The 57,671-nt window shown below is 57.8% G+C and carries 37 protein-coding genes, 1 other RNA gene and 3 pseudogenes; 21 read left to right on the top strand and 20 right to left on the bottom strand.

What is annotated here, in order from left to right; translation table 11 throughout:
• The first annotated feature begins 85 nt into the window (after window positions 1–85).
• Window positions 86–568: an SsrA-binding protein SmpB gene (gene smpB / locus D3M70_RS07320; RefSeq protein ID WP_120125151.1), complete on the top strand. Its 483-nt coding sequence runs from the start codon at window positions 86–88 to the stop codon at window positions 566–568.
• A gap of 113 nt (window positions 569–681) precedes the next feature.
• Here smpB and D3M70_RS07315 read toward each other — a convergent pair whose 3' ends face one another.
• Window positions 682–1,449 (bottom strand): GntR family transcriptional regulator, encoded by a 768-nt coding sequence (locus D3M70_RS07315; RefSeq protein WP_120125150.1) that lies wholly within the window; start codon window positions 1,447–1,449, stop codon window positions 682–684.
• Window positions 1,450–1,868: 419 nt separating this feature from the next.
• Between D3M70_RS07315 and D3M70_RS07310 the strand changes: the two genes are divergently transcribed.
• The 10 genes and pseudogenes from D3M70_RS07310 (at window position 1,869) to D3M70_RS07275 (ending at window position 14,201) form a co-directional block, all read left to right on the top strand.
• Complete coding sequence (locus D3M70_RS07310) at window positions 1,869–3,566, top strand: lactate permease LctP family transporter (RefSeq protein ID WP_120125281.1); 1,698 nt, start codon at window positions 1,869–1,871, stop codon at window positions 3,564–3,566.
• Window positions 3,567–3,635: 69 nt separating this feature from the next.
• The gene (lldD, locus tag D3M70_RS07305; protein ID WP_120125149.1) at window positions 3,636–4,778 is read left to right on the top strand and encodes an FMN-dependent L-lactate dehydrogenase LldD; all 1,143 of its coding nucleotides are present in this window, start codon (window positions 3,636–3,638) and stop codon (window positions 4,776–4,778) included.
• A gap of 73 nt (window positions 4,779–4,851) precedes the next feature.
• Window positions 4,852–6,167 (top strand): annotated as a pseudogene (locus D3M70_RS32795) (FAD-binding oxidoreductase); the annotation flags it as partial.
• A gap of 1 nt (window position 6,168) precedes the next feature.
• Window positions 6,169–6,329 (top strand): annotated as a pseudogene (locus tag D3M70_RS34075) (FAD-linked oxidase C-terminal domain-containing protein); the annotation flags it as partial.
• 60 nt (window positions 6,330–6,389) lie between these two features.
• Window positions 6,390–7,613, top strand: coding sequence for a (Fe-S)-binding protein (locus tag D3M70_RS32790; RefSeq protein ID WP_375232935.1), 1,224 nt, complete (start codon window positions 6,390–6,392; stop codon window positions 7,611–7,613).
• A gap of 208 nt (window positions 7,614–7,821) precedes the next feature.
• A complete protein-coding gene (locus D3M70_RS07295; RefSeq protein WP_120125148.1) occupies window positions 7,822–8,112 on the top strand; it encodes a hypothetical protein in 291 nt (96 codons plus the stop codon).
• 121 nt (window positions 8,113–8,233) lie between these two features.
• Window positions 8,234–8,625: a transfer-messenger RNA gene (ssrA, locus tag D3M70_RS07290) on the top strand.
• Window positions 8,626–8,813: 188 nt separating this feature from the next.
• Window positions 8,814–10,070: pseudogene (locus D3M70_RS07285) on the top strand (integrase domain-containing protein).
• 279 nt (window positions 10,071–10,349) lie between these two features.
• On the top strand, window positions 10,350–12,875 hold the full coding sequence (locus D3M70_RS07280) for an McrB family protein (RefSeq protein WP_120125147.1): 2,526 nt from the start codon (window positions 10,350–10,352) through the stop codon (window positions 12,873–12,875).
• A 15-nt stretch (window positions 12,876–12,890) separates the two neighbouring features.
• Window positions 12,891–14,201, top strand: coding sequence for an McrC family protein (locus tag D3M70_RS07275; protein WP_120125146.1), 1,311 nt, complete (start codon window positions 12,891–12,893; stop codon window positions 14,199–14,201).
• A 31-nt stretch (window positions 14,202–14,232) separates the two neighbouring features.
• On the opposite strand, the gene D3M70_RS07270 is transcribed toward D3M70_RS07275, so the two are convergent.
• The 5 genes from D3M70_RS07270 to D3M70_RS07250 all read right to left on the bottom strand — a co-directional run bounded on the left by D3M70_RS07270 (window position 14,233) and on the right by D3M70_RS07250 (window position 22,884).
• Window positions 14,233–17,262, bottom strand: a complete 3,030-nt coding sequence (locus tag D3M70_RS07270; protein WP_120125280.1) for a DEAD/DEAH box helicase — start codon at window positions 17,260–17,262, stop codon at window positions 14,233–14,235.
• Window positions 17,263–17,269: 7 nt separating this feature from the next.
• Entirely contained in the window at window positions 17,270–19,432 is a 2,163-nt protein-coding gene (locus tag D3M70_RS07265; RefSeq protein ID WP_120125145.1) for an EH signature domain-containing protein, read from the bottom strand.
• On the bottom strand, window positions 19,429–20,172 hold the full coding sequence (locus D3M70_RS07260) for an OmpA family protein (RefSeq protein ID WP_120125144.1): 744 nt from the start codon (window positions 20,170–20,172) through the stop codon (window positions 19,429–19,431). The genes D3M70_RS07265 and D3M70_RS07260 overlap by 4 nt, the downstream gene beginning before the upstream one ends.
• Entirely contained in the window at window positions 20,172–22,520 is a 2,349-nt protein-coding gene (zorA, locus tag D3M70_RS07255; RefSeq protein ID WP_120125279.1) for an anti-phage ZorAB system protein ZorA, read from the bottom strand. The genes D3M70_RS07260 and zorA overlap by 1 nt, the downstream gene beginning before the upstream one ends.
• Window positions 22,521–22,626: 106 nt before the next feature.
• Window positions 22,627–22,884 carry a hypothetical protein gene (locus D3M70_RS07250; protein WP_120125143.1) on the bottom strand — a complete coding sequence of 86 codons (258 nt, stop codon included), beginning with the start codon at window positions 22,882–22,884 and terminating at the stop codon, window positions 22,627–22,629.
• Between the two features lie 1,267 nt (window positions 22,885–24,151).
• On the opposite strand from D3M70_RS07250, the gene D3M70_RS07230 reads away from it, so the two are divergent.
• From D3M70_RS07230 to D3M70_RS32780, 4 genes are read left to right on the top strand one after another with little or no spacing between them, the layout of a single operon-like run.
• Complete coding sequence (locus D3M70_RS07230) at window positions 24,152–25,552, top strand: YfjI family protein (protein ID WP_120125140.1); 1,401 nt, start codon at window positions 24,152–24,154, stop codon at window positions 25,550–25,552.
• Entirely contained in the window at window positions 25,536–25,895 is a 360-nt protein-coding gene (locus D3M70_RS07225) for a hypothetical protein (protein WP_120125139.1), read from the top strand. The genes D3M70_RS07230 and D3M70_RS07225 overlap by 17 nt, the downstream gene beginning before the upstream one ends.
• Window positions 25,873–26,853 carry an integrase domain-containing protein gene (locus D3M70_RS07220; protein WP_120125278.1) on the top strand — a complete coding sequence of 327 codons (981 nt, stop codon included), beginning with the start codon at window positions 25,873–25,875 and terminating at the stop codon, window positions 26,851–26,853. The genes D3M70_RS07225 and D3M70_RS07220 overlap by 23 nt, the downstream gene beginning before the upstream one ends.
• On the top strand, window positions 26,850–27,155 hold the full coding sequence (locus D3M70_RS32780) for a hypothetical protein (RefSeq protein ID WP_120125138.1): 306 nt from the start codon (window positions 26,850–26,852) through the stop codon (window positions 27,153–27,155). The genes D3M70_RS07220 and D3M70_RS32780 overlap by 4 nt, the downstream gene beginning before the upstream one ends.
• Before the next feature lie 126 nt (window positions 27,156–27,281).
• On the opposite strand, the gene D3M70_RS07210 is transcribed toward D3M70_RS32780, so the two are convergent.
• The 7 genes from D3M70_RS07210 to D3M70_RS07185 all read right to left on the bottom strand — a co-directional run bounded on the left by D3M70_RS07210 (window position 27,282) and on the right by D3M70_RS07185 (window position 41,325).
• The gene (locus tag D3M70_RS07210; RefSeq protein WP_120125137.1) at window positions 27,282–27,584 is read right to left on the bottom strand and encodes a hypothetical protein; all 303 of its coding nucleotides are present in this window, start codon (window positions 27,582–27,584) and stop codon (window positions 27,282–27,284) included.
• 59 nt (window positions 27,585–27,643) lie between these two features.
• On the bottom strand, window positions 27,644–28,096 hold the full coding sequence (locus tag D3M70_RS31680; protein ID WP_133306445.1) for a hypothetical protein: 453 nt from the start codon (window positions 28,094–28,096) through the stop codon (window positions 27,644–27,646).
• A gap of 636 nt (window positions 28,097–28,732) precedes the next feature.
• Window positions 28,733–31,621 (bottom strand): ATP-binding protein, encoded by a 2,889-nt coding sequence (locus D3M70_RS07205; protein WP_120125136.1) that lies wholly within the window; start codon window positions 31,619–31,621, stop codon window positions 28,733–28,735.
• 12 nt (window positions 31,622–31,633) lie between these two features.
• Entirely contained in the window at window positions 31,634–34,474 is a 2,841-nt protein-coding gene (locus tag D3M70_RS07200) for a DUF1156 domain-containing protein (protein WP_120125135.1), read from the bottom strand.
• A complete protein-coding gene (locus D3M70_RS07195; RefSeq protein WP_120125134.1) occupies window positions 34,471–37,992 on the bottom strand; it encodes a helicase-related protein in 3,522 nt (1,173 codons plus the stop codon). The genes D3M70_RS07200 and D3M70_RS07195 overlap by 4 nt, the downstream gene beginning before the upstream one ends.
• Before the next feature lie 95 nt (window positions 37,993–38,087).
• Window positions 38,088–38,807, bottom strand: coding sequence for a hypothetical protein (locus D3M70_RS07190; protein WP_120125133.1), 720 nt, complete (start codon window positions 38,805–38,807; stop codon window positions 38,088–38,090).
• Between the two features lie 1,351 nt (window positions 38,808–40,158).
• Window positions 40,159–41,325: an MFS transporter gene (locus D3M70_RS07185; RefSeq protein ID WP_120125132.1), complete on the bottom strand. Its 1,167-nt coding sequence runs from the start codon at window positions 41,323–41,325 to the stop codon at window positions 40,159–40,161.
• Between the two features lie 94 nt (window positions 41,326–41,419).
• Between D3M70_RS07185 and D3M70_RS07180 the strand changes: the two genes are divergently transcribed.
• The 4 genes from D3M70_RS07180 to D3M70_RS07165 all read left to right on the top strand — a co-directional run bounded on the left by D3M70_RS07180 (window position 41,420) and on the right by D3M70_RS07165 (window position 45,961).
• On the top strand, window positions 41,420–42,313 hold the full coding sequence (locus tag D3M70_RS07180) for a LysR family transcriptional regulator (protein WP_120125131.1): 894 nt from the start codon (window positions 41,420–41,422) through the stop codon (window positions 42,311–42,313).
• Between the two features lie 543 nt (window positions 42,314–42,856).
• Window positions 42,857–44,035, top strand: coding sequence for a sugar transporter (locus D3M70_RS07175; protein ID WP_120125130.1), 1,179 nt, complete (start codon window positions 42,857–42,859; stop codon window positions 44,033–44,035).
• A 579-nt stretch (window positions 44,036–44,614) separates the two neighbouring features.
• Window positions 44,615–44,896 (top strand): hypothetical protein, encoded by a 282-nt coding sequence (locus D3M70_RS07170; RefSeq protein WP_120125129.1) that lies wholly within the window; start codon window positions 44,615–44,617, stop codon window positions 44,894–44,896.
• 216 nt (window positions 44,897–45,112) lie between these two features.
• A complete protein-coding gene (locus tag D3M70_RS07165; RefSeq protein ID WP_165869755.1) occupies window positions 45,113–45,961 on the top strand; it encodes an HPP family protein in 849 nt (282 codons plus the stop codon).
• Window positions 45,962–45,986: 25 nt separating this feature from the next.
• Here the strand turns inward: D3M70_RS07165 and D3M70_RS07160 are convergent, their stop codons facing one another.
• A complete protein-coding gene (locus tag D3M70_RS07160; protein WP_120125127.1) occupies window positions 45,987–46,850 on the bottom strand; it encodes a LysR family transcriptional regulator in 864 nt (287 codons plus the stop codon).
• A 33-nt stretch (window positions 46,851–46,883) separates the two neighbouring features.
• Here D3M70_RS07160 and D3M70_RS07155 point away from each other — a divergent pair, with 33 nt between their 5' ends.
• Window positions 46,884–47,312 (top strand): hypothetical protein, encoded by a 429-nt coding sequence (locus D3M70_RS07155; RefSeq protein WP_120125126.1) that lies wholly within the window; start codon window positions 46,884–46,886, stop codon window positions 47,310–47,312.
• Window positions 47,313–47,428: 116 nt separating this feature from the next.
• On the opposite strand, the gene D3M70_RS07150 is transcribed toward D3M70_RS07155, so the two are convergent.
• From D3M70_RS07150 to D3M70_RS07125, 6 genes are all read right to left on the bottom strand, one after another.
• Complete coding sequence (locus D3M70_RS07150; RefSeq protein WP_120125125.1) at window positions 47,429–49,714, bottom strand: Orn/Lys/Arg decarboxylase N-terminal domain-containing protein; 2,286 nt, start codon at window positions 49,712–49,714, stop codon at window positions 47,429–47,431.
• Window positions 49,711–51,120, bottom strand: a complete 1,410-nt coding sequence (potE, locus tag D3M70_RS07145; protein WP_120125124.1) for a putrescine-ornithine antiporter — start codon at window positions 51,118–51,120, stop codon at window positions 49,711–49,713. The genes D3M70_RS07150 and potE overlap by 4 nt, the downstream gene beginning before the upstream one ends.
• 285 nt (window positions 51,121–51,405) lie before the next feature.
• Entirely contained in the window at window positions 51,406–52,179 is a 774-nt protein-coding gene (gene surE / locus D3M70_RS07140; protein WP_120125123.1) for a 5'/3'-nucleotidase SurE, read from the bottom strand.
• A gap of 34 nt (window positions 52,180–52,213) precedes the next feature.
• The gene (gene ampE, locus D3M70_RS07135) at window positions 52,214–53,050 is read right to left on the bottom strand and encodes a regulatory signaling modulator protein AmpE (RefSeq protein ID WP_120125122.1); all 837 of its coding nucleotides are present in this window, start codon (window positions 53,048–53,050) and stop codon (window positions 52,214–52,216) included.
• A 15-nt stretch (window positions 53,051–53,065) separates the two neighbouring features.
• Window positions 53,066–53,614 carry a 1,6-anhydro-N-acetylmuramyl-L-alanine amidase AmpD gene (gene ampD, locus D3M70_RS07130; RefSeq protein ID WP_120125121.1) on the bottom strand — a complete coding sequence of 183 codons (549 nt, stop codon included), beginning with the start codon at window positions 53,612–53,614 and terminating at the stop codon, window positions 53,066–53,068.
• A 181-nt stretch (window positions 53,615–53,795) separates the two neighbouring features.
• Window positions 53,796–56,033, bottom strand: a complete 2,238-nt coding sequence (locus tag D3M70_RS07125) for a DUF1631 domain-containing protein (RefSeq protein WP_120125120.1) — start codon at window positions 56,031–56,033, stop codon at window positions 53,796–53,798.
• A 390-nt stretch (window positions 56,034–56,423) separates the two neighbouring features.
• On the opposite strand from D3M70_RS07125, the gene nadC reads away from it, so the two are divergent.
• Window positions 56,424–57,272, top strand: a complete 849-nt coding sequence (gene nadC, locus D3M70_RS07120; RefSeq protein ID WP_120125119.1) for a carboxylating nicotinate-nucleotide diphosphorylase — start codon at window positions 56,424–56,426, stop codon at window positions 57,270–57,272.
• Window positions 57,273–57,671: the final 399 nt, after the last annotated feature.

Here is a 57,671-nt window from a genome sequence, read left to right as displayed (position 1 = left end):
ATTCACTCAACGTGCTCAAGCGCACTGCTTCAGGGTCATCGAGCCCATAGCGCAGAGAACCGTTGATCCCTATAATGCGTCGCCTATGGCTAAGCTCAAGAAACATCCCACAGGGACCATCGCGCAAAATAAAAAGGCGCGTCACGATTACTTCATCGAACACAAGTTCGAGGCCGGTCTGGTCCTGGCTGGCTGGGAAGTAAAAAGCCTGCGTGCCAACAAGGTGCAGCTGGTTGACAGTTACGTGCTGCTCAAGGACGGTGAGGCCTGGCTGATGGGCAGCCACATCTCTCCGCTGACGACGGCCAGTACCCACGTCATCGCTGACCCGACACGCACCCGTAAACTGCTGCTCAACAAGCGCGAGCTGGAAAAGCTCACAAGCTCCGTTCAGCAGAAAGGCTATGCCTGCGTGGCCCTCTCCCTTTACTGGAAGCAGCACTTGATCAAGTGCGAAATCGCTCTGGGCAAAGGCAAGAAGGAATACGACAAGCGCGATACCGAGCGCGAACGCGACTCCAATCGGGAATTGCATCGCGCCGTGCGCAACAAAGGCAAGGAAGAGTGACGGTTGCCGATTAAGCGCTAATTGATCGGCTGTAGCAGCACGGCTTGCCGGCGGTAGCGATTTCCACAACGCCACCGCCGGCAAGCCGTGCTGCTACAGAAGTCGCATACGCTTTAAATCCCGTTGCGCCGCTCAGCCCGCGCCGTGCGCTGCACCTGCTGCCGCACTTCTTCCAGGACTTCCTGCACATACAGCAGATGTCGGCTGGACACCTCTCGGGCATCGTCCGCGCGCCCTTCGATAATCGCCAGATACAACTCACGATGCTGATTGATCAGCATGTCACGGGTCTCTGCGCGTTGCTTGTACATACCGCCGATATTGGTCACGACATTGCGCCGCAGCAGATCGAACAGGCCGCGAATGGTGTGCAGCAAGACGGCGTTATGGCTGGCTTCGGCAATCGCGAGGTGAAAATTCGCATCAGCCGCGCCCTCTTCCGCCCTACTCACCTCGTCGACCCGACTGTAGCAATCCTGCAGGGCATCGAATGCCTCGCGCAGCCTGGCCCGATCAACGTCAGTCGCTCGAATGGCCGCGTAATAGGCGCAGGAAGCTTCAAGGGTGTGACGGAACTCCAGCAGGTCACGCTGCGCCTCGGAACTGCTTTCCAACAGATGCAGCAACGGGTCGCTGAAGGTTGAGCCCAGATTCTCCACGACATAATTGCCGCCGCCTTGCCGGCTGACCAGCAACCCCTTGGCGGTAAGCTTCTGGATGGCTTCGCGCAAGGAAGGACGCGAGACGCCGAACTGCTCGGCCAGCGCGCGCTCTGCAGGCAAGCGCCCACCGGGCCGCAGCGTACCCTCCAGAATCATCCTTTCCAGCTGTTCGACGATATCGTCAGACAAGCGGCGCTGACGCACCTGGTCAAAGCCCATACCCCTCACTCCACATCCACAGCAGCCCCGTCTGACACCAAAGCGGGGGCGCATATTCTCGCTGATTGTGAACCGACATTCACCCAGCAGATGTAGGACGAATCACCGGTTCAAGCAAAAAGCTGGATAACTGCTACAAAAGTTTTAGAGCCTTAAATTGACACACCAACGCCAAGGCTTTTAACCTAGCGCCAAGACATTGTAAATTGGTATTACCAATTTATGGATGCCGGCGACTAGTGGTCATCCACCACCATACGCCGCAGGCAGTTCGCGACGGCGGAATGCTTGAGCTGGTGAGCTGTGCGACTCGTTCGTCAGCGCCGGCAGGACGACAGCAAAGCAGTTGTCCCCTGCAGGAGCCGCGCACGTAAGACATGGACACCGGGCCTAACCAACAACAATTAGGGGCCTTCTACATGCAAACCTGGCAACAGCTCTATACACCTCTGGGCAGCCTGAGCCTTTCGGCACTGGCCGCAGTCGTTCCCATCGTCTTTTTCTTTCTCGCGTTGGCTGTCTTCCGGCTCAAAGGGCACGTTGCAGGTGCCATTACCTTGCTGCTGGCGGTACTGATTGCGATCTTCGCGTTCCAGATGCCTGCGGACATGGCAGTGGCCTCGGCGGCCTACGGCTTCCTCTACGGTTTGTGGCCCATCGCCTGGATCATCGTCGCGGCGGTGTTCCTTTACAAACTCACGGTGAAGAGCGGCCAGTTCGAGATCATTCGCAGCTCGGTCATGTCGATCACCGACGACCAGCGTCTTCAAGTTTTGTTGATCGGCTTCTGCTTCGGTGCCTTCCTCGAAGGTGCTGCAGGCTTTGGCGCGCCGGTGGCGATCACTGCGGCATTGCTGGTGGGCCTGGGCTTGAATCCGCTCTACGCGGCGGGTCTTTGCCTGATCGCCAACACGGCGCCAGTGGCCTTCGGCGCGTTGGGGATTCCGATCATCGTCGCTGGACAGGTCTCGGGCATCGACGCGTTCAAGATCGGCGCGATGGCGGGTCGTCAATTGCCATTACTGTCGGTGTTCGTACCGTTCTGGCTGATGTTCATGATGGACGGCGTCAAAGGGGTGAAAGAAACCTGGCCAGCCGCTCTGGTGGCGGGTGGCAGCTTTGCAATCGTGCAGTTTCTGACGTCTAACTACATTGGCCCGGAACTGCCAGACATTACCTCGGCGCTGGTCAGCCTCCTTTCTCTGACGTTCTTCCTGAAAGTCTGGCAACCGGCTCGTGCAGCCGATGCACAAGTTGCCAGCGCCGGTGGCGGCGCGGTGGTGATGGGCGGCGGTCCTGGTGGCTTCGGCCAGCCACGTACCACCAAGAAATCGCCTTACTCCGCAGGCACCATCGTCAAGGCGTGGTCGCCCTTCCTGATCCTGACCGTGATCGTCACGATCTGGACCTTGAAGCCGTTCAAGGCCCTGTTCGCCGCTGGCGGGCCGCTGCAATCGCTGACCATGAACTTCCCGGTACCGCATCTGGACCAACTGGTGATGAAGGCCGCTCCCATCGTGGCGAACCCTACCGCGATGCCTGCGGTGTACAAGTTCGACCTGCTGGCCGCTTCGGGCAGCGCCATTCTGATCTCGGCAATCCTGGCGATGATCGTACTGCGCATCGGTGCCAGAACTGGTCTTACCACTTTTAAAGAGACGCTGATCGAGCTGCGCTGGGCCATCGTGTCCATCGGCATGGTGCTGGCATTCGCTTTCGTCATGAACTACTCGGGCATGTCCTCGACGCTGGCACTGGTATTGGCCGGCACGGGGGCCGCATTCCCGTTCTTCTCGCCATTCCTGGGCTGGCTGGGTGTATTCCTGACAGGCTCCGACACCTCCTCGAACGCGCTGTTCGGTTCGCTGCAAGCGACCACCGCGCACCAGTTGGGCGTCAGTGATGTACTGATGGTCGCCGCAAATTCCAGCGGTGGCGTGACCGGCAAGATGATTTCCCCGCAATCGATCGCGGTCGCGTGCGCGGCCACCGGCCTTGTGGGCAAGGAATCGGACCTGTTCCGCTTCACCCTCAAGCACAGCATCTTCTTCGCGGCCATCGTCGGCTGCATCACCTACGCCCAGGCGTACTGGTTCACTGGCATGCTGGTTCACTAACGAGACGAGCGCCGGGTGTGCTCATGTGCGCCCGGTTGCTGCCCTGCTCATCCAATGTTGCGAGACCCCATGATCATTTCTGCTTCCACCGACTATCGCGCCGCAGCACAACGCAAGCTGCCGCCATTCCTGTTTCACTACGCCGACGGTGGCGCCTACGCCGAGCACACTCTGCGTCACAACGTGTCGGACCTGTCCGAAATTGCCCTGCGCCAGCGCGTTCTCAAGAACATGTCCGAGCTGAGTCTTGAGACCACGCTGTTCAACGAAAAAATGAGTATGCCGATTGCACTGGCCCCGGTCGGGCTGTGCGGCATGTATGCCCGTCGCGGTGAAGTTCAAGCGGCACGCGCAGCGGCTTCCAGAGGGATTCCCTTTACCCTTTCCACCGTTTCGTTGTGTCCGATCGAAGAAGTCGCGCCCGCCATCGATCGTCCTATGTGGTTTCAGCTGTACGTGCTCAAGGATCGCGGCTTCATGCGCAACGCGCTGGAACGGGCCAAGGCTGCGGGCGTCAAGACGCTGGTATTTACCGTCGACATGCCGGTGCCCGGTGCTCGCTACCGCGACCTGCATTCAGGCATGAGCGGCAAGAACGGTCCGATTCGTCGCGTTCTGCAAGCCATGACTCACCCTCAATGGGCCTGGGACGTCGGCGTGAATGGACGCCCGCACGATTTGGGGAACGTCTCGGCCTATCGCGGCAACCCCACCGGCCTGACCGACTACATCGCCTGGTTGGGCAACAATTTCGACCCTTCCATTTCCTGGAAAGACCTTGAGTGGATACGCGACTTCTGGGAAGGCCCGATGATCATCAAGGGCATCCTTGATCCGGACGACGCTCGCGATGCGGTCAAGTTCGGCGCCGACGGCATCGTCGTTTCCAACCATGGCGGACGTCAGCTCGATGGCGTGTTGTCCAGCGCTCGCGCTCTGCCTGCCATCGCTGACGCCGTGAAGGGCGAACTGAAGATTCTCGCCGACTCCGGCATTCGCAGCGGTCTGGACGTGGTGCGCATGATCGCTCTTGGCGCCGATACCGTGCTGCTTGGTCGTGCGTTCATCTATGCCCTCGCCACTCATGGCGAAGCCGGCGTCAAACACCTGCTCGATCTGTTCGAGAAAGAAATGCGTGTCGCAATGGTGCTGACCGGAGCCAAATCCATCAGCGAGATTTCCCGCGATTCGCTGGTCCGCGCAGGCGCCTGAGCGCAGACGAAGAGCACGCACGCGGCACGCCAGATGCCGCGGCGCACGATGATGACCCCGTGAGGAAGACCGTATGAGCCTGCCCGCCTCCTTCCTGGCCGATGTGAAGCGCATGATTCCTGCCGAACGTCGCTTCGACGATCCATTGTCGACCCTGGCTTTCGGCACCGACGCCAGTTTTTATCGGCTCATTCCCAAGCTGGTGATCCGCGTCGAGTCGGAAGACGAAGTGGTCTCGCTGCTCAAGCTGGCTCAGGTCGACAAGGTTCCGGTGACCTTTCGCGCCGCAGGAACCAGCCTCTCAGGTCAGGCGATCAGCGATTCGGTCCTGCTCGTGCTCGGCGACAACTGGAATGGCCGGGAGATTCGCCGCGACGGGGAGCAGATCCGCCTGCAACCGGGCGTTATCGGCGCCCAGGCCAATGCCTGGCTCGTGCCCTTCGGACGCAAGATAGGCCCGGATCCCGCGTCGATCAACGCTGCCAAGATCGGCGGCATCGTCGCCAACAATTCCAGCGGCATGTGCTGCGGCACCGCGCAGAACACCTATCACACCCTCGCAGGCATCCGATTGGTCCTGGCCGACGGCACGCGTATCGATACCGAAGATGCCGATAGCGTTGCGGCCTTTCGCAAGAGCCATGGGAAAATGCTCGATCGTCTGGAGGAACTGGGACGTGAGACCCGCGCCAACGCGGAACTCGCTGCAAAGATTCGCCACAAGTACCGCCTGAAGAACACCACGGGGCTGTCACTCAACGCCTTGGTGGACTTCGACGAACCGCTGGACATCCTCAGTCACCTGCTCGTCGGCTCGGAAGGAACGCTCGGTTTCATCAGCGCGGTGACCTACGACACCGTACTCGATCACCCGAACAAGGCCTCGGCGCTGATTGTGTTCCCGGACGTGGAAACCTGCTGTAACGCCGTGACAGTGCTGAAAACCCAGCCTGTGTCTGCCGTCGAACTGCTGGATCGTCGCAGCATGCGCTCGGTACAGAACAAGCCAGGCATGCCACCTTTCGTACGTGAGCTGTCGGAAAATGCCTGCGCGCTGCTGATCGAAGCGCGGGCCGCGACCCAGCCGCTGCTGCACGAGCAATTGGCGCAGATCATGACGTCAATCGCGCACTTTCCCGTAGAGAAACAGGTCGACTTCACCGAGGACCCTGCGGAGAACGCGCGCCTCTGGGCAATTCGCAAAGACACCTTCCCCGCTGTCGGTGCCGTGCGTGAAACCGGCACGACCGTCATCATCGAAGACGTGACCTTCCCGGTCGAGCAACTGGCCATCGGCGTTCGTCGCCTGATCGAACTGTTCGACAAGCATCGGTACGACGAGGCGATCCTGTTCGGCCATGCGCTGGAAGGCAACCTGCACTTCGTCTTNGGGACGACGGCGCGGAACTGGTCGCCGTGGAGTTCAACGGCTCACTCAAAGCGGAGCACGGCACTGGCCGTAACATGGCGCCCTTCGTGGAACTCGAATGGGGCAGCGACGCCTACCAATTGATGTGGAAGCTCAAACGGCTGCTCGACCCCAACGGCATTCTCAATCCCGACGTGGTCCTGAGCGAAGACCCGCAGATCCACCTCAAACACCTCAAGCCGATGCCCGCTGCCGACAGCATCGTCGACAAGTGCATCGAGTGCGGCTTCTGTGAACCCGTGTGCCCCTCCAACGGGCTGACTCTGAGCCCACGCCAGCGCATCGTGATATGGCGCGACATTCAGGCGAAGAAACGCGCAGGTACCCACACCACCGAGCTTGAACGTGACTATCACTATCAAGGCATCGACACTTGCGCCGCCACGGGACTTTGCGCACAGCGCTGCCCGGTCGGCATCAACACCGGCGAACTGGTGAAAAAACTGCGAGCCCAGGAAGCGACACACGGCAAAACCGCGGGCTGGCTGGCGCACCACTTCACCACCGCACTGAAAGGTGCGCGCTTCACGTTGCATGCCGCCAATGGCGCGCGGATGCTGTTGGGTGCCCCAAGACTGGCGAAGGTTTCTGCGGCACTGAGCAAGGCATCCGCAGGGCGCGTACCGCAATGGACACCGGCCATGCCGCAACCGGAAAACGCCATTCGCTTCAATGCGCCGGTCGAGGACCAACGCCCGCGTGTCGTCTACCTCGCCGCCTGCGTTTCACGTGTCATGGGCCCGGCAGCGGCGGACCACGAACAGACGTCACTCATGGACAAGACCCGTGGCCTGCTGGAAAAGGCCGGTTACCAAGTGGTGTTCCCCGAGGATCAGGACAACCTCTGTTGCGGCCAGCCGTTTGCGTCCAAGGGGTATGCCGGGCAAGCCGAAGAGAAACGTCAGCAATTACTGGCTGCGCTCACCAAGGCAAGTCGCGGCGGCCTGGACCCCATCTATTGCGACACCAGCCCCTGCACCCTGCGTCTGATTCAGGACCTGAAGGAAACCCGTCTGGATCTCTACGACCCCGTGCGCTTCATCCGTACACACCTGTTGGACAAACTCGTATTCACCCCTCAACAGGAAGCCATCGCCGTCCACGTCACCTGCAGCACGCAGCATCTGGGTGAAAGCCAGGCGCTGATCGAGTTGGCGCGAATGTGCAGCGTCAACGTCGTCATTCCCGAAGGCATCCATTGCTGCGGGTTCGCGGGCGACAAAGGCTTCACTACGCCAGAGCTCAACGCTCACTCACTGCGGACTTTGAAAGACGCGGTGCAGTATTGCAGTGAAGGCATTTCCACCAGCAGAACCTGTGAGATCGGCCTCACACAACACGGCGGAATCGACTACCACGGCCTGGTTTACCTGGTAGACCGCGTCACCCGACCGATCTCGGCTTGATGCACACAAATGGGGCGATATTCGCCCCTTTTGTTAGACACATCCTGCAACATGGCTTTTTCACACCATTTGCGAAATAAATAGAACCCCTGCGATAGCGCGAAGTCCATCTCTTTAAGCGCCACAACCACCGGGCGCTTATTCCTCTATCTCGGACATCGGCCCAATAGACCGGCCAAACCGAGTCCACAGGCTTAAGGAGATACACATGAAGCGCACAGCACTGACTGGATTGTTTCTTACCGCTGCACTGTTGGGTTCCCCGGTATTCGCTGCTGACGACCTGTGCGGCGCCAACCTGCAGACGTTGAAGGATGCTCATACTTCAACGAGCACCAACATTAGCGCAGACACCAAAGACGAACTGGAAAAAACCATCGCCACCGCTACTGCTGCGCAGAAAGCTGGCGATGACAAGAAATGCATCGAGCTGACCACCAAAGAGATCACCTCGCTGAAAACCGGGGGCGACGGTACTGACGGTGGCAACGCCAAGTAATCCGCTACTAGATCCGCAGCCAGCCTTTGGGCTGGCTTGGTTGAGCGTGATGAGGCCCGGAGTCGACGTATCTCATTGATTCGGGTACACTCCCCGACCTGACTGCTAGAGCAGCAGAATTGGGGCCGATTAGGATTCGACGCCGGTGATGAAACTCTAGGGGCATGCCGACTTGGTAACAGAAGTCGTAAATCCACTGTTGCAACTTTCTATAGTTGCCAATGACGAAACCTACGGGGAACAAGCTCTCGCTGCGTAAGCGGCGCTAGCCTTCCTTCTGGTAGCTTCGGCTCCAGCAATCATCAGGGGATGCCTGTAAACCCAAAATGATTGTCATACAGAACAGGATCGCCGTGCAGTACGCTGTGGACGAATCGGCTAAAACTTACACAGCTCGCCCAAAGCACCCTGCCCGTCGGGTCGCTGAGGGTTAACTTAATAGACACGGCTAAGCATGTAGGCCCGAAAGCGGAGTACTGGCGGACGGGGGTTCAAATCCCCCCGGCTCCACCACTTTTACATCTAAAGACGTCCACGGACGTCTTTTTTTGTGCCTTCGATCCAGTAAATACGCGGCTTCCAGCGCTTTTGCGGTCTTTCGAGAGTTTTTGAGTTCCAACCGTTCGGGTATTCCAGGCGGTATTCCACCTCACCCGGTTGCGAATCTTTGGAATACCGAATCAGTGCCTGAGGAGAATCTCATGCCTTCTCAGAACCTCCGTCTCTCCGATCAACAGCTCAAGAGAGTCAAACCCGCGTCCAAGGATTACGTCCTCACTGACGGCGACGGTTTGCAGCTCCGCGTACGCAGCAACGGCTCGTTGTTGTGGAATTTCAACTACCGCGAACCGGTGACCAAGTAGCGCATCAACATCGGCTTCGGGACCTACCCCGAACTGTCACTGGCGAACGCACGAAAGTGGCAGTCGATGCGCGAGAGCTGCTTGCACAGGGCATTGATCCGAAGGGGCAGCGCAACACGCTGAATGAAGCCAGGCGCGCGGAAACCGAACACACCATCGAGAACGTGGCCACCGCCTGGTTCGAGCTCAAGAAAGACTCGGTTACTCCGGTTTACGCCGAGGACATTTGGCGGTCGCTCATGCTGCACGTGCTTCCCGACTTGAAGACGACCCCTCTCGCGAAAATCACCGCGCCGATGGTGATCGAGTTGCTTCGTCCGATCGAAGCGAAAGGCAGCCTGGAGACGGTCAAGCGCCTTAGTCAGCGGCTTAACGAGATCATGACCTACGGAGTGAACTCCGGCCTGATCTTCGCCAACCGCTCTCAGCGGTATCAGGGCAGTATTCAAGAAGCCCAAGAAAGAGAACATGGCTGCGCTTCCGCCAGAAGAGCTCCCGGAGCTCATGCTGGAGATCGCGAACGCCAGTATCAAACGCACGACCCGCTGCCTGATCGAATGGCAGTTGCACACGATGACTCGCCCCGCCGAGGCGGCAACTACTCGCTGGGCAGACATCGACTTTGAAAGGGGTGTCTGGACTATCCCACCGGAGCGGATGAAGAAGCGCCGCCCTCACAGCATCCCGTTGAGTGATCACGCCGTCGCACTGTTGGAGTCACTGAAGACTCACAGCGGCCATCGCGAATACGTCTTCCCGGCAGACAGAAATCCGCGTACCCACGCCAATAGCCAAACGGCCAACATGGCGTTGAAACGCATGGGCTTCCAGGATCGCTTGGTCAGCCACGGCATGCGCTCGATGGCCAGCACCATCTTGAATGAACATGGGTGGGACCCGGAGCTCATCGAAGTGGCACTGGCGCACGTCGATAAGGATGAGGTGCGGAGCGCCTACAACCGAGCCGACTACATCGAGCGCCGGCGTCCGATGATGGCTTGGTGGAGCGAGTACATTCTCAAGGCGTCGACGGGTAATCTCTCGGCCAGCGCGATGAATGTGGCCAGGGATCGGAATGTAGTACCGATTCGATAGGGCGGCGAGACTGGTGACAGACCGCGTGGCGTCTAAAATCCCGAAACTCAGAGGCTGGAGCGGGAAAAATCGATCCTATAAAAGGCTATCTTGCTCTTGAATGGTGGAGGAGCATGAGTGACAAGCTCCATAGATTCCAAACCACAGGGCACCCCTGTGATACTTGGGAGCCACAACATGACTCATTCGGATCTCACGCTCTGGGCTTCATTTTGAGATGACCGACAATACCCCCCTTGCAAGCAAACCAGCCCAAAGGACATGTAAGGCTAGAACACGATGAATGACTTCCAAAAAGAATACGCCCTGTGGGATGACTTCCTTTCTTTGTGGCCGGCCTCCCGACTGACCAGCATGACTCTGGACGAATACAGCCATGCGGGCTCAAAGGACAGCTTCACCTACTGGATTGAATCGCGGCTCGATGAGCTTGGCAGCATTTGGGGCGGCTCGGCGTTCAAGTTCGGCGTGTTCTCGCGCAAAGATACTGAAGGCAAGAGCTCGGACGCCAAGCTTTCCTATTCCGAATCGCACGGCTGGTACTCATCGCTAGGCACATCGGCAGAGGCTGCCTTCGAGAAAATCCGCAGCTACGTGGCACAGGTAGCCGGCTGGGCCGCCAAGGGGGATCTAGGGGCTATTGAGTCCTTCGGGCTGCTGGGCGAGGCCTTCAAGTGGAAAATCGCTTTTCATTACCAGAACCGTCAAGCCCCCGTTATCGTGGACATTTTCAAGCGGGCACCACTGGCGGTATTCGTCGGCAGCAATGTAAGCCAGGGCATGGGCATGTTGCAGACAGCAACGCTCGGCAAACGCCCCGAAGGTCTGGGCATTCTGGAGTTCGGGCGACAGATATGGGAGGCATGGAGCCAGAAAAACCTGGCGATCTGGAAGCTATCGCACGGGTTAGACGATTTCCCCTCAGAGGAGCGCAAGCAATACCTGCAGAGCGAATTGGGGGTGATGCACAGTGATACCGCCAAGGGGCAGGGCGAAAGCTTCCAGGAGGCTCCTGTCGGCAGCTTGTTCTACTTGTGCCACGGCAATGAGCGGCTTCACCTGGTCGGACAGTTCATCTCTGCCCCTGCACCGAGCTTGAAAGGAGATGGTTGGCTACAGCGCCGCTACAGGGTGTTGAAGCAGGGCATCAAACCTGGTGGTTACCAAGGAGGCCAGAAAGGCTGGACACCAAACTATCGCTCAACCTTCAAGCGAGTGCCTGCTCACGACCTACCTGAGTTCGAAAGCGCTTTGCTCAAGCCCTTCTTTGGCACAGATTTGGCCGAACTAGCGGCATTGGCTGGCGAGCCCATCGAAGATGTCAGCCGCCCCATCACAATGGCATTGCCCCCTACCCCTCAGGTACAACATGTGGCCAATAAACCCGTCGCGGCCTGTTCCAACCGTCTCTACTACGGGCCACCTGGTACAGGAAAAACCTACACGCTGATGAAGTTGCTAAAGCGCGACTATCAAGAGCAGGTAACCTCAATTAGCACAGAGGAATGGCGCAGCCAGATTATTGCTGAAAAGATTGCTGCGCTGACTTGGTGGGAAGGCGCAGCCGCTGCACTGTATGACTTGGGCGGCAAAGCCAAAGTACCTGAGTTGGCCGAGCATCCGTTTATCCAAGCCATTGCAGATGCTGAAGGGCGCAGCAGCGGCATCAAGCAAACCCTCTGGGGAACTCTTCAACACCACACAATTCTTGAGTCGACAACGGTCAACACGAAGCTCCGCCTTGGATCAGCCGTTTTTGAAAAGTCGACAAACTCGGTTTGGCAGTTTGCGGGGGATTGGCAGGAAGCATGTTCGGATCTCTTTGCACTTGTCGACAAGATCAAGCAAGGCCCAGAAGCTAACGATTCCGTTCAGCGCTACAGCTTCGTTACCTTCCACCAATCCTACGGTTACGAAGAATTTGTTGAGGGGTTGCGGCCAGTCTTGGCCGACGAAGCCAAAGAGGACGATGCCGAAGCAAGCCAGGTGGCATACAGGATCAAGGACGGGGCTTTCAAGGAGCTCTGCCGTCGCGCACGCAACACTCCGGACAAGCGCTTCGCGATGGTCATTGATGAGATCAACCGAGGCAATATAAGCAAGATATTCGGTGAACTGATCACGCTGATTGAAGCGGATAAACGCGACCAGCTTGACGGCACCCCACCTCCGACCGAAGTAGTCCTTGCATACTCCGGAAAGCCATTTTCCGTACCTGCAAACGTTGACATCATTGGTACAATGAACACGGCTGATCGCTCGCTGGCCTTGCTTGATACTGCCCTGCGGCGCCGCTTCGATTTCGTGCCGTTACTGCCTGACACTCGGGCCGAAAAAGATCCCAGCGATCCACACAGCGCCCCCTTGGCTGGACTACTGGTCACCACAGGCACCACCACCATCGATGTGCGCTTGATGCTGGAACGCATCAATGAACGCATTGAGGCGCTTTACGACCGCGACCACTGTATTGGTCATGCGTATTTCACCTCACTGACCAATGTGGCTGATGGGGCGGCCCGCTTCGCTAAGTTGGCTGAGATTTTTCAGAAGCGTATCGTCCCCTTGCTGGAGGAATACTTCTTTGAAGACTGGCGCAAGATTCGGCTAGTGCTCGGTGACAACCAGAAACCTGATACGGCCCAGTTCATTACAGAAAGCGATTCGCACGAGCAGGATCTGAGCATCCTATTCGGGAACGATCATGGCCTTGATAGCTACGCCACCAAACGTCGTTACCAAGCGCAGGTCGCGGCATATACCGAACCTGCCGCTTATCTCGGCATTTACCAAGCCTCGACTTAATTAACAGGTACGGAAATGGCGGGCATATCGATCTTCGAGTTTGACACTCTGACGGCTTCCTCACCCAGCTCGACCAATATGGTCGGGCAGCGCAAGGTTTCTGCCGAAGTTTTTGCCTGGCTGGAGACACAGGCATTACGCAGCACCGAAGCAGGTGAAGGGGCCTGGCTGCGCCTTACCCATCGGCACGGCCGCAAAGCCATTCAGGTGAACAGCTTTGTTGGGGTGATTCGCTGCCCTAATGGTTTCCAGATTGAAGTGCTGCCCAAGCTAGGCAAGACGAATGGCGAAGAAGAGGCACGGCACCTACTAATCGAAATGCTGCGCTGCCTTGGCTGTTTCCGCCACATACAAACTAGCAGCGCCCAATTGCTCGCCCGCCGCATGCCTCTACTGGAGGTGTTCATTGGTGAATTTTTGCGCGCGGTGGATCACACCATCAAGCGAGGCCTGTGCAGCGATTACCTTGCAGAGCAGGGCAACCTGTTTGCGTTGCGCGGCAAGCTGCACATGGCTGAGCACCTGCGCCTCAATCTATGCCGTCGCGACCGCTTTTATACCGAATACGATGAGTATTCCCTCAACCGACCAGAAAATCGCCTACTACACGCCGCACTCAGGCGTGCATTGTCGTGGACTGCCTCACAGGCAAACCAGCAACTGGCACGGGAGTTATGCTTCGTGTTCACCGGCATACCTGAATCTGACCAGATCAACGCGGATTTTGCGCAGGCACGACCAGATCGCGGTATGGCACATTACGATGCGGCATTGACCTGGGCGCGCCTGATTCTTCAGGACGAGTCACCACTCACCGGTACGGGTCCGCACAAGGCGCCATCTTTGCTCGTCCCAATGGAAGCAGTTTTTGAAGCTTTCGTAGCTAAGCACCTTGCCCGACAACTTTGCTCAGACTTCAGCCTGCGCCTACAGACTCGCAGCCTCAGACTCGTCCGGCATAAGGAGCAGGACTGGTTTCAGCTCAAGCCTGATCTGCTGGTACAGTCGTTCAAGACCAACCGCTTGGTACTCGACACCAAGTGGAAGTTGGTTGATGCCAAGAAAGCCAACAGCAAGGAAAAGTACGGGCTAGATCAAAGCGACTTTTACCAGCTGCAAGCTTACGGCCAGAGCTATCTCGAAGGAGACGGCGATGTTGTACTGATCTACCCCAAGACAGAAATCTTCAGTCAGCCCCTAGCAGTTTTTGATTTTCCCAAGTCACCTGGTCTTCGCTTGTGGGTACTGCCTTTTTGCCTGCAAACCAAGCAGATGCTCTTGCCGACTTGCGGTAGCCTCACCCCGTTTTTCTCACCAAACACTTGAGCAGTCAAAGCTCAAGCCACGGGAGGCAGAGTCAAAGCCCCATGGATTGAATCATCTCACTTTCGCTAACCGCTTCAGGCGTCACGACCGCATCCTTCAGCATCAGCTTGCCTCGAAGTAGGCGATCCAAATGAACATCGAAGGAATCAAATTGCGGGTGTCGTACAGCAGGAAGATGAATGTGCACGTCTTTCTTCTGACCAATTCGATAGACTCGGTCAGATGCCTGCGCTTCCTTTGCAGGGTTCCAGTGGCGCTCCAGGTGCACAACGTGGTTGGCACCAACCACTGTCAATCCAACCCCTGCAGCTACTGGTGACATGATCATCACGTTGAAACCAGGCTTCGATTCGAAAACAGTGATCAGTTTCTTGCGAGTCAACTCGTCAGATTTCTTTGCAACTGCCGCCGTGTCACCATTGATAACTGCCACATCCAGTCCATAGATCTGGTCCAACCAAAGCTTCAGTATTCTCTGAAGCCGCTTGGTGACCATGAACAAAATGACCTTCTCTTCGTTCTGCCGGATACGATCAAGTAACTCCAGCAGCACTGCCAACTTCCCCGACTGCGCCATGTTTGCGCGCGCCTCGCTGGCATTGCTGGCCATCAGTTTTGTTTCTTCGCGAAGACGCGGATGGAGTGAGATCTCACGCAACTGGGCCAATGCCGCCAATGCAGTACCTCGCATGTCCTCGGTCGCACGTCGAGCACGAAAATCATTTAGTACTGCATCGTACGCCTGTAGCTGGGCACCCTTCATACAAACGGAAAGATGTGCCGCATGTAGCTGCTGGCCGCCCTTCGGCTGCTCCACACCGCTATGGATGGTCTTGCTGGGAAGCCCCTTCAACTGATCTTCCTTGATGCGACGGAGCATAAACCTGCCGACGGCCTCGCGTAGCCCCGCGCCAAACTTCCGCCTTATCTCATCCTTTTCATCCTCTGCTGCGGACAGGATTGGTTTGATCCAGCTATCGCGGAACTGGCCCCATCCTCCGAGAATGCCTGGCTGCGCGGTGTCCATCAGGCACCAGAAATCCCCCAGGCTGTTCTCGACCGGTGTGCCAGTTGCCAGCAGCTTGAAATCCGCCTTCAGTCCTTTTGCCGCTCGTGTCTGCGCAGCATTGGGATTCTTGATGTTCTGCGCTTCGTCGAAGATCACCAAGCCCCAGTCAATCCTGCACAGTGAAAACTGGTAATCCCTGAGTGTCTGATAAGTGGTCAGTACAAGGCGGCGATCCATGTCCAGACGATGTACCCCAGCCTCCGGGCCGATGGAAAGAGCGTAACGAATGGCATCGTCAGCCATCACTCCATCCTCACCAATCAGAGAAGCCAGCTGTGCCGATTCCCGCTCAGCCCCCTTGACCTTGAAGCGACTCAGATCCCTTCCCGACTGTAGTACCACGATGTCCCGGAAAGGGATGCCCTTGAAAGTTTGATTGACCTCATCCTCCCAATTCTCCAGGAGGCTTAAGGGAGCCACGACCAGAACTGGCTTCTGCGCACGTTCCGCAACTTTCTGACGGGTAAGGTATTCACCCACCGTCACCAATGACATGTAAGTTTTGCCAAGGCCCATGTCGTCGGCCAGCAGTCCACCCTGAAGCCGGTATAGATCACCATGATCATCCTGAACTGCCGACTCCAGCAGCCCCAGCATCCATTCGACACCCTCCCGCTGGTGCGGGAACGGCTGGCGAGCATAGGCTCCCCAATTAGGCTCATGCGCTGGTTTGGCCTCACTTGCCTTACGCAGCAAAGCACTGTTGATCTCGTCGGCATCGTGCAGCAGTACGCTGACTCGCTCCTTCGGACCCACCGATGGCTCCTCATCAGAAGGCAAGTCGGTTTCCGGGTCTACCAGGGACCTCTCGACTTTCTTCAGCTGCTCATCGATTCGAACATGGTCGGAGATATCAATGAATTCTCCGGAGAAAATCATGCTGTCTGCGCCCTGCTCCTTGGCAGCCTTGTAGACTTCGTTGAAGCGCACAAAGTCCTCTTCGGATTGCACCAGGGTCGGAATGATCTCTGCGGGCGCCGGCCGTGAGTCAAGCGCGAACCAGTCATTCTTCCGATTGTCCAGGTCACCAAACTCCATGTGCTGGAGCTTGCCGATTCCGGTGACACGAATTGAGAAACCAAGATCGAGATTGACCAGGGCCGCATCCAGGAAAGCACTGGGAGTAGCGATGAACTCGGCCACTTTGTCAGCAGGAATACGCTTGTTACTCAGCACCTCCTTGATCGCCGCCATTTTCTGCGGCTCGAGAAGCACCACGCGATTGTCGATTCGCAAAACGCCGCCATCGGCCCCTATATCCAATTGCGACCAGCGCTTCTCTAATTGGTCCGGCGTAGAGCCATCTCCCAAGCTGGGGCTGAGCATTAGGCTGCCATCGGGCAATCGAGTTGCAATGACACCGATATTTTCAGGCACCACCACATCCAGTCTGTCGAAATGGCTGAGGTCGATACGCATACCACTACGAGCCGCAGTCTGCAGCTCGGCCATCATACGCAGGTTGGCTGCCTCCCCTCGTTGCTCGGTAAGCAAATTCTGGTGGCGTTCCCAAGCCATCAAACCCATCAACTCGGCCGGGGTCAGTCGATAGGACTCTGTTGAAGTGAGAAAAAGCAGTGGCCCCTTGCGAGTGAAAGGTACTTCAACGGACTCGGATAGAACCGCCAGATCAATGCGGAAACCGCTATTCCCCGTTCTACCACCGATCTTACTGGCGAAGGTCATGTTGAAGCGTCGCGGCAACCGAAGAATTTCCGCCTGCTCTTGATCCGTGCCTGCAACGTCCTCGGCAGCAACATGGAATCCATTGGCCAGGGGCTCAGCTATGCCCTGCTCCTGCATCATGCGCAGAACGACCATCTGGACCTTCTGCAAGGAATTACCCTTTCCCTCCAACAACGCTGTATACGCTGTCTTGTCCAGATAGAAATTCACACCATCCGAGTCCGCCGCGTGGGAGAAGCCCTGCTGGTTACTTAGCGTTACCCCCCCTTCCCCCAGCAAGCTTTTGAAGATGTCAGCTAGTCCCATGATCATCTCACTTCCCCGCCGGCTGGCGATCCAATGCCAAAGAAACTTCTTTTTTTACCGACCAGCAGAACCCGCTGCCTTGCTCGCACGCACTCTTTAAGGGCCCATTGAGCACCCGATTAATTTCACGTGCATCGACCCCCAGCACATTTGCCGCGTGTCGAACCTTGTCCCCCGGGTTCTCTTTGAAATACCAGAGCACCTGTAACTCAAATACTCCAAATCGCCCTAAGTCAATGGCTACAGGTGACCGATCTACTTTCGCCGCTACCGATGCTAAAGCGGTTTTACGCAGCAATGCATTGCCCTTGTCGGACAATGACCATTGGAAGGCACCATTTTGCTGTACGTACGTTGAAAGGCTTCCGCGGAGGCTGTCCTGAATCTCATAAAAGAGCGCCTCATCTCCCTTTAAGGCCCGGCGGATATCTCCCATCAAACTTCCTGGATGATCGGCCAGATAAGTCAAAATGGACAACTGATTATCGGTCAGCTCCTTGTCGACAGTACCAGGCACCCCCGAAGCGTGAGCGTCTTCCGTCATTACACGTGACATAACCACACGCTGCTCCACCACAGACGCAATCGTTGATGGCTTGGTGACTTGGGCTAAATCAGGCGTTGTGCCTTGTTGCGCCAGGGGCTCAACTCGCGCTTTCTTCCAACCCACAACCGGCATGCCGTACTTGCTCAGATATGCCTTGTACTCAGATCGGCTCAGCAGTTTCTCGATATCCACTGAAATACCGTTCTCCGCCAGGAAGTCGAATACCTTGCGTTGCCAGGAGCCATTGTGGGTTACCGCCTCGTAGGGAAGAGTCGGGTAGGCAGCCTTGTACTGCCCCGGCAACGACGTGGTCAAATCGTAATGCGAAAACTGATTGCGTTCGTAAGACTTGATCCAGGGCCCAGGCTGGCCGAGATACACCCAGATCTTAAAGCTGTGTGACCCCTCGACGAGATGGAAATCGCCGCAGTCCAGATAGATCACAGCCTTGTCGTTCATGATTGAGTCCATGCTCGCGAAGCTGGTTTTTACCTCGCCCCCGAGAATACGCTTTACGGAATGCTTGGCGCTGCGACCGAGCATCAGTCTCGTGTGCCGGATCAATCCGAGCCTGAACAGACCCTCCAAAAACAATTTGCGCGCCGGGAACATTCGCTTGAGATCTTCCTTTCCCGATTCCAAGCCATACTGTTCGACCGCCTGCAGGAACAACCGCAAGTCCTCTTTGGACAGCCAGCCACAGACCTTGGCAATGCGCTCCTCGCCTAATGGCTTCCACCATTCACGGAAGTTCTGCGCTGAACTGGCAATTCGCGGGTCACCGGCCAGAGTGAGGAAGAAGTTCTGCCAAGCGTCACCGGGATCGTCCCCCGCTCGGTCGATCATTATCTCCAGGGCGGCATGACCTATTCGCTTGTCGCCCTCATAAGGAGCCTTGCTCACCGAAGGTTTGAGCAACTCATCAAGCACGTCATCCCATTCTCCAGGGTGCAGCTGGCGCAGTACTTCGAGATAGTAGTGCGCGCGACAAATATCGCCATAACGCCCTACATCGAAGCCACTTAGACCAAGGGTTTCAAAGGTCTGGCCCAGCTCCTCCCCCTTACTGCGGACTGACTTCACCAAAATCAGTGGGCCGTCAAGCGTCAGTAGCCACTCACCTTCCCGTCTAAGAGTTACGAGTGAATCACTACCGAATGCCTGGCGTGGCGCAGGCATACGCTTTAGCTGGTCCAACAAATGAAGTTCCAATCGACCACGTAAGCTACTTTCTGCCTGTTTTTCGCGTTCGTCCAAATGATCGAAATGGCGGAAGTACAGCTGGATCAGCTGGATTAACGTCAGTCGGCTAAGTCGAGGCTTCTGGTGCTCAATCAGCACATCGAGCATTCGCGCATTGAACAGTCGGAAACCTACAACTTCGTCGTGCAACCAGAGCCAAGTCAGCGCCCTCGCGCCAAGTCGACGCGTCAGCAACTCTTTAAGTCCGTCGAAACGCCCGCTGCCAGCCATGTCGCGAAATCGAGCGAGCATTCGTTCGAACGCACTACTCCCCCCCACCTTGGCCTTCATCCGATTGGCCTTTTCCACTAGCCGTACCCAACCCTCAATGACTGTAGGCGGCCATTCACCGGGACGGTTGTCGATCGGCGGCAGCTTCACTGGCCAGAATTCCCAAGCAAGGTCTTGACCGCCTCATAATCAGCACTCTGCGGCCGACGGATAGTGAAACGGATGTCAATGCGGCGGTTAAGCCGATAATCCTCTTCACCTCTTTGCTGCTTGCTCACGGGTCGAGTCTCTGCATAACCGCTAACTGAAAACAGTGGTTCGCCATCCTGGTTACTCAGCCGGTTCAGGCGCTCAGCCTCAGGTATCTCAGTGCTCCAGAATTGCCAGAGCGAGATTGCGCGAAACGTCGAAAGCCCCCAGTTACCTTTCCCCATGAAGCCAGGAAACGGACGATTGTCCGTATGGCCTTCGATAAAAATGGTGTCGAGATAGTTGATGCGGTCATCCTGGCTAACCACCTGATTGATGACCTCACCAATCTCCAGCGCCGTTTGTTGATAACGCGGCTGGATCTCGTAAGCGCCAGTATCGAAGCCAAGTAATTCGTTGGGAATACGCAGCACCGTATGGTTTTCACTAACCTCTACCTTTATGCCCCGCTGTCGCAGCTTCTCGACTGCTTCATCGAGAATCTGTTGCCGAACCGTTTCTGCCTTTTTCAGTTGCTCGACCTGCTGATCGAAGTCCGCGCTTTTCTCCATCAACTGAAGAATCAGAACAACCGAAGCGAGGATAAATAGCACTAGAAGGGCCGACATGATATCTACGAAGGACTTCCAGTACGGATCTTCATCCTCCATTGGAACGTCATTAGATTTACGCCAGCGCATCAGCGGGCCTCCAGCTCATCGACCACGTCGTTAATCACCTTCACTACGGCATGCATCTGGTTGGCAAAGCTCATGGTCTCTTTGTTCCACTGGTCCATGCGCTCATGCACCTGATCACGCACCTCGCTGGAGTAATTGCGCAACCATTGTTCTGCTTGCTGCTCGATGCCTTGTACCTGGCTACGCAGCACCTCCCCTAGGGCCGTGAACTCGCCACGCACACCCGTGAGAAATTCCTGCTGATGACTTCCCATCTCACCAAATCCGTTTCGCGCCTCGGTGGCGGCCTGTTCGAAGCGCTGTGCACTTTCCAGCAGGGCGCCTTGAAGTTGTGCCAACGCAGCGGCCTGGCTCTGTAAGTGGCCAGCCAGCTGAGCGCTCTGCTCACCCGCAGACTCGATACGATGCGTCACGCTCTCCAAGCGCTGGCCGAGCAATTCAGCCGCTTGGCGAACATTGGTCGAAAGCAGGCCGAGCTGGTTGGCACTACTATCCATATGCCGACTGCTGGCAGCGGCAGCTTCACTGGCTTGCTGTAGGCGGCCCATCAGTTGCAGATGTTGTTCGGTCATCTGCCTGCTCTGCTGCTGAGTCGCCTGAACGGCCGTGGCTATACCCTCAAGAAGCGCCTGTTGTTGCAGCGCCATGTTTTCCAACTGCTCGGTAAAACGCTGCTGACGCGATTGTTCGCGATGTTCCGCTTGCTGCCCATGGCCTGTCATCTGCTCACTGAAGTTACCCAGCAACTTACCGACTGTGACTTCCAATGCCTGCTGCTGAGCAGAAGCGGCCTCAGCTATAGCGTTGATTTGCTGCTGGCTGGTTTGCCCTAGGCTACCAATCAATTGCTGCTGTTGGGCCAGTGAAGCGGCCTGTTGATGCTCGTGTCGCTGGGCACGCTCTTGCTCACGTGTTTCTGCGGCGCCCATCTGCGAATCCAGCTGGGAGTTCATTGTCATCATCAATCGCGAGAACACTGTCTCCAGGCTCCTGTGTTGCTCATTGCCGGCCTCGGTCATGACCTTCATCTGCTCACGGCTGGCGCTGGCGGACTTCTCAAACAACGCGGACTGGCTCGCACTGGCCTCGGCCAGAGTGCGCTCGAACAGCAATTGGCGCTCCTCATCCCGTCTTTCGACGGAGCTGAGTTGTATGTCCAGTTGCCCCGTCAACCCGCTCATCAGCTCATTGAAACGCGTCTCCAATTGCTGCTGGCGTTGATCAGCTGAATTGGATAGTTGCTTCAGCTGGACCTGAAACTCTCCGCTTTGCTGACGGACGACTTCTTGTTGGCGTCCCTGCTGGTCGCTCAAACTCTGGAACAGCTGGTTGAGTTGCTGCGTCATGCTACCCACGGCGGTGTTCACATCCGCAGCAGCCTGCTGCATCAGATTGCCCTGCTCACGTCCAGCCGAGGTCAGACCTTGTGTGAAGTTGCTTACCATCTGTTCAAGCACTTGGGTGGATTGCTGGCTGGTAGTGCTGACGAGGGTTTGAATGGCAGGTGCCATGATGTTGTTCAACGCATCGGTGAGTGCCGTCTGCATCGCCTCACTCATACCTACAAGGCTTTCCTGCAGGCGATCACCGATACGTTCGTGCAACTCCTGAAGGGCTTCCTTGCTTTCGCGACTGTAATCCGCGATATGCACCAGCGACTGCTCGGCAGGAATCAGTGGATATAGCGCGTCGATCTGGTGCTGAAGATCATGTATCCGACCTAACGCCCAGCGCTCGGTAATCTTCTCGATCAAGTTCAGCACTAGGCTAAACCCAACGCCCCATACCGATGCCATGAAAGCAACAGCTGCGCCCTGGATCATCACGGAGATTCCTGCCCGTAACTGATCTACTCCTCCGCTGCTGTCTAACTTCAGCTTAGACAGACCGATGGTCAGGCCCACGAACGTGGCCAGCACGCCCAAACCGACCAATAAACCAGGCAGCGAACCGAAAAACCTACTTCCGCTCAGGCCCGGAGCCAGAGTGCGTGCATTGAAGAAATGCTCAGCATCGAGAGTGTTGAACAACTGTTTTTGATCACTAGAGCTAACCAGGCTGTCGTCAAACTCGTGCCACAGTGCACCGATTCGCTTGACCTTGAGCCCAAGCGCTTTCTGCAAGGTCTCTCGACGATTCAGGGCCAAGTTTTCACGACTCTGTCCAGCGACAAGGGTGTTCAGCGCACGCATGCGCGCCCTAAAGCTCAGCCCGCTGCGAATCAAAGAGATGACTGAATAGGTGAAAAGTGCAGCCATGATCAACCAGAACACGACACCTAGGGCCTCGGTACTGCCGCTCTTCAGCAAGGAAAAGTTGGGCAACAGGTGATTCAAGAATTCCATGATATCGGTCCGGAGGATCAGCGTAAGCAGTGAGTAAGCAGCCTTTTCAACCAACACATTGGTCAGAGGCTCACGCTTCTGACGATGTTTGGTTGAGGCGGGCGCTGGGTTAGTTGCAGAGCGGCGTTAGTTGATCAGCCTTGGCTGACAATAAGGTGTTATTCAGCAAGTGGTAACGAAATGTTGAATCGCTCAACGTCGCCGCCCTCAAAAGATTCAGGGGCGACTTACCGCGCACGACGATACCGCCCTTGATCAAGCCGATTTTCTCACCCACCGGCTTGCGCAGGCCCCATCCCCTATTGGCGATGGCCGGTGAGATAAATTTGCTGCCGATGTCTCGTACCGAGAGCGACTTCATGTCCATGCTGAATTCCTAGGGGTCACGAATGCGCCACCCCATATTAGCGTTCAGGGGGCGGCAAGAAGCTGAAAAACGGCTGGAAACGCGCCATCGTACAGGGGGTTATTCGGGCCGCTCGTGTGTGACTGCGATCACAATAACCACCAGTTTTTTGTGCGTAAAGGTCGATGAGCGTTGAAATGGAACTATTTGAGCAGAAGGCTGTCTCCAGCGAATCGAACCAACTCGTGAATTGCCATTCCCCAGTCATCTTGCCCCTGATGGTGGCTTCTAGCTTCACAACCCAGTACATGCCGCTCGTTAGGTCTGCGACAACGGCGACAACGGCGACAAACCGCGTGGCGTCTACACCCCTGCCGTTGGAGCTGATGGCGACAGTCGCCAACTCCCCTTGCTCTTAGCCTCTTCGGCTAAGCCCCTGAACATGGGGAGGCTTCGCATCCCCATGTTCAGGGGCTAACACTATAAAAGCGACAAACGGCAACTTTGCTACTGACTGCCACCGATCTCCAAGGCAGGCCAGACCATGTGCCGGGTACATTTCCAGACGTCCTCCCCCGATTGACCCATGCCCCTGCAACCGATAGAACGAAGTCTCAAGGCGCTGCCATCGGCAGCACCCAAGATGGCCAGAGCCTTCAAGGTCATGCCGCTATCACGGTGGTTCATCCCTAAGTGCGATTCGCGCCCGGAGGCTCGCACAGTCATTCGCCAGAGTGATGGACGCCTACTTAACGATCCGCCTAGTGCGGCAACCCGCTAACCCTTAAGCCCTGCAGCAACGAACCTGCTCGGCCAACGTTTTGCGCCAACCCTTCGCCCGTCTCTTTCTTCAAAAAAGAGACGGGCGCATCTCACACTGCTGCAGCCCTGCTCGCACGGGCCTTTGCAGCTCTCCCCCTCGTGACAATCGGCGTGACAAACACCGAATCCTCACTCGCAACAGCGATGCCGATGATGGTGCCGCAGTCCAAGGAATGGACTGCCCCTGACTGACAGTCAGGCATGCCCCGGTCATCACCTCGCAGCCCTTACCCGACTCAGGATCTCGCGGCACCGGACTCGTCAACCAGTGCAGCCTCCACCCGCCCACCGTTATCGGTGCTCAGGAGGCCAGATCATGAGATGCCCAAGCTCCCGGTCGTAAGGAGCCGTCAGTCCCGCGTGAGTGGACAACCCTCACAGGCCGCAGGGGCCTTGATCCCTGATAACACTCAACAACCGTGGCGGGATGAGTGAGGACGAAGTCGATTATCCCAGGAGAATACCGATGCAACTATGCGAAGCGTTCGAGCCACCACAACCCTTGCTGGAATACCAGCAGGCACCATTGCCCTACCCGGTCGAAGCACTCGGGAAACTGTTGGGCCCTGCGGTCGAGCGACTGGCCGAGGTGATCGGCGTGCCCTGCGCCATGGCCGCGCAATCGGTGCTGGCCAGCGCTGCTCTGGTGAGCCAGGGTCATGCCAATGTCCAACTCGACGGCCGAACCTATCCGCTGTCCCTCTACCTACTGACGGTGGCGTCCTCGGGTGATCGCAAAAGCGCGGTGGACCATCTGGCACTGAAGGCCGCGCGTGACTGGGAACGACAGCAGTGGACCCTATATGCGGAAAAGCTCAAAGCCTATCGCGCCGCTACCAGCATCATGGCCAAACCCAAAACCTCAAAGAAACACGCGGAGGCGGAAGACGGTGAGCTATCCGAGCCGGTACCGCCAAGACTGATCATTGCCGAACCCACCATTGAGGCTCTGGTCAAAAGCCTGTGCCATGGTTTGCCCAGCATGGGCTTGTTCAATGATGAAGGTGGCCAGTTCTTGGGCAGCAGCACCATGAGCAAAGAGAACCTGCTTAAGGCGATCACCACCTTGTCGACACTGTGGGATGGCAGCCCGATTGATCGGGCGCGTTCCATGGCCGGAGAAAGCCTGCGAGCCTATGACCGCCGCCTCAGCCTGCACCTGATGCTGCAACCCTACCTGGCCAACCAGCAGTTCAAAGACCCGGTGATCAATGGCCAAGGCATCCTCGGCCGTTGCCTGATCAGTTGGCCCGAGCGCCTGGTCGGCCAGCGGCTCTACAAGGCGATTGACCTGAGCCGGGATGCCAAAGTCCAGCGCTACCAACAACGGATCACCACCCTGCTGCAACAGCCTTGGTCGATTCACCAAGATGGTTCACTCAATCCCGCCACACTGGAGCTGACTGCCCGTGCCCGTCGTGCCTGGATAGATATTCACGACACGATCGAGTGCCAGTCTGGCGAGTTCGGCGAGCTGGCCGGCGTCCAGCCTGTCGCGGGCAAGGCCGCGGCGAATGTACTGCGCATCGCGGGCGTGCTGGCCATGGTTGAAGAGGCCAGTGTGTTGGACGAAGCACACATCCAGCGCGCCTCCACGTTGATGGATTACTACCTGGCCGAGATCCAGCGCCTGACCGAACAGGCGCCGATCAATAGCCGATGCGAAGAGGCGGATCGACTGCTGCGCTGGCTGGTGCAGAAAGGCTGGACTCGCTTCACCATTCGCGACGTCAATCGCAACGGCTCTCGTTTTGCCCGCAAGAGCGCTGACCATACTGCCTCTTTATTGGTCGTGCTGATCACTCATCGCTGGCTGAGCAGCCGCGACGGGAAAACTTTCGAGGTCCGCCATGTTTCGCCTCAATGACGCGGTGCGCCGCCACCGGGCGCAACATCAACCACAGCCAGAATTGCGGTGTGTCGCCGCCTCTGTCGCCACCCTGTCGCCACGCACCAGGCCAGAAACGACGCGGGTTGTCCCCACTGTCGCCGCTGTCGCCACACCACCCTTGGAGCCTGCCCACCTCGCCCGGCTGATCGAGCAATTGCGCGAGGAAGGGGCACTGCTGCAACACCACGAGAACACCCTCCTGATCCGCCCGACGCACTGGCGGCAGCTGGACAGGCTCAGCCCTCACTGGAAAGCCCTACTGCTCTTTCTGCAAACAAACGAACACGGTGATGACGATGGCACTGGTCGGTCGGCGTGAGGGTCGCAACTTTGGCTATGGCCGCCAGCTGAGCTACGCCGGCCCACAAGCGCTCAAGGATTTGTTTGCCGGTGGCCACTTCGCCACGGTCAAAGCGCATAGCGATCGCTGGCAAGCGTTCGTGCGTTGGTGTCGGTCAGAGGACGGCCCCGGTTACAACGATGCGCGCGAGATCGATCGACTGACGCTGCAGGACTATGCGGCTTACCTGCGCCAGCAGATCCAGCAAGGTGAACTCTGCATCGCCACCGCGCAGAACCGCCTGAGCAGCGTCAACCGAACCCTCGCTGCGCTGCGCGGTGATCAGGACGTGAGGATCACCAGCCCGAGTCAGGCGCTGGGACAGAAGCGCTCGAACGTACGCACCTGCGCACCGGATGGCCAAGACCGCCAACAAGTGCAGCGAGTGATTGAGGCGCTTGGCGAACAGCAACACGAGCGGGTGGCGGCAATTGTCCTTTTGGCGCGAGAAACCGGCATGCGCCTGCGCGAAGCGATCCTGGCTGACCTGCCACGCTTGCACCGCGAAGCCAAACACTTAGGCCGCATCAACATCCAGGACGGCACCAAAGGCGGCCGCTCAGGAGCATCAGCACCGCGGTGGGTTGTGGCCAGTGCAGCGGTGAAGGCGGCGCTGCAGTTGGCTCGTCATGCGTCTCCGCCCCGCAGCCGCAACTTGCTGGCCCAAGACGAAAGCTACGCCGCGTTCCTGCAACAGACCGTGCTCCCTGCCCGCGAAACGCTGCATGAACACGGGCTGAAGGGCTTTCATGAACTGCGAGCGGCCTTCGCCTGCGAGCGTTATGAACAGCTCACAGGCCACGCCGCCCCCGTCAATGGTGGCCACTGCTATCGGATTGATCGCGACCTTGATCAACAGGCCCGGCGACAGATCAGTCTTGAACTTGGACACAGCCGGATCGACGTGGCTTCTGCTTACGTTGGTAGCCGGTTATGAGCAGAGAGTTTGACATGTCTTTGTTCTTGAGCGGTGTACTGAGGGGGTCGACTTCGACACAACAACGCCACATAAGACAAGCCAAGATCATGCAACTGGCCATTCAACAGCGGTGGCAACGTGATAACCCATGGACCTGGAAGAATAAGCATGCACGGTGGTTCTTAGCTCATTATCTAAAAAATCACTCGGCAGAGACACGTTACTACTATCAACTGACCGCTCATCTGATCTGGAAACGGATAGGCAACAGCCAGCTCTGCTTCGCCCCCTCAACACCGTGCCGTCATCATCACAGATGATGTTGCTAGAAGTCGGAATGAAGGGCCACCGTAACATTTATACGGGGCCATGAAATTCACACCATTTTTTTGTAGAAACTGAAGCGCTCTTACGTCGCCAAAGCTCCCCTTGATGGACTGGGAAGCCTAGAGCCAGTGCTCTGGGATGGCTATTGCATGATTTTTAGCCACAGATTGGAGCGTTGCGATGATTACTGCGTGGCGTGCCCTGTCCACCTCTTGCCAATGCGCACGCCGATCCAGAAGAGTTTTCAACTCTGCTAAATTGTACATATTGAGCCGATGGAAATTCCCCCAGTTCGGAGTGCCAAATAGATTGTAGATCACCACGGTACCATCACGCTCACTCGCAAGTCGTTTGTCGCCCGTCAGTTTTTCCACAGCCTCTTCAGCATCGTCTCTATCATCGTAGGTGTTGATAAGTTTCATGTGGCCCCTAAGCAAATGTTTGGACGTATTGTACTCGACAGTACACTGAAGTTAATGTCTCACCGCTTACCATGTCCATAGCTTCCCGGCATACGTGCCCAGGAGTCGAGCATATCAATTCGCTTAGGTGCTCTCTTCTCTTTAGCATTAGCCGCCACTGGGATTGCAATTTTAAATTTATTACTTGCGAATCCATCAAGGCTTGCCTTAAAGCTTAGGAAGGTATTTGAGGGAGACCCGCTTCGTGAAAACACAACGCCAAGTGGGCCAGCTTTGCTTTTAAGTCCGAGGCGTTCGCAGACCCAGGCATTGACGAACAGTTTGAAGTCGCGTGTTTCAAAAACGTTCACTACACCGCCTAAAAGTGTGAAGTCACCATGCCTCTCAGCATGCTCTACACAGTGCCCAAGTGCTTGACTATACGTGTGAGATAGAAGCAGTTTCTTTTCGTCGATGAAAGGTCGTAGAGCGTGCTTGTGCAGCGACGCGATTAGTTTATATGAGTCCTTCACTTTGCCTCCTCAGTATTACTTTGCGCCCGTAATTTTCTAATACCTAGATTATGTAGACCATTCTCGAGGCGTGGTTGGTACCGTCTAAGGATCCTCAGCGCCCCTCCACACGTGAGAAAAGCAAGGCACAGGGTGCCATCAATTTTTCTGAGCATTTTGGATAATGGTGGGCAGCTTTGGAAAACCTGCTTGGAACGTAGCTCCACGTGGCCATAGCTACGTGGCCACGGGTACAACCGAACGCCTCCCTGGATATCCCGTTCGACACAAGGTCTGGCCCAAGAACTGATCAGTCGGCCCATTTAGACATTCCACAATGAAGTACCTACATGGTTACTCGGAAAGCCTAGCGCCTTGAGGCAGGCGTCATCCAAATTGAAAGCCGCCAATGCCCAAGACTGAGCTGAACAAGCAAAGTGGGGGGACGCCCCACGACGGGGGTGCGGGCCAGCGACGCTAGTCTGGTGGCCACCACGCCGAGGGCTTCCATCTATGACATTTCTGCGCCAGCGTAGCAGCACAAACTTTTCCGAGTGTCAGACTCCCACTGAAATGTATTTACGAACGTTTTCACGCCTTCGCTGTGCGGTCGCTGACCGTAAGCAAGTTTCCCCTCAGCTTCATCCTAAAGCTCAGTCATTCTTCAAACGCTTGGTTTTTGAATTTAAGCAGGTTGCAGTTTTCACGCACAGCCCGCTGCGTACTGTCATCGAATCCTGCAGACGATTCGGCCTCAATCTCGACTGAGATTCTGACATTGACCCCCAGTTTTTGTGTGAACAGCATCAGTACCTCGTCGGCCAGGTCTGAGAACTGCAACTTCGCTTTGACCGGATCGAGTTCCACGGTGCCGAAGAACATCCGTTTTTTGGCGACCGGTCCTGGCGCTGGCCTAGGAGCCGGAGAGCCACCGCTGGCGGGCGAAGGAGAAGGCGAAGCTCCAGTGTCGTCATCCGCAGCATTACCTGTAGCATTATTTCCTGACCCAGCATCTGACGTGTCGCGTCCGTGCGTAACCGGCACGGCAGCGGCCTCCCGCTCCGCCGCCTCGGCCGCAAGCTTGGCCGAAAAATCGGAGGCTGCCTTGGGCTCGATCAGCAACAATGTGTCATCGAAAATCACTGAGGTGTTCTCGGCGAATTGGAAGCCCTGATAGCGGCCTTCCTCATTGCCATAAGCGACACCGAAGAAGTCACGCGAACTTATACCGACGCCAATCGCCATGCGTAGAGTGTCCGCGTCGAGGAGCCGAGGCAGATAGAGGTAATGACATGTTTTGTGCCAAGTCTCGACCGCGCCGAAGGCGGGAGCATCTTCTTTCCAAAACCACGCGCGCATCAGATTCGACAAATGGATGGGTGACCACTCAGTGATCAGCAGTTCGTGCTCCTTGAGAATCTTCTCGATCTCGTCGGCGCGATTCGCTACTGCAGGGTTAACTTGGAAATGTTCCCATTGGAGCTCACCTATGCCCTTACCAGGCTTAGCTTCCTGCATGGGGGCCAACAGCCATTTGTAGGTCTCGCGCACCATGCGCGCCAGGCCTTCGTTGGCCTGTTCGAGGCTGCTCGACGCTTGCTTGGCTTGGTGCTGATCGAGATTTAGGCGGCCCTCCTTCACGTCAGCCACAATGGACTGCCAAGCGAGCGCTGAGCACACATGGTCCTTGAGGCGGCTGACGTTGTCGGCGTCAGGCGCCAAGAAGATTAGTCGATTTTGCTTCTGCCGGGCCAGATCGCCGCGTTGCTTCAGGATCGCCAGCGCAGCATCGGTCGCGGGGCCTTGCGCGGATCGCCCGAATGTGGCTTCCGGATGTAGGACCACGATCCGCAACGCCCAATCATCAGGAACACTCGCGCTCTCAGTGAAGACGTGGACGCCGCCGAAGGATCCAGGCGCGAAGCGCAGTTTCTCGCGTATGCAAGGGTAGACATCCTCACGTAGGTTGAACCGGCGCTTGCGGTCTTCCATTTCGCGACGAAGGTTTGGCCGGGTATCGAACCAGTATCTGTTACTCGCGCTGTTAAAGTATTGAAGTCGGTCAACCAGGGAGCGGACGCCATCCTTGTAGTGGCCTAGCACCTGACCTGGCTGCGCGCAGCCAAGTATGAGGTTTTCAAGCTCAATGCCCCGATGATGCTTCGATCCGCCAACGGCCCCGGCGTCTGGAGCGGACCCCAGGAATACGGTTCTCGCGATTCGGCGGCATGCCAAGATGGACCCGAACAGCGGCTTCGAGTTGTCGAGCTCGGTCGTGATCGCCCGCTCGCCATCAATATCTCGCTCGAGGACGGGGTCCCATCCCTGTGGTAGGTAGTAGATCGCCTCGTTGCGGGTGTCCGAGTCATACAGCGGCAGACTTCCAGGCTGGATCATGAGATCGTTGTTGCCGTCGGTCCAAAGGCGATGGATCACCTTTGCCATAAATTTCAAAATACCGCGGGTGCGCTGGAAATTGTCAAGCGAGGACCAATCCTCGTAGAGCCTATCGAACACCTCCGGATGGATCGGATACGCATGTTTCATGCGCTCAAAATAGTGGCTGTCTTGTGTGTCTGGAGGGAAATCTCCAGCGTTAGCAGAGTAGAAGTCCGCATATGCCCGACACACCTCCTCTGCGCCTATCTGATCAGAGATGTTCGCGAACAAACGCCGGCGTACGATCTCGAATGCTTCTTCGGTCGCCACAGGCTTCCATAGCGCCTGAACACGTCCAAAGTAATGCTCCAAGGCGCGCAAGGCTTTTATCCCTTGCTGGCTGCCCGCCTCGCGATCAGAGAACGGCAGCGATGCCAGGAGAATCGCCGTCGGTACTGCCTTCAATGCCTCGGTGAGTGACTGGATAAACGAAATTTGTGTGTCGTAAGTGCCGCCAGAGAGGGTCTTACCCTCCTCAAACTGGGAAACGAAGCGGACCAGCTCATCCATTAAGATGATGCACGGCGCGCGCGCGGCCAACATCTGAGCCAGTGCGCCCTTACCAGGCGCAGTGCCATTTTCATCGGCCTCCTGCACCATGGCGTAACTCTCCGCGCCTCCAAGTTGCCAAGCGAGCTCGCCCCAGATCGTCTTAACGGCGACCTCGCCGTGCTTGCGCGGCTTGCTAGCCAAGTCGAGCAAATCGACGCCATCTAACACTGCGACGTTCGCCCTGGGCAGCTCTTGGATACCGGCCGCGTCAAGGATTGGCGAGATGCCTTGGAGCTGACTTGCTGGAAGTGTGCCCTTAGCCAAGTGATACACCGCGAGCAGGGTGTGGGTCTTACCGCCGCCAAACGCGGTCTGAAGCTGGACGACCGGATCGCCACCTTTGCCAGCGAGGCGCTTGACCACCGAGTCTAGCAACAGGCGCATACCCTCAGTAATGAACGTACGCTGAAAGAACAGCGCAGCGTCCTGGTATTCCTCGGATGCCGAGCCTTGATGGACGCGCGAAATATCGGCCGCGAATTCGGCCTGTTGAAACGTGCCTTTGAGGACGTCCTCATGAGGAATGGCTATCTCGCGCCATGGTTTAAGGCTCATTCTTTTGCTCCCTTAGATTTCAATATTGCCTTGCGAGCCATACTGGCCCTTCTCATGCGAAGCGACTTCGATGGCTGTCCACGAAGCGATCAACTCGTTATAGGCCCGGGCCTCGTCGGCCCAGCCTTTGCGCTCGCACAGCGTGTAAAGGCGGTAGGCGAGATTCCTAATGTTGTCCGCCCGCGCCGGCATTCCGGCCAGCAATGAACCAGATGCGGCCTCGCCTTGCGTTTGGAGAGCCCTGATCATTTGATGCAAAGCCTCCCAGACCGGAGTGTTGTTGTCGTTCTCTGGCAACCAATCGGCTGGATATTCTGATGGCTTGAGCAGCCGGACCTTTCCCGACCCGGACTCTACGACGCCCGCCGCGCCCAAGCCTTGCACGCTGGTCCCCTTCGCGCGAGCTAGCACGTCCGCTTGACCAAAGTCGCCTTCCGCCCAACCTTGGCCATCGAACCAGGAGAGACAAAACTGGGTGTCCGAGTCAAAGTCATCCACGCCCTCGGTCAGCATCTTATTGATCAAGGTAAGCGCAGTGTGGACGGTCATAAGTTTGCCGTCGGCTTCAAGGACGGCCGAGTATTTCGAGAAAATCGCCATGCCTGGCCCGATCACGGCCTGCGCCAAGTCGACCGGGGCCACTGGCGAAACGCCCTCTGCGCCACCGATCATCACATCGAGCGCCTCGGCCAAATGTTCTTTGAGCTCGCGTTGGAACTCGCGCCGGGAAATAGCCTGCGCATCTGCGTCGCGCTTGCGACAAACCAAGACAATGGATGAAGCTAATGCGTTGGAGCCAATGGCTCGTCCTCTCACGCCTCGCTCGGTTCGGACCGGCCATGTTCCCGTGATGACAAATTCAGCCTTGATGACGGACTCAAGGAAGCTTTCCCACCCTGACGACGCTGTGCCCGTCGCGCCAGTGTCGCTCTGTTTGAAGGCGTAGTAGATGGTCACTGGTACCGACTCGTTGGACTTGTCATGCATTCGCTTCAGCGCCAACGTCATGCCGTCGGTGAAGTGCTTCATCGCATCGTTGATATTCTCGTAGAGGCTATGCGAAGCGACCAACTCGTCGGCCTTCGGCGTTTGCCGTGTCGCAAAAATGTCCGGAAACACTTGGCGCAGGCAAGGCCGCATCCAGATGTAGAAAAAGTCAGACAGGTTCGAGTAGGGCACGTTGTCGTAATAAGGCGGGTCAGTCGACACGACGGTTTGAGTTTCGATTGGCAACGACGCATTAGCCGCGTCGAGCTGCATGGCATGGCCAGTTGCCGTGGCTGGCAATAAATCTATTACCCGGGCTATCCAGCCAAGGGCGCTCGTCCAGGATCCGCCGCCGTCCGTTAACGGATTGATTTCGCCATAGTCCCAAACAATGGGCAGAGCATGTGTAGTGAATGCGCCTTTGACAAATTCGCCGCCAGACTCCCATGAAGACAAAGTGTTCCAGTAATTGGCCACTCTACCCACGCCGCAGGCCAAGTAAACAGATACCGCCTCCGCATATGCGGTCGCGCCAGCGCCGCCTTGCTCGAGCCCCAGATTATCGTCCCGCATGCCCGCTTTAATCGCATCTTTGCGAATCTCCTCTCTGGCCTCAACCACCAGCGAGCAAAACGTCGTTAGCGCGAATTGCTGCCGCAAATTGAAGAGGCTCTGAAAGGTCTTCATGCCGTAGACAACGACATTGGTGCAACCCGACCAATGAAGAATCTCAGCCTCGGGCGCGGTGGGCTCCAGCGCCGAGAAGTCTGGCTCCTCCATTTCGCTAGCCGCGACATAGACCTTGCCTTTCGTCGTCTGCACCACCGCCGCCATCAGGCGCTGCCCCATGCGCCCAGCTAGACCTTCCGTTCGGATGTAGGTGAGCGGAATCGGCGAATCGGTTAAAATGCAAACACCGCCACGGCCTCCGACCGTGCTCTTGATCGTTGGCGTTCCACCCTCCTGCAGAACGAACGAATAACTAAGCTTGTCTTCGGCGACCTGCGGCACCATGTGGATCTCGCGGCCCTCGCGCTTCGCTAACTGGAACGACTTTGCGAGCGGAATATGCATGCCGCCGGCAGCCGGATTGGGGCTGGCTACTGTTCGGCACCATAGCCAGGTCAAGACCGTGCCCGTACCGCCACCCAGCCTGGCAGGTAACTTCACCTGCGCATAGAGCTCACCCAGCCTCTCCGCAGCTTTTTGACCGATCCACGTGCCGTATCGGCGAAGATCTTCAGACAGGCCCCGGGCGCCGGTCCAAAGCTCGGGAATGCGCTGTTGCCGTGCCGCCAGCGACTGCGGTCCAACCGGAGGCATATCTTTAAACTTCGGCGGGATTTCGATCATCGCCTTGTTCAGAACAACAGGAACAGGATTCAAGTCGGTAGCGTAGCTCTCGAAACCGAGGCGCTGCGCCTCCAAAGGTAGAGATCCTCCACCCGCGAACGGGTCGTGAAACACTGGCAGCACTTCGGGATCAAACCCAGGAACGCCAGGATTGAGATCGCACGTCTCCTTCCACGATTTGCGGATCTCCGCGCGCGCGCGGTCAAGGACCTCTCGGTTGTCCGTGTTCTCCCATTTCACCAAATCTCGAATGATATTGAAGAGTCGTTCCCGCTCGACCTTTGCCCTCTCCTTGTTCACACCGCGGCCTAGATGTCGCTCATAGCCAGGGTCATTGACCATCTGGGCGAAGAGGATGGCACGCGCAGACGCCAACGGACGCCTGGCAAACCAGAGGTGGAGCGTCGATGGGTGGCCATGGCGGATTGATTTTTCTTTTGAGGAGGCAGCGTTGATGTCGTCGAGCGGCAATGCCACTTCAATCAACTTTTTGGGTGTTTTTATCAGTGTCATGCAGATTCAGCCTTCGAGAGCAAGGACGCGAGGTCCAAGTTGATGCTTGTCACTGCCCAATCAGGCTCTTGCGTGAATGGGTTGCGAATATAATGAGGACCTTCGTGGCTTTCGCCGTCGATGATTACGATGGCCAAAATGAATTTATCGGATTGGTTGAGCCCGTAGAGAATTTCGTTGCGCGTGACCGTGATTGTCGACTGTCCTTTGGATCGTCCTTTGACCTCGATATGCCTGGCCTGGAGTAGCTTGCCGTCTACGGAGGGAACAATCGCCGTCATGTCCCAGCCGCACTTTTCAGCGGACACGTCGACCACTTGATGCCCCATGGCCTCCTCAGATTTACGGACGGCTTCCATGGCCATGCGCTCAACACGAGCACGGGCTGTGGCATCGGCGGTCCAGGTCTGGCCCTCTACGTCCCCGCGGCGCTGGGCGAGCAGACCCGCCGGGACTACCAGCGCCCCGCCTACCACCACCGGCATCGATGAGACTACATGGCGGGAAGCGCGAAGCTCCTTGGTCCTCGTCTCCAAGCGGGCCGTCAACTCGTCGATGGTTCGGCGGACGTTTTCGAGCGTCAAGCGCACATCCTTACCGGCCGCCAAGTCGTTTTTGAATTTTTCGTGGCGATCTGACCAGTAATCGATCTCCTTGATCAAGCGCTCATGGACGGCGGTCAGGTTTTTGTCGACGTGGATTTCGCGACGCTCACGGATCTCCTCAAAGTGTTCCGGCACGAGCTTTTCGGAAGCATGCGAGAGCGCCCGCTCCTCAAAGTCATTCTTGATCCAGTCGGCGTCAAGCTCGGGGCCGGCGAGCGCGCGTTCCTCCGCGCTGATTGGATTAAGATCCAAGTGCGGCGCCCAGCCCGCGTTTTGAACCACGCCGTATTGGTCCACCGACACGAACTGCAAGCGGCGGGACACTACCAGCGCTCTTTCGTCGCCTTCGCGAACTGAGTGGTCGATGAGAAATAGCAGTTTCAGATCAAGGCTTTCGTCGTTGGGGTCGACAAACGTGGCGCCTTGTTTGAGCTTGCCGCGATGCTGCTCGAGCATCAGATCGACCACCGAATGCATAAGCGGATGCGCGGGATGGACCAGACTGGCCATCGCCTCGTTAGGTCGCTCGAGGAGCCGGACAAACTTTTTCTCGAAACAGACGCGCTCGTATTTAACCAAGACCGGATCCATATTGCGTCGATCACGGCCGCTGATCTGGCGATCACGCTCGCGAATTGCGCTAGGCACGAACGTAATCTCATATCGTCCAGAGCCACGCGGTCGAAGGTCGCCACCTAGACGCTCGAATGCCTGCGAAAAGAACGACCTGATGAAATATGGCTGGAGCTTTCTCGCTTCTGCTTTCTCCATCTCTTCTTTCAACGCGAAAAGGCGACGTTCGTCCATGATTTCCTCAGCGAGCGCGTTGCGGCTGATGATATCGCGGAGGTGGCTCGTGTCGAGCGCCCCCTCTACTCTTTGGCGAAGCCGCGCGCGCACGACTGGGTCGTCACCATAGCGGATGGCGTCGATCAGCAGCTCGCGTAGGCTGACCCCGTCGAACACCTCGCCCAACACATCGAATACTCGACCTCCGAGGGCCTTGCGCTCAATCTCGATCTTCTCGAAAAGCTTTTGGAACACGTCGCCCTCGCGGGTCTCGTTGGCAACTAAGTTCCAAAGGTGGCACACCTCTGTCTGCCCGATGCGGTGGATGCGGCCGAAGCGCTGCTCTAAACGGTTCGGATTCCATGGCAGGTCGTAGTTCACCATCAGATTGGCGTTCTGTAAGTTGACACCTTCGCCTGCAGCGTCGGTGGCAAGCAAAACGCGAGTATCCTTGTCGTTACGGAACAACTCCTGGGCCTTGCGGCGATCCTCGCGCTTGATCCCACCATGGATCATAGTCACCGCCTCGGCGCTGCCTAGCAGCCCGCGTATTTGGACGGCGAGGTAGTTGAGTGTGTCACGGTGCTCGGTAAAGATGATGAGCTTGCGCTGCAAGCCGTCATGGCCAAGCATCTCGGGGGTGTACTGCAAGAGCTCCCGCAAGCTTTCCCACTTCCGGTCCTGGCCAGAGTGGACCAGTGCGCGAGCCTGCTCTTCGAGATGGCCGAGCGTGAAGATCTCCAATTCGAGCTCAGCAATCGTCTGGGCGGCAGTGGCTTGGTCGACGACCTCCTCTTCGAACTGCTCATAATCGTCGGGTCTCATGTCCTCAGCACTGTCCCAGATATCCTCACCGATGCTGATGTTTGGAATGGTCTCGGCCAGCAGCTTGCCGCCGCGCTGCCTGATCCGTTCGTCTTCAACACGGCGCTTCAATTTCTCGCGTCGGCGCTTCAAGGACTGGTAGATGGCCTCTGGGCTCGAAGCTAGGCGGCGTTGCAATGCTGTCAGGGCGAATCCCACCGTGCCTTTTCTACCGCCATCTAGCTTCTCGGCACGGTTCATCTCCTCTTTGACGTAGGCCGTGACACTAGCGTAGAGGGTAGATTCCGCTGGAGAGAGCTGATAGTTGACCGTATAGGCTCGGCGTTCAGGGAATAGCGGCGTGCCGTCGAACTTAAGCAAGTCTTCTTTGACCATGCGACGCATCATGTCATTCACGTCGACCTTGTGCGCTCCATCCCGGAATTTGCCGTAAAACCGGTCCGAGTCCAACAGCGACATGAAAAGCTGAAAGTCCTCTTCTTTGCCGTTATGCGGCGTCGCCGTCATCAGCAGAAAATGGCGTGTAATTCCACCCAAGAGCTTGCCGAGCTTGAAACGCTTGGTCTCATTGACCTTCTCGCCGAACCACGTGGCGGAAAGCTTGTGGGCCTCGTCGACAACAATCAAGTCCCAGCGACTGTTTTCAAGCTTTTCTTGGAGGTCTTCCGCACGGGAGAGCTGGTCAAGCCTGGCCACCATGAGCGGATTGTCCTCGAAGGCATTACCACCACGGCTTTGTTGCTCGAGATCGCGGGAGAACAAGGCGAACTCCAAGCCAAATTTCTCGTAGAGCTCATCTTGCCACTGCTCAACAAGGCTGCCAGGAGACACAATTAAAATACGGGCGGCATCCGCACGCATCAGCAGCTCTCGGATCAAAAGGCCGGCCATGATAGTTTTGCCGGCGCCCGGATCATCGGCCAACACGTATCGTAGGGGCTGCCTTGGCAGCATCGATTCATAGACAGCGGTGATCTGGTGAGGAAGCGGATCAACGTTTGACGTGTGGATGGCCATCATCGGGTCGAATAGATGAGCCAGATTGATCCGGTACGCCTCTGCAGCTAACTTAAAATCGGCGCCGTCCGCATCGAATCCCCAAGGGCGCCCAGCAGTGGCGAGAAAAAGCGTAGGCTCGTCCCTGCGAAACACGACTCGCTCGCCGAGACGCCCGTCGTCGGACTTGTAGATGACGGTCATGGCGTTGTCGCCCAGCGGATCGGCGCTCACGACGCGTACGACCTTGCCCTCCTCGATTCCAGAGATCAGCGCGCCTTTAGCTATGGCTTCGAGCTTCATAAGAATCGTTCCTTTTTTTTGTTCGATCGACCGCCTGGCGCGCCGATGGCCATGGACGAAGCCGACGGCTTCGCTTTCGTTGGAATTGCAAGCCGTCATACAGAAGCGTAATGCTCGACATATGCCGCACGCGCGGCGCTCTCAACGCCGTGATGCATTAAAGCGCATTTGAGCCAAGGGTAATGGGATGCGGGATTAAGACTCTGATCGTGGGTGGCTCTAATCGCCAAGCGTCCAAGAACGCAGTCCGGCAAGGCAGTCCGCGTTTTGATGCTTAGCGAATTGTCCCCCATGGCGGGGCGGGGCACGGCCGTCTTGGGCCTCTGGATTCGCGGGCGGGGTAACAGCACCATATCGACCATACGCGCCCGCTGTTCATCTTTGCCCAAAAGTTCGCGTTCCTCGGTCTGCGCATCCACCGGGCGCGCCTCAGCAATGAGAGTCGAAACGAAATTGCCTAAGCTCTGCCGCTCGCGATCTACACATTGAACATGCCGGCGGAGGCAATTGTCGGCGAGCGCTACCGGAACAATCTCACGGCGCTTGGGTTCGAAGATCGAGTATGGGCAGCAGACTTTGACAGGTCGGATGGCGTATAGCCCCCGAGTGATCGGGGCAAAAATATTCAGGGCAGGCCGGTCGAGTTGACCCGGGGCCTCGCATCGCGCGCGTTGCTTAAGCCTATGAGCATCCCTGTTGGCAAATCGAAATTCGAGTTTGCCGTGCTGTGGCTCGCCCGTGAAAAATGCCCGCCGTTCTAAAAAGGCCAGCTGTTCCCGTTGCGTTTGGGACAACTTAATTTCGGCGGCCTTCAAAGATATTCTCCATGTGTTCGCGCGCGGTAGCAGGCATGGGCCTAAGGTAGAGATAGTACCACATGAACGGTTTTGGTACGGGATCGTACGTTTTTGGGCCCACAGGCGGTATCCCAGTTCGAGGTTTTTTCTACGAGGTTGAAGAGCTGTATCCGAGGCTACCTGCGGCGGACAAAGGTCTGTTAGCAGGGTATCCACTCCAACATTTTCGCCGGTGTACGCCCCCTAGGACAGCCATTGTAACGGCAGCTCCAAAACTGAGTATCTACCAGAGGGGATGAAGATGCGACATAGTAAATAAAGCTTTCCCGACTTTAGGAAAAATGAACAACCTTTGAAAAACGCTAATTGATGGTTTGCCATTATAGAAGTAAACGACGCCACCAAACGCCCTGCAATGTCATCACAACAGTGCTCATTTAATTACGGACGTGGTCAGCCTATTTATACAAATATCGGCTCACTGTATGCAGACAAGCATGAACGGCAAGTGAGCGGAATTTTTAAAGACGGGCGCAACTGTTGGTTGCTAATCTTGAGTTTGCCAAGCCTGACGCTGGACGCATCGTCGTTTCTGTTATCCCATAGTTCATCAGCGCCTCGCCGAGTTGAGTCGCCCTGGAGATTGGCCCCTCTTTGCTTGAACGGCTACGGCCAACCCCTTCCTTAGCTAAAATATGCCTATACGCCGTCCTTCACTCGATCAGGTGTGATACGACAGGGTTGCCATGACGTAAGGCCTCTCCCGGCCCCCGAGTGGAAAACAAGGAACCGGTTAGTTGAAGTCCAATCCATACCTTATCGGACAAAAGGGCCGAGATTTTTCAACTATACGTATTGCCTTGGTATTCCAAATAGTATCCCGCGCAAGATTTTTAACGAAGTAAAACCATATAAATCAGCAAGTTAAGATTTAGATTCAGATTACCCCGGCCCACCACTTCAACATCTAAAGACGTCCACGGACGTCTTTTTTTGTGCCTGCGATCCAGCAAATACGCCGCCTCCAGCGCTTTTGCGGTCCTCTGAGATTTTTTCAGTTTCAGCGATCCGGTAGGCCCCGCGGTATTCCAGCCCCATCCGGTGCTAATTTCTGGAATATAAATCAGTGACTGGACTGGGGTTGGGCCACGGGGTGCGACTCAGTCAGCGGACGAGGTGGTCGTCGAAGTTTAGGCTTCGGATCTAACTGCTGCATGAGCCCTCTGCTCGTTATGTGCAAAGGACTGCAACCGACCCAACATACCCGTCAGCAATGGCGAAAAGTGACCGATTGCCCCTCCTCGCCAACGGCAGCAAGTCTACTACTTGCCGCCACTCATCGATGGTAACGATCCACTCCCCATCTTCGTCACACCACTGCTGCTTCAGTGGTTCTGGAACGCCAAGCGTAAGCCAACACCATCAGCAGCCCCAGAGCAGCCATTGCCGCTCCGGCCAGGGAAATGGCCGGATAGCCCAGACCAGCGTTGATCACTGCTCCGCCCAGCGCTGCGCCAATCGCGTTGCCAAAATTGAAGGCGCCAATGTTCAACGCAGACGCAAGATTGGGCGCGTCCTTCGCTGCTTCCATGACGCGCATCTGTAGCGGCGGCACCAAGGCGAAACTGGCGATACCCCATATCAGGATGGCCAGAGCAGCCGGCACCGGCGATCGCATCAGCACGGTGAACGCCAGCAAGACGAGAATCAGAACGCTTAGCGAGACGATCAAGGTGCGATCTATCGAGCGGTCGGCGGCCTTGCCGCCCCACATATTGCCCAGCGTCAACCCCACGCCAAAAAGCACCAGCATGGCGGTGATGTAGGTGGTGGAACTATGGGTCTCGCTGCTGAGGATCGGTGCGATGTAGGTAAAGACGGTAAACATTGCGCTCGATCCAACTACGGTCAGGGCCAACGCGCCCAGCACCGGACCACGTCCCAATACCCGAATTTCGGCCATGACACCGAGGCTTTGCGGCGTCTTCAAGTTAGGCAAGGCGAACCATAACGCCGCCATGGTCACCACGCCGAGGCCGGTAATTCCCCAGAAAGCGGTGCGCCAACCGAACAGTTCACCAAACCAGGCGGCCAGCGGCACACCGCCGATGGTCGCCAGGGTCAGGCCCATGAACATCGCCGCAACCGCCCCGGCACGTTTCTCCGGGGCGACCACGCTGGCGGCGACGATGGAGCCAACCCCAAAAAATGCACCATGGTTCAGTGAGGTCACCACCCTGGCGACCATGAGGCTGTAGTAATCGGTCGCCAGGGCTGACATCAGATTGCCCAGGGTGAAAATCGCCATAAGCCCGATCAGCAGATAGCGCCGGGGAATCCTGCCAGTGGTCAGGGTCATCAGCGGTGCGCCGAGCAATACGCCAAGCGCATAAGCGCTGACCAGCAAACCGGCGGCGGGAATGGAAACGCCCAGATCCGCGGCGATACCCGGCAACATGCCCATGGGGGCGAATTCTGTTACGCCGATGCCAAAGGCACCGATGGCGAGCGCTACAAGGGGTGGATTGATACGCATGGAAGGCTCCTTATCTATGCCGCTAATGCTACGATCCAGTCTTTTCGGGCGGTAGATAGCATTTTTGGCAATCACCTTTGCGCAGGAGGCACAAGTGGACTTCAACGGCAGGTCAGGGGAGATGAGCGTGTTCGCCACCGTGGCGCAGGAAGGCAGCCTGTCGGCCGCCGCGCGCGCACTGGGCCTGACACCCTCGGCAGTCAGTCGCATCATCGCGCGTACCGAGCAACGCCTTGGCACCCGCCTGTTGTTGCGCACCACCCGAGCGATCACCTTCACCGCCGAGGGCGAAGCGTTTCTGCGCGGCGCCAGGCGTATCCTGGCCGACATGGACGAGGTCGAAGAAGCCATCGCCGACCAGGGCGTACCCAAGGGGCGATTGCGGGTCAGTGCCGCCCTTGGCCATGGGCGGCTGGCCATCGTTCCCTTGGTCGCAGCATTCAGTGCCCGTTACCCGAACATCGTCGTCGACCTCACCCTTGGCGACGAAGTCGCCGACATTCTCGGCGGGCAGGCCGACGTCGCGGTCCGCTTTGGCCATCTGCCCGACAGCCCGCTGACCGCGCGCAGGATCGGCGACACCGGCCAGGTAGTGGTGGCATCGCCCGGGTATCTGCAGCGCCACGGCATCCCCCAGAAACCGGAAGACTTGCTACAGCACAACTGCCTGCGCTTCAACTTCCGGCGTGCCGAACCCAACTGGCCGTTCATCCGCGATGGAAAAGAGTTTTCTTTAAAGGTCAGCGGCAACATCGAATGCAGCAGTGGTGAAGCGCTGGCACAACTCGCGCGAGTAGGTGCCGGCATTGCACGCATCGGTGAGTTCAGCGTGAGCGAGGACCTGCAGCGCGGCGACCTGATTCCGCTGTTGGAAGCCTGGAACCCCGGGGATCAGGAACCGATTCATGCGGTGTTCGTCGGCGGGGCGGCAATGCCGGCGCGGGTGCGATTGTTCGTGGACTTCTTGCTGGAACATCACCGGATGTAAGCGGAGGCGTAAGCTGATACTTCCGGGTACCCGTGATGTTGAAGTGACCAAAACATCTTGGGTGAACTATCAATAGGGTTTGGCACGCAAGTAGCGCTCTATCGGCACAGTGTCGATCAGGTATCGCCCTTGACGCGTACGCCGGCGCGTCCGGTCCTGTCTTATGACGCCGAAAACCTTCGGTGAAACCGCCTGCATCACCTCGCAGCCGGCGCTGGCGGACAAAGATGCCTGTCCACTGCAAACGACCTGATTCGGTCAGTGCGGCATACAGGTCGTGGCCGATCTGATAGCCCTTGGAAATCACCGCTTCTGTAAAGCCCCATGGGCCAGTTTGACGCATGGGGCACAGGTTGTGACAACGATAACAACGGCGTAGACTCCGCCTCATCTGGTTGCACCCTCCCATACTCATAATATTTTGCTGACAGCATGTACCGCACAGGCCTGGCGCCTCGCGCGGCTTTTTGCGTGTTGGCGTTTTTGTGTGAGTGCGAGGGCCCGGCAATACGAATTCTTATTCCTGAGGCTTGACGTCCTTAAATGAACACCACCGATGCTCGCACTGGAAGTTGGCTCAGCGTGATTGCGCTGGCCCTGGCGGCCTTCATTTTCAACACCACCGAGTTCGTGCCTGTCGGACTGCTGAGCGCTATCGGCCACAGTTTCGACATGACCACCGCGCAGGTCGGCCTGATGCTGACGGTCTATGCGTGGATCGTTTCACTGACGTCGTTGCCGATGATGCTGATGACCCGCAACATCGAGCGGCGCAAATTACTGACGTTCGTCTTCATCCTGTTCATCGCCAGCCATGTGATGTCGAGCATGGCGTCGAGCTTCGGCATGCTGCTGGTCAGCCGTGTGGGTATTGCATTGGCCCACGCGGTGTTCTGGTCAATCACTGCCTCACTTGCAGTGCGCGTAGCCCCGGCCGGCAAGCAGGTTCAGGCGCTCGGGCTGTTGGCGACCGGAACCTCGCTGGCCATGGTTTTGGGCATTCCGCTGGGCCGTGTGCTCGGTGAGGCGCTGGGCTGGCGCATGACGTTCCTGGCCATCGCAGGCACTGCCGGCCTGACCGTGCTGGTGTTGATCAAATCCCTGCCACTGCTGCCAAGCCAGAACTCGGGATCGCTGCGCAGCCTGCCCATCCTGTTCAAACGCCCGGCGTTGGTGTCGCTGTATGTGTTGACCGCGCTGGTGATCACCGCTCAGTTCACGGCCTACAGCTACATCGAACCTTTCGCTCAAGTCGTCGGGAAGATGAGCGGTGACATGATCACCGTCGTCCTCTTGCTGTTCGGCGGTGCGGGCATCCTCGGGTCTGTCGTGTTCAGCCGCTACAACAACCGCTACCCGCGCGGACTGCTGATCACTGCCGTTGGCGCGCTGACGCTGTGTCTGGTTTTGTTGCTGCCGCTGTCTGGCAAGGCGTCGTGGATCGCGACATTGAGCGTGGTCTGGGGCATGGCAATCATGTGCTTCGGTCTGGTGATGCAAGCCAAGGTATTGGCAATGGCGCCGGACGCCACCGACGTCGCCATGTCGCTGCACTCCGGTATCTACAACATCGGTATAGGCGGCGGCGCGCTGCTCGGCAGCATGGTGATCAGCCAGTTGGGCATCGCCAACATCGGTCTGGTGGGCGGGTTAGTGGCGCTTAGCGGGCTGCTGCTGGCGTGTCTGGCGACGTATCGCTATGGCGAGACCATTCGCGCCTGAGTGCAGCCTCCGCTGTGGACCGGCTTGCTGGCGAATGCGTAAGGTCTGTCACATTGACGTCGACTGTCCCACCGCAATCGCGGGCAAGCGCGCTCCTACAATGTTTTGGGCTCGACTCAGAAGCCCGGTAGGCCACAAAGCTGCGGTGATTGCAGGCAGACCCGCCGAACGGCTTCTGCCCGGAGGGCGTGGGAGCCACCCTTGGCTTCCACAGGTCTAGCCCCGCAGAAGCAACGGATCAAGCCTTCCTTCCCAGGTTCCGCCATAAACCATCATTCCTGTCGATATTCAACATCTGCGCGTTTGCCTTCCGCTCAAAATTCATGGGCGTACTATCACTTCACACCCAAACACGAACTGAGGGCAGGAAAAATGGTTATTCATCTTCTGACTTGCTTGACGCTGACAGCTTTCACCAGCTACCTCGTCGCCCTCAAACTTTTCGCGCTGGAACCTGTGCCTGTCACGGCGGACGAAAAGATTCATCGTGTTATGGCTCGGGCCAACTAAGGCCCCAGTAGCTGACACTCATCAGCGCCTTTTATCTCTCAACTTTCTGTTTGATGCGGAGCACTCGACATGACCCGAGACGTCACCCTGCACGTTAGTTTTCCCAAGTTTGGTAAAAACTATTACTCACAACATGTCGTGACCCGTAAAAACCGCCACGGTCTGATTGAGGATCAGCGCTTCGGTGCCTTCATGATGCCGTCGGCGGAAAACCACTTCAGTAATGAAGTCGTGGGGTTCAACGACCAGTTCCGTTTTCTGACGGATGTGTTGGCGATGCATCTGCTGGAAGTTGAAGACGCGCGTCCTGCCAAGAGGCCACGCCAGGCCGCGCAAGCACGCCGCATCTGAGGTTTGCTGCAAAAAAATTGAAGCATGACTGCATTATTTCGAAATTGCCTGACAGCCATTTTCTGACCACAATCCCCCTCGCTTCGCGTTCGACCGGAAAGCCGCCGCAACGGCTTTCCACTGTCGTGCTGCCCATTGAAAGATCTAGCACTTGCCCCTTTGTGCGGGAGCTCAGTCCTGAGACAAGCTCCTTTTTTCAGCCTGGAAATTCACCGCTTGAAAACGCTTCTGCGCAGTTTTATTCCCCACGCCCTCAACACCCGTCCAGCCGAATGGTCCCGCGCCGCCGTGGGTGCCTTTCTCGGTATTTTCATCAGCGCGCTGGTGAGTCGACAACTGTTCGGCACCGACGTCACGCTGCATCTGCTCGGGCCGATCGGTGCGTCAGCGGTGCTGCTGTTCGCAGTGTCGACCGGCGCGCTGGCCCAGCCATGGTCGATCATCGGCAGCTATCTGATTTCAGCCCTCGTCGCGCTCCTGTGCATTCACCTATTCGGCAACACGGTAAGCGCCGCCAGCGTTGCCGTGTGCTCGGCGATTCTGATCATGTGCGTCTGTCGCTGCCTCCACCCACCGGGAGCGGCCGTGGCGATCAGTATCATCACGTCGAAACAGGAATTGTCGGCACTGGGCCTTCACGTGCTGTTTCCGGTGATGCTCAACGCTGCGGCGCTGCTGATCACCGCGTTGATCTACAACAACCTGACGCTGGTGCGTTACCCCAGAGCCCAAGCCAAGTCGGTCACACCCGTGCAAGACCCTGCGCATCAGCCCGAGGGCTTCAATAGCCAGGATCTGGACAAGGCGCTGGATGACGTGGGTTCGTTCGTGGATGTGTCGCGTGAGGATCTGGAAGCCATCCTGCACAAGACCGAAGAAAATGCTCAGCACCGCAACAGGACCGATATCGACATTGACCGGATCATCTCGCGCAGCGCTCAAAGCCTGTCGCTGGAGCATTCGATGGCGGATGCGATGAAGATGCTGGCCGGACACGGCAGCCAGTATCTGCCCGTGCTCGACGCCGACCGCAAGGTGATCGGCATCATCAGTCTGGTGAACTGACCGTTCTCACGCCACACAGGTGAGGTCAGATCAGGGGGTCCCAGCGCTGGGACCAATCGCCCTTCTCTCTGGCGATTTCACGCAGCAATTCGAACGCGTGTCGCAACGTCGATGAGGGGTTGTCCCGCGAATAGACGAGGTAGGTCGGGTAACTGAACTCGGGGGCGAGCGGCACGCGTTCGACGATGCCGCGATCGATCCATGACTGAACGACGCGCGTGCGAAAGTAGCCCGAGCCGCCATTATCGAGGATGTATTGCAGGGCGAAAGGCCCGAGATTGAAGGCGACTGCGGCCTTGGACTTTTCCGGCATCGCCGCGTCGTGCTGTTGACGAAACGCAGGGCCCCAATCGATGTACACGTAAGGCTCCGGTCTGCCGACCACCTGCACCAGAATCAGCTTCTCCTCCAGCAGTTCCTCGACCTGCAGCGAAGGCCAGTAGGCCGGTTGATAGACCAGCGCGGCGTCCAGCACCCCGCGCTCGACGTCCTTCATCAGCGCTTCGCCATCCTTGACCTCGGAATGCAGCGCGTAGTCGGGGATGGCCTTGCGGATCTCACTCACCCAACTGAGCATGAGCGGATTGCACAAGCTCATTTCCGCGCCAACCCGCAACACATGGCGATACCCCTCCGGCAGCGGCAACTCGCGACGTGCGGCATCCCAGGTCTGCACCAACTGATTGGCAAATACCACGAATGCCTCGCCGTCCGACGTCAGCTTCGCGCCGGTCCGGTTGCGGATGAACAGCGTGCAGTTGAGATGGCTTTCCAGTTTCTGCACGCGCGCGGTGATGGCGGTCTGGGTGACGTGCAGTTTTTCCGCGGCCGCCATGAAGCTGCCCAGGCGAACGATTTCGAGAAAGGTACGGGCGAGGTCGATGTCCATCGGAACGGCTTCTTGGGTCGAGGTGGCCGCAGCATGTTAGCGCAGCGCCCTGCCATCGAGCCGGAAAAAACATCGGCGTTATCCGACGCTGGACGTGTGCGGGATCTGGCGAAAACCCGAAATACGCTGTCTCATGCAGCAGGTTCGTACGATCACGAACCCCTTGCCCACTTTTCTGCGGAAAACAACATGAAACACGCCCTGCTCACCGGCCTGCTCTTGACTGCCTTCGCCCTGCCCTTCAGCGCATCGGCCAACGACGACAACAGCCAGTGCCAGATCAACCTGAGCAAAGTTCGGGATGCCAAGCTCGCCAGACCCAACCTAAGCGACGCGGTGCGAAGCGACGTCGACACCACCGTCCACCGCGCTGAATCCGCCCTGGCGCGGCACAACGATGACGGCGCCAGGGAATGTGTTGCGTTGACCCAGCAGGCGCTGCAGAAGATTCAGAGTAACTAGGCCCTTAGGCTCACAGCCTGCGCATTGCAATAGCAGTCCGGCTTGCCGGCGGTGGCACTATTCGAGATCGCCACCGCCGGCAAGCCGGGCTACTACAGGGCTCATCGCCGAATCATTTACTTCAACACCAACATCCGATAAACGCCTGCCTCGTTCTCGATCCCGTGGGTGTCATGGGTGAAGCCGGGGAATGAGCTGTCGAAGCTCTCCAGCGCCTTGAGGTATGCCAGCAACGGCCCGTCCGACGCACCGGCGTTCTCGCCCGGCATCAACAGCGGAATCCCCGGTGGATAAGGCACGATTCCGGTTGCGGCGATACGCCCCGCCGCCTCCTCCAGCGTGACCAGTTCGACTTCGTTTCTGACCAGCTTCTCGTACGCCTCCACCGGACTGAATTCGGCCTTGGGCAGCGTGCCGAACGCTTGTGCCATGGCCGCTGTAGTCTTGTTTTTCTTCATGGCCGCGAAAATGTCCTCGGCCAGGTCCTTCAACCCCATCCCGGCGTAACGCTGCTGATTGGCCGTCAGCAGGTCGGGCAGGCACAGCTCCAGTTCCAGGTTGGTGTCGTAGTCGCGCTTGAAGTCCAGCAGCGCATTGACCAGCGTGCCCCACTTGCCTTTGGTGATGCCGATGGAGAACAGGAACAGGATCGTGAAATCGGTGGTTTTTTCGACCACGATGCCTTGTCGCCCCAGATACGCCGTGAGCACGCAGGCCGGAATGCCGAAATCCAGCAGGTTGCCGTCGTCGCCCATGCCAGGGCTCAGAATCGACACCTTGATCGGGTCGAGCATGCAGTAGCCGTCTTCGATGTCGCCAAAGCCGTGCCAAACCTCATTGGGGTGCAAGACCCAGCAACTCGGATCAGCCTTGAGCTTGGCCGGGTCGACCTCGTGAAAAGGAATCGAGGTCGATCCGACATGAACCGAAGGTGGCTGCCAGCAGGAAAAGAACCAGTCGTCCTGAGCCAGCATTTCGGTCTGCATGCGCGAGATGACCTGCCGGAACGAGATGGCTTCCTCGATGGATTCGGTGGTCAGAATCTGCCCGCTGGGCGCCTCCATCATGGCGGAACTGACGTCGCATGAAGCCATGATCGCGTAGTTCGGCGAGGTCGAGGCATGCATCATGTACGACTCGTTGAAGCGCCCGTGCGGGATCGGATTTCGTCCGTTGCGCACATGGATCATCGACGCCTGGGACAGCGCGGCCAGCAGCTTGTGGGTCGACTGGGTGGCGAACACGGTCGGCTTGGACGCGTCGTGATCGTCCGGGCTGCCGTGCATCGCGAAGCGATCCTTGTACAGCGGGTTGAAGCGCGCGTAGCCGTACCAGGCTTCGTCGAAGTGCAGCCGATCGACGCTCTGCCCCAGCAACTCCTCGACGCGGGTGACGTTGTAGGTCAGGCCGTCATAGGTGGAATTGGTAACGATGGCGTGGACCGGTGTCGGGTCAATGTGGCTCTTGACCAGCGGGTTGTTGGCAATGGCCGCCTTGACCCCCTCGGCGCTCAAGGTCTGTGGCAGGATCGGACCGATGATGCCGAAGCGGTTGCGGGTCGGCACCAGGTAAGTCGGAATCGCGCCGGACAGCGTCATCGCATGTTCGGCGGACTTGTGGCAATTGCGATCACACAAGGCGATCTGATCGCGGGTGACGCTGGCCATGAGGATCACGCGGTTGGACATCGACGAGCCGTTGGTCACGTAGTACGTGCGATGGGCGCCAAACACCTTTGCCGCATACCGCTCACCCTGTCCGATGGGGCCGCTGTGATCGAGCAGCGAACCCAGTTCGCCCACGGAAATCGACAGGTCGGAACGCAGCAGGTTTTCCCCGAAGAATTCATAAAACGCCCGGCCTGCGGTGCTTTTCAGAAACGCGGTGCCCCCGGCATGGCCCGGCGTGTGCCACGAGTATTCATAGCTGCGGGCAAACTTCAGCAGCGCGCCGAACATCGGCGGCAGCACCGCCTGACGATAACGCTCGATGGCCGCCATGATCCGGCCACTCAAGAACCGGCTTGTGTCCTCCGGCAGCCAGATGAAGTCGTCGGCATGCTGCATGACGATCAGCGGGACGTTCGAAGCGGTGCTGCGATCACTGATCAGGAACACCGGCACACGGGTGTTGCGCTCGCGCAGGGCGGTGAGCAGATCGATGCATTCCTGATGGTCTTCGCTGTCGTCCATTTCCCAACTGAGCAACACGCACTGGATCGCCGGATCGGTGCTGAGGATCGACTTGGCGTCGCTCAGGCTTTCCGAGGTCAAGACGCTGATCGCGCGGTCTTCCACATCGCTGATCAGCTGGATCAGTGCCCGGCCGAACACGCTGCGTTTGTCGGGCTGCTTGCTGACCAGCAGCGCCAGCATGCCGAGCAGGTGTCTGTTTTCCGTCATGATTGGGTCTCCAGTTGGGCAGAGTTCAAGTTATTCACAGGGACAGGCTCACCGACGATGTGCTGCGCGGCGACGGTTTGCGTCGGCACGCTGTTATTCAGCGCCTCCAGTTTGATCAGCCGGGTGTTGACGAAGCCGAACAGCGTGTAGCCGATGATCGTCGCGACGCCACCGAGCATCAGTGCCTGCGCGCCGGAGCTGTACAGCGCCAGGTAGCTGTAGGCGGCGGCAATGTAAGCGACGATATTGGTAATGAGCGCCTTGTTCGGCGGGACGTTGGAGATCTTCTGCAGGGTCATCAACGTGGCCATGGAAAGGATGTACGGCACCAGATTGGTGACCACCGCCAGGTTCACCAGCGTGTCGAACTGCTTGGCCAGATCAGGGCTGATCGTGAGCAGTGCCATGGCAGTCTGCATCGCCAACAGGATCAACATGCTGATGATCGGCACACCGTTTTTATTGGCCTTGGCGAAGATCGGCAGGAAGTAACCGGTGTCCGCCGAGCTTTTGAACACTTGTGCAACCGTGAATTGCCAGCCCAGCAACGAGCCGATGCAGGCCAGGACCATCAGCCCCATGACGATGTTGCCGATCATGGGAGTGAACATCTTGGCGAACACCAGGCCGAATGGCGCCGTGGAAGACACCAGCTCGGCGTTATCGACGATGCCGGCAATCACGTTGGTGGACACGATGTAAATCACCGCAGCGCCCAACGTGCCGCCCAGCACTGCGATGGGCACGTTCTTCTCAGGGTTTTCCACCGCGTCGCCGTTGGCGCACGCAGACTCCAGCCCCAGAAACGCCCACAGCGTGATCGCCACCGACGCGCCAGCCGCCTGATACCAGGGCATGTCGTGAGGATTCCAGCCCGCCGCGTAAATACTGCTGTCAAACCAGAACCAACCGATGGTCGACACCAGTACCACGGGCGCGATAACACCCCAGACCGTGACGGCGCCGATCTTGCCGGTGATGCGCGCGCCGCCGAAGTTGGCGAAGGTGGTAATCCACAATAGCGCGATGGTCGCCAGGCCAACTTGCAGCGAGCCGAGCTTTATATCGAACAACGTCTGGATATACCCCACTGCCGTAATACTGATCGCGACGTTGGCAATCAACAGCGACAGCCCGTACGTGTAGTTAGTGATGTAATTACCGGATTTGCCGAAGGTGTATTCGGCATAGCCGCCCATGCCCCCGGTCTTGCGACTGAGCATGCCGCAGCGCGCAAAGGCGTATGCCAGAGCCAGCGAGCCGGTGGCCGTGATCAGCCAGGAAAGGATTGAAATACCGCCCACTTCAGCGAGTTTGGTCGGTAACAACACAATGCCGGATCCCAACATGTTGACGGCCGTCAACATAGTCAGTTGTCCCACGCTCATTTTCTTTGCGACTGACATTCCGTTGCCTCATAGGATGAAGTGAGAGGCTTTTAGCTATAGCAAAGGTTTGTTACTAAGCAAGGAAATCGGATTTTTTGACCGATAGCTCAACGCCATCTTTTTGGTAACTTCGAGATGAGAAGTTACGCGAATTTTCTAATTGAACAGGGCTCACCTATTCAGACGAATACTTATGCGGGAGGTTAAAACGGCTGTAGCAGTGGAGCTGGCCGGCGTAGCGACTTTGCGGACGTCACCGCTGGCAAGCACCACTGCTACGAACAATCAGAGGTTTCAGGATTGTCAGCCCTGAAGATCGCGCTTGAGGCGATCCATGACATCGAGGTCGGTACGCTCGAAGCGCAACGGGGTCACGGAAACGCCGCCATGGGTCACGACCCAGGTTTCGCTGTCGTCGAAATCCGGGCGTTCGTGCCGATCGATGTTCAGCCAGTAATAGCCCTGTTCGCGCATGTCTGTGCGTTTGGTGACGTTCAACCCATCCATACGGCCGATGCCTTGTCGGGTGATCTGTAGCGGTTTTGCGTGTTCCGGTTCGACGTCCGGGAAATTGATGTTCAGGCACCCGTCTGCGGCCCATTGCATGCCGATCACGGTGCGAATCACATCTGGGGCCAACGCGCGGGCCGTGCCCCACTTCACCGCATCACGACGGGTGAAAAACTGGCTCAGGGCAATTGATGGGACGCCCAGCAGCAGACCGGCCATGGCCGCGCCGACCGTGCCGGAGAACATCGTCTCGACACCAAGATTGGCGCCCTTGTTGACGCCTGAAAGGAGCAACTGTGGCGGGTTTTCCATCAACTCGCGCAAGCCGATGGCGACGCAGTCAGCGGGCGTGCCTGACACTGAAAAACGTCTTTCGCCACGGGCCTTCACCCGCAACGGATGGTGAATGCTCAAGGCATGGGAAATCCCGCTCTGATCCTGCTCCGGCGCGACCACCCAGACTTCGTCCGCCAACTCGCGGGCGATGGCCTCAAGGACCTCCAGCCCCGGCGCATCGATGCCGTCGTCATTGGTGATCAGGATTCTCTGGATTCGTGGACTCGACATGTAGCTCTCCCTGGGATGAATATTGGCGCCGGTATCAGACAAACAACGTGCACAACGCAAACCCGGCATACCAGACGATTGCGGAGCGAATCAGCAATTCCCAAAGCACATCCAGACTGTTCACACCCTCAACGCCTACCACCGGGGCAGGCACTTCACCGGCGACGCAACCGACTTTGGTGATCAGGGCCGAAGCGCTGATGTTCCAGTTGAGCAGTTCGCTGAGCATGACGCGACTGACGGCAACGAAATTACCCACCAATGCAAAACTCGCCGCAAGCAGCCGCACCGGCACCCAGTCAAAGGCATGGCGCAACTGCGCAGCGCGCTCCACCAATGCCGGGGTTTTACCGTGCTCGGCGGCCAGGGCCAGCAGACGATACGCCAGAGCCGCGACCGGCCCGAGCAGGAAATACCAGAAGATCACCGCGAAGAAGCCTTGATAAACCTCCCACAGCAGATAGGTCTGAACGCCCCCCAGCAATTGCTCTTCGTCGTCGGCCTGAACGCCCAGATCGCGATCAGCGACCAACACCGCCGCTTCCTGATCGCCACGCCGACAAGCATCGCGGAACGAGCCCAGATTGGCTTTGATATTGCCCCGCCCCAAGCTGTAAATCAGCACCAGCAGGTGAATCGGCAGTGCCAGCCAGCCATAGGCGACCGAGCCGATAATCCAGAGCACCAACGCCAGCAGCAACAATGGGAACAGGATCGTAACGGTCAAAATCCACCACGGGTGCTTTGCAGTCCGCGGGTTGGACTCAAGCCTTCCCAGCTGATTCAGCCAGGGTGCATCACGCTGTACACGCTGACGCAGGGCTGAGAATTTCTCGATCCACACGGCCAACAGCAACACCAGAAAACTCATTACCCACTCCTTGATTCAATCCTGCAAAGCCGAACGAAACCTTACCCAGTCAAAGGATGGACCCGGATCGGTCTTGCGTCCCGGGGCAATATCGCTGTGCCCGGTGATGCGTTGTGAGGTGATCGCAGGCCAAGCCGACTGAAGCTGTCGGGTCAGGGCGATCAGCGCGTGATATTGGGCGTCTGTGAAGGGCTGATCATCAGTGCCTTCCAACTCGATACCAATAGAGAAGTCATTACAGGTCTCCCGGCCTTCGAACAGCGAAACACCGGCATGCCAGGCGCGATCAAGACAGGAGACGAACTGAGTCACCTCGCCATCACGCTCGACCAGAAAGTGCGCAGAGACCCGCAGATCGGCGATGCCCTCAAAATAGGGATGCTCTGTTACATCCAGCCGGTTTTGAAAGAATTCCTGAACCTTGCCAGTCTTGAACTGGGCGGGTGGCAGGCTGATGTTGTGAATCACCAGCAGCGAAATCTCCGCCTCGGGGCGAGCGTTGAAATTGGGCGAAGGGCAATGATGCGCGCCGTGGCACCAGCCCGTGGCGGGGTCCAATCGCATGAAAGGTCCTTAGAGCATGAATCGACAGCGGCCAGTATGCCCGCGATGAGGGAGGATGTGGGGAGTGAATACTGAACGGTGTGGCGAGAACCTGGCCCTGTAGCGGCCCGGCTCGCCGGCGGTGAGGACGTCGAGATCGTTGCCGCCGGCAGCCGAACCGCTAGAAAAGCATTTATCCCGTTCAGCCTTTGAGCTTGCGCAGATTGCCCAGAACAGATTCCAGCGCGCGGTCGAACAGCAGCGAGTCATCCAGGACGCGAATGGCCCCGCGACGGAATTCGACCGCCAGGCCCATACGGGTTTTTTCCAGCACCTTCATCCCGGTGCGGTTGACGAACACATAACGCCCGCTCGGTTCGACGATAGCCGCCAGCTTGCAGCGCAATTTGTGATCTTCGTCTTCCTGGATTTCGACCCAACTGCCCAAGCGTAGCTTGTCGACCTGCATCAGCCCCTCATCGTTCTCCGGCAAATGCATCAGCGGCTCACTGATCACCTGTTCACCCGGCGCGACCAGTACGATCTCCTCGACCACCGCCATCATCGAAGGTCCGTCGACAGGCTCGTCTGGCGCAACGCCAGCCGGCGCATCAGGCGCACGGGCAACATGGTTGAACGCCTGCACATGCAGCGCTTCAAGCTGGCTGAAAAATTCGCTGGTCGCAAACGGATCGAATGCCGCGCTGCTGAGGCCATCGCGCAGTGACTTGAGCAAACCCGGAACCAGCTCGAGCAAACGCTGGCGTGCATCGGGCTCGTCGTGGGGCTCCACGCTCCAGATCAAGTCGTCCATCGCCAGCAGACCGGCCTTCCATTCATTCGACTCGTCCCCGTGCTTGAGGCACGTCAACAGCAGCACCTTGCTCCAGGCTTCTTGCAACAGCCGGACCACGACCTCGGGCAGCGTCTTGCCCAGCAGCCGGTCGTTGAGCGCCTGTTGAACCCGCTGGCGCGCCAGTTCGGCCAACGCTCGCCCCTCTTCGGCATCGCGGGTGCGTTGTTCGAGCAGCTCACTGCGGCGGCGCTCATCACTGGTAAACGCCAGGAAATCCACCAGCAGTTCGGTGAAGATCGCAGGATCGTCGACGAAATCATGCAACAGGCGCTGCACGATTTGATCGATGCGCGTGTACAGCGAATCGCGTTGGCTGTCGTCACGCCCGCCCCAGCCTAATGCCGCTGAAGCGATTTCGTTGAGCAGACGCCGCGCCGGATGGCTGCCACGACTGAAAAAGCTCTTGTCGATCACCGCGACTTTGAGCATCGGAATCTGCAACCGGCCAATCAGGGCACGCAGCGAACCTGGCAGATTGCGGTCGTCGAGGATGAACTCGAACAGCATCGAAATCAGGTTGATCACGTCTTCGTCGATGGTGCCGACTGTACGAAACTTGCCGCTGCGCGCGCTTACGCGGCCAATCAACTGCTCCAGCTGGGCGCGCAGATCGAAGTCGTCCGGGTTTTCGGCCCGTGGCACGTACTGCTGCAGATGAGAGAGCAGGCGCAGCAGGTCCTGGCTCGAAATCGGCCTGGCCTCGGTGACGTTATCCGGACGCGGCGTCAGGTTGCCACGCACATGAACCAGTAGCTCCTGCAGCGCGGAGAATACTTCCTGCACGCTCTTGTCGAGGTTCTCGGTGGCCTGCACCAACGCAGCACTGTCTGCCCGCTGGGCTTCGGTGGCAGCAGCGGCGCTGGCACGATCGGTCGAGCGACGCGAAGGCAAGACCTTCAGATCCGGCAACACCCCGGCCGCGATGAGCAGCAGGTTGGCCTCTTCGTATAACTGGTCGGCGTTGGACAGCGCGTATTTTTCGAACAGTTTGAGAATGATCAGCTTGACCTTGATCTCGACGCCCAGACTTCGTCCGGCCTGCAGGAAAAAGTCGCACAGCAGTGTCGGACCGAGCGGGTTGGACTCGTCAGTCAACGGTTGCGGAATCAGTTCGTTCAGGCGCGTGGTCAGCTGGTTCAGCGCCACGCCGTCGCGGTTCATGACCTTGGTGACCATCGAATCGACAGCGACGGTGCGCTCCAGGTCATCGTTATGGACCAGCGCCAGCTTGTCGAAGGAAACGGGTTCGGAAAGGATGGGCTCGGCGACTTCGTAATGACCGAGTCGCAGGAAGGCTTCGAAGAATTTGTCGAGGAAGTTGCGTTCGATGCTCTTTCGCTTCAGGCGGAGGTCGCGCATGGCTTCGAAGAAAATGTTCTGTTCGGCGTTGTTGTGCGCGCGATCCGCCATCTCGAAGAGGGTGTCGTCAGCGTTGTCGAACAGCGTCTGCAGGCTTTCCTTGAGCTGCTGCGCGGCCTTGTCGCGCACTTGCAACAGAACGACCGGCAGCCGAGCGACAGGCGAAGACCCAGGATGATCCGGGTTCGTCTTGCTCAGAGGCACCACCTTACTGTCGTTCTGCATCAAGAACTCCTTTCATCAACCATCACTCACAACAGCTACTGCAACAGCCACAACCTGATCACAAACGAAGGAAAGACCTTCACTTGGCCAGCGCTCGAATTTGTAGTCCCTGGGGTGTACAGGCGGAACGTCAAGGCTATGACGTCAAATACAAGGCGAATTATGTTTTAAATGCTGCCCGCTCGCCAGCGGACTCTTCGCCTTGTCTGAAAGAATAGGAGCAGGCGAGCCAGCACGTGCAGCGATAGACCGCGAAAATCGTAATCTGTCGCACCAGAGCGGAAAAAACCGACAAAGTGCAGCCCATGCACTCAGTTGAGGGGTACAAGGCAGGTGGGTTGGTACAGTCGACTGCCTTATACTCGAGCGACTTAGTAAGTGGAGTCCGATATGCCGAATCTACGTCTTGCCACGATGACCGCTGAAATCGAAGCCAACGTACGCCGTGCGTTGCTCGAGGACGTCGGCACTGGCGACATCACCGCGCAACTGATCCCCGTCGAGCGTCTGGCCACGGCGACCGTGATTTCCCGCGACGATGCGGTGATCGCCGGTACCGCCTGGGTCGACAGCGTATTTCGCCAGCTCGATCAGCGGGTCGCGGTGCACTGGCAAGTCGCGGACGGCGAGCGTGTCAAACCCAATCAGGCGCTGTTCCACCTTGAAGGCCCGGCCCGCTCACTGCTGACAGGCGAGCGAAGCGCGCTCAACTTTCTGCAAATGCTTTCAGGGGTGGCGACGCGTTCCCAGCATTACGCCGACATGGTCGCCGACACTCAAGTCAAACTCCTGGACACCCGCAAGACCCTGCCGGGCCTGCGTCTGGCGCAGAAATACGCCGTCACCTGCGGCGGCTGCCACAACCACCGCATCGGCCTGTTCGACGCCTTCCTGATCAAGGAAAACCACATTGCGGCCTGCGGCGGCATCGCTGAAGCCATCACGGCGGCGCACAGGATAGCCCCAGGCAAACCGGTGGAAGTGGAAGTCGAAAGCCTCGACGAACTCAAACAGGCCCTCGACGGCGGCGCCGACATCATCATGCTCGACGAACTGAGCCTGGACGACATGCGCGAAGCCGTACGCCTCACCGCCGGCCGCGCCAAACTCGAGGCCAGCGGCGGCGTCACCGATGCCACCTTGCGCACGATTGCCGAAACGGGCGTGGATTACATCTCGATCGGGACATTGACCAAGGATGTGAAGGCCGTGGATTTGTCGATGCGGTTGAGTATCTGATTGGCACCGGCTGCTGACCCAGGGCAGACAGCATTGCAGGACACGCCGAACAGCTTCTGCCCGGAGGGCGTGGGAGCCACCGGGGTGGCGCTCCACCTTGTCGGCGATCTGGCGCGCAGCGGCAGCAAAACCTGTGCATGCGATGTGCCTGATGCACTGAGGTGGATGATCTTACTGCCGGTGCCCGCCAGATCGCCGACAAGTCGGGCTCCCACGCCTTCGGCAGAAGCGGGATTGCGGTGTGGTTCGAGCTTTTGATTCTGGCCGAAGGCTTCGGGAGATTGCGGGCGAATGCGTAAGGTCTGTCACATTGACGTCGACTGACCCACCGCAATCGCGGGCAAGCGCGCTCCTACGATGTTTGGGCTCAATTCAGAAGCCCGGTGAGCCACAAAGCTG

Origin of the sequence: Pseudomonas sp. LS-2, assembly GCF_003605735.1 — a bacterium.
Taxonomy (GTDB): domain Bacteria; phylum Pseudomonadota; class Gammaproteobacteria; order Pseudomonadales; family Pseudomonadaceae; genus Aquipseudomonas.
This window is presented reverse-complemented; position numbering and strand designations above follow the sequence as displayed.

Coding starts and splice junctions, on each gene's coding strand:
- surE (WP_120125123.1), bottom strand. CDS start 52,179: ATGTCGAGTCCACGAATCCAGAGAATCCTGATCACCAATGACGACGGC.
- D3M70_RS07280 (WP_120125147.1), top strand. CDS start 10,350: ATGAATGACTTCCAAAAAGAATACGCCCTGTGGGATGACTTCCTTTCT.
- D3M70_RS07200 (WP_120125135.1), bottom strand. CDS start 34,474: ATGACACTGATAAAAACACCCAAAAAGTTGATTGAAGTGGCATTGCCG.
- D3M70_RS07195 (WP_120125134.1), bottom strand. CDS start 37,992: ATGAAGCTCGAAGCCATAGCTAAAGGCGCGCTGATCTCTGGAATCGAG.
- D3M70_RS07230 (WP_120125140.1), top strand. CDS start 24,152: ATGCAACTATGCGAAGCGTTCGAGCCACCACAACCCTTGCTGGAATAC.
- D3M70_RS07270 (WP_120125280.1), bottom strand. CDS start 17,262: ATGGGACTAGCTGACATCTTCAAAAGCTTGCTGGGGGAAGGGGGGGTA.
- D3M70_RS07185 (WP_120125132.1), bottom strand. CDS start 41,325: ATGCGTATCAATCCACCCCTTGTAGCGCTCGCCATCGGTGCCTTTGGC.
- D3M70_RS07220 (WP_120125278.1), top strand. CDS start 25,873: ATGGCACTGGTCGGTCGGCGTGAGGGTCGCAACTTTGGCTATGGCCGC.
- D3M70_RS07295 (WP_120125148.1), top strand. CDS start 7,822: ATGAAGCGCACAGCACTGACTGGATTGTTTCTTACCGCTGCACTGTTG.
- D3M70_RS07155 (WP_120125126.1), top strand. CDS start 46,884: ATGTTAGCGCAGCGCCCTGCCATCGAGCCGGAAAAAACATCGGCGTTA.
- D3M70_RS07170 (WP_120125129.1), top strand. CDS start 44,615: ATGACCCGAGACGTCACCCTGCACGTTAGTTTTCCCAAGTTTGGTAAA.
- D3M70_RS07175 (WP_120125130.1), top strand. CDS start 42,857: ATGAACACCACCGATGCTCGCACTGGAAGTTGGCTCAGCGTGATTGCG.
- D3M70_RS07275 (WP_120125146.1), top strand. CDS start 12,891: ATGGCGGGCATATCGATCTTCGAGTTTGACACTCTGACGGCTTCCTCA.
- D3M70_RS07260 (WP_120125144.1), bottom strand. CDS start 20,172: ATGCGCTGGCGTAAATCTAATGACGTTCCAATGGAGGATGAAGATCCG.
- D3M70_RS32790 (WP_375232935.1), top strand. CDS start 6,390: ATGCCCGCTGCCGACAGCATCGTCGACAAGTGCATCGAGTGCGGCTTC.
- D3M70_RS07160 (WP_120125127.1), bottom strand. CDS start 46,850: ATGGACATCGACCTCGCCCGTACCTTTCTCGAAATCGTTCGCCTGGGC.
- potE (WP_120125124.1), bottom strand. CDS start 51,120: ATGTCAGTCGCAAAGAAAATGAGCGTGGGACAACTGACTATGTTGACG.
- D3M70_RS07205 (WP_120125136.1), bottom strand. CDS start 31,621: ATGAGCCTTAAACCATGGCGCGAGATAGCCATTCCTCATGAGGACGTC.
- ampE (WP_120125122.1), bottom strand. CDS start 53,050: ATGAGTTTTCTGGTGTTGCTGTTGGCCGTGTGGATCGAGAAATTCTCA.
- D3M70_RS07150 (WP_120125125.1), bottom strand. CDS start 49,714: ATGACGGAAAACAGACACCTGCTCGGCATGCTGGCGCTGCTGGTCAGC.
- D3M70_RS07315 (WP_120125150.1), bottom strand. CDS start 1,449: ATGGGCTTTGACCAGGTGCGTCAGCGCCGCTTGTCTGACGATATCGTC.
- ampD (WP_120125121.1), bottom strand. CDS start 53,614: ATGCGATTGGACCCCGCCACGGGCTGGTGCCACGGCGCGCATCATTGC.
- D3M70_RS07310 (WP_120125281.1), top strand. CDS start 1,869: ATGCAAACCTGGCAACAGCTCTATACACCTCTGGGCAGCCTGAGCCTT.
- D3M70_RS07250 (WP_120125143.1), bottom strand. CDS start 22,884: ATGGACATGAAGTCGCTCTCGGTACGAGACATCGGCAGCAAATTTATC.
- nadC (WP_120125119.1), top strand. CDS start 56,424: ATGCCGAATCTACGTCTTGCCACGATGACCGCTGAAATCGAAGCCAAC.
- D3M70_RS07210 (WP_120125137.1), bottom strand. CDS start 27,584: ATGAAACTTATCAACACCTACGATGATAGAGACGATGCTGAAGAGGCT.
- D3M70_RS32780 (WP_120125138.1), top strand. CDS start 26,850: ATGAGCAGAGAGTTTGACATGTCTTTGTTCTTGAGCGGTGTACTGAGG.
- D3M70_RS07125 (WP_120125120.1), bottom strand. CDS start 56,033: ATGCAGAACGACAGTAAGGTGGTGCCTCTGAGCAAGACGAACCCGGAT.
- smpB (WP_120125151.1), top strand. CDS start 86: ATGGCTAAGCTCAAGAAACATCCCACAGGGACCATCGCGCAAAATAAA.
- D3M70_RS07225 (WP_120125139.1), top strand. CDS start 25,536: ATGTTTCGCCTCAATGACGCGGTGCGCCGCCACCGGGCGCAACATCAA.
- lldD (WP_120125149.1), top strand. CDS start 3,636: ATGATCATTTCTGCTTCCACCGACTATCGCGCCGCAGCACAACGCAAG.